Below are 49,347 nucleotides of genomic sequence, written 5' to 3' on the forward strand. Positions count from 1 at the left end.
TCCTGCGCAAGGCCGCAGAGCGCACCGTCGAGGCAACATGGAAACGCATCGGCCAACTCCTCGACGCCTTCCCGCCCCACGAATGCGCCAACTATCTCAGAAACAGCGGATATGCCTCAATCTAAACAGGACAGACTCTAGTTTCCCCGCCAGATCCGGAGCGGCGCATGTGCGGGCAGGCCGCGCTGGTGCGCCGGGCAGGCGCGCGGGCGGAAGCGCGTGTCGAGGCACACCCACAGCTCGTCGAGCCAGCGGTCGCGGCCGGCACGCACGCGGAGCATCGCCGGGGTCATGCCGGGATTGGCGCGCGCGACCGCTGCGGCAAGCTGGCCCGCGGTAAGCCCGGGCCGGCGCGACAGCGCGTCCATGTCCGGATAACGGATCGCGGCATAAGCCTCGCGCGCACGGTCGAAATAGGCGGCGGGCGGCAGGCCGGAGCAGCTGCCATGCTTGGCATATTGGTGCCGCTGCAGTGTGGGCGAGGGCATCGCGCACAGGTTGCGCCGCACCACCGCCTCCGGAACACGCAGCGGGGCGGAGCAATATTGCGGCCATGTCGCGCCCTGCCCGTCCGGCCATAGCCCGTGCAATACGAAGCCGAAGCGGTTGGCGGGATCGCACTGGAAGCGGCGGCGATTGGCCGACTGGCGGCAGAAGCCGGGATTCCAGGTGAGCGCCAGCGTGTAGCCGCCCACCGGCACGATCCGCCGCGGACCCGGCCGGCCGGCCTGCTCCGAAGCCTCGGGAAGCCGTCCGGGAACCACGCAGCGATCGGCCTGCGCCGCCGCGGCACCCGGCGCGGCCAGCGCGAAAACGAACAGCGTGGCCCGGCCGATCATTCGAACGGCGCAGCGTCCGCCTGCGTGTCGTCCCCGGCGAACCAAGTCTGCGCATCCGGCCGGAACAGCAGCCACACCGCCCAGCCGGTCAGCGCGAAGGTGCCGAGGCTCAGCAGCGTGCTGAGCGCGCCGACCACCTGATAGCTCAGCAGCGTGAACGGCAGGCCGATCGCGGACAGGCCGAACAGCGTGACCACCACCCATTTCGCGACCACGCTGGCGCGGCGCGCGGTGAAGTACCAGAGCAGCAGCCACAGCACGAGCATGACGACCGTGGTGCCGATCATCATGGTCTCGGCCAGTTCCGCCATCTGCGGGTTGCCGGCGAAGGCGGGATTGCTGTTGAGGCTGTCGAGGCGGGTCTTCCACCCGGTTCCCAGATTCACCAGCCAGAGCAACGTCGCCCCCAGATAGGCCTGCTCGAAACGGACGATCGACTGCGGACGCATGGAAAACTCCCTCCCTGTTCCGCCCAGCTAAGGCTCAAGCCTGCGCGAAGTCCAGCCCGATATCCGCGGCAGGCGCCGATTGGGTAAGCCGCCCGACGCTGACGAAGTTCACGCCCGTCTCGGCGATCGCGCGGATCGTGTCGAGCCGCACGCCGCCCGACGCCTCGGTCGGCACGCGCCCGCGCACCAGCGTCACCGCACCGCGCAGCGTCGGCGGGTCCATGTTGTCGAGCAGCAGGTGCGTGGCGCCCGCCGCGAGCGCCGGCTCGATCTGGTCGACCCGATCGACCTCGACGATGATCCGCTCGATCCCGGCCTCGACCGCGCGGCGCACCGCTTCGCGCACGGTTCCGGCGACCGCGATGTGGTTGTCCTTGATCATCGCCGCGTCCCACAGCCCCATGCGGTGATTCTGCGCGCCGCCCATCCGCGTCGCGTATTTTTCCAGCCGGCGCAGGCCCGGAATGGTCTTGCGCGTGTCGAGCAGCGTCGCCCCGGTCCCGGCGATGCGGTCGACATAGCCGCGCGTCATCGTCGCGATCCCCGACAGATGCTGCACCGTATTGAGCGCCGCCCGCTCGGCGGTAAGCAGCGCGCGCGCATTGCCGCGCAGCCGCATCAGGTCGCTTCCGGCAGCCACGCGCTCGCCTTCGTCCGCGAGCAGCTCGATCTCGACCGCCGGATCGAGCGCGCGGAAGAAGGCCGCGGCGATCGGCAGCCCTGCCACGACGATCGCGTCGCGGCTGTCCATCACTCCGGTGAACAGCGCATCCCCCGGGATCACCGCAGCCGCGGTGACATCGCCCGCTCCCACATCCTCGGCGAGCGTGGCGGCGACGAACGCCGCGAGATCGAAGCCGTCGAGCTGGAACGAAGTCATGCGCGCATCCTTGGCCTGAACCCGCGTGGCTATAGCCGATGCCATCCGCCCGCAAAGCCCCTGCGTACGACGAATTGGCGCCCACCCGTTGTCATGCCGCCGCGCCGAACCTATCTCCGGCCCGAAACAATCAAGGGGTTTTTAGGGATGACGACCTTCGACGATCGCGAACGTGCGTTCGAGGCCAAGTTTGCGATGGACGAGGAGATGGCGTTCCGCGTCACCGCGCGGCGCAACCGCCTGCTCGGCCAGTGGGCGGCAGCGAAGCTCAACCTGACCCCCGAAGAGACCGATGCCTATGCCAAGGCGGTGGTGCAGGCCGATTTCGAGGAAGCGGGCGACGAGGACGTAATCCGCAAGTTGCTGGGCGACCTGACCGCTGCCGGCGTCGAAATAGACGAGGCGACCGTCCGCCAGGCGGTGGAGGACCAGACGGTCGAGGCGCGCCGCCAGCTGATCGAGGCCAAGTAACCATGCCGATGGCGGCAGACGAGATCGAGGCGCTGATCCGGCAGGGCATCCCCGATGCCCGGGTCGAGATCACCGACCTTGCCGGCGACGGCGATCATTATGCCGCCCGCGTGGTGAGCGAGACCTTCCGGGGGATTCCCCGGATCCGGCAGCATCAGGCTGTCTATGCAGCGCTCGGCGGGCGCATGGGGGGCGTGCTGCACGCCCTTCAGCTCACCACCGCCGTCCCTGCCAATAACGAATGACCCGGAGCGAGTGACATGACCGACGAAACCCAGGCCCATATCCAGAGCCTCGTCGATGGGAACGAGGTACTGCTGTTCATGAAGGGAACCCCGCTGTTCCCGCAATGCGGCTTCTCGAACCGGGCGGTCTCGATCCTCAATCACCTGGGCGTGACGTTCGAGAGCGTCGACGTGCTCCAGGACCAGGCCGTGCGCCAGGGAATCAAGGAATTCTCCGACTGGCCGACCATTCCCCAGCTCTATGTGAAGGGCGAGTTCATCGGAGGTTCGGACATCATGATGGAGATGTACGAGTCAGGTGAGCTGGCGCAACTTCTCGACGAGAAAGGCGTTTCAGCTGCGTAACAACTGCGCGTCTAGCGCAGTTCTTTAAAAGGTAGCGTACCATGTTCGTGCAACCTCTGGCTGTCGCGCTCGGCGCGGCGGCAAGGGACAGTGCGTCCCTGACGATTTGCGATCTGACGCAGAGCTATTCGCCTGCGGGTGGCGGCGGGATCAGCACCTATCTGCGCGAGAAGCGCGATTATGTGCTCAACCACACGCCGCACCAGTTGCTCCAGATCGTTCCGGGTCCTGAGGATCGCGTGACGATCAACGGCCGGCATATCTTCGCAGAGGTCGGCGCCGAGCCGGTGCGCGGAAGCCCCAACTACCGCTTCATCCTGCGCACGGACGCAGTGCGCGACCTGCTCGAGCATTACCGCCCCGACATCATCGAATCGCTCTGCCCCTGGGTGCTGCCCTGGACCGCGATCAGGCACCGGCGCGACTTCCCGGAGACCACGCTGGTCGCGGGCTATCGCACCGACTTCCCCAACGCGCACGTCCATCGCGTCGTGCAGGACAAGGCCGGCGACCTCGCCGCGCGCTTCATGCGCATGCTCGCCTATGGTTATGCCGAGATCACCTATCGCGAGTTCGACCGCGTCTACACGCTGAGCGAGGATGCGCAGCGCACGCTGGCGCGCAAGACGATCACGCACACCGATGTGATGCCGCTGGGCGTCGATACGACGATGTTCGCACCGTCCAAGCGCGACCTCGGCTATCGCGCCTCGCTCGGCCTTCCGGGCGACGGGCCGCTGCTGATCTATGCCGGGCGCATCGACAATGAGAAGCGCGCCGACCGGCTGGTCGAGATGTTCCGCAAGCTCCCCGCCGATCTGGGCGCGGCGATGGTGCTGATGGGCGACGGCAAGCTGCGCGAGCGGCTGATCGCACAATCGCGGGGGTTGCCGATCGCCTTCCCCGGCTTCGAGAAGGACCGGATCGAGCTGGCGCGCGCCCTCGCCTCCTCCGACATCTATGTGTCGGCGATGGCGGACGAGACCTTCGGTATCTCGGTGCTCGAGGCGCAGGCATGCGGCCTGCCCGTGGTGGGCGTCGCCAGCGGCGCGATGCCCGATCGCGTCCCGGAAGGTCTCGGCCTGCTCGGCCCGGTCGACGACACCACGGCGATGGCGGCGAACGTCGTGAAGCTGTGGAACGACGGCGCCCAACTGACCGGCGCCCGCGCCCGCGCGATGGTCGTCGAGAAATATGGCTGGCATCGCACCTTCGAGCGGCTGTTCACCGAAATCTATCCCAAGGCGCGCGCGCGCGCCGCCGCACGACTCGAGGAAGATGGCGCCCGAATCTTCCGCCGGCGCAAGCGCCGCGACGGATCGCCGGTGATCTACGCCCCCTGAAACGGGCGAGGCGGGCAGCCCGGTATGGTGCTGCCCGCCTCTGAAGCGTTACACGCGCGTTGTGAACAGCGGTGTGACTGACATGTTGCAGCCTGCGTGCCACAATGGGCAACCCCAGGAAATCCGCCGCTTTCATGGTTAATCAAATCATCGCCCTCCGCGAACTGTAAGAAGTTCCGACACCTGCGCGCTGAATATCGTTCAGATAGCGTTCAGCCTCTTGACTACAGATGTGGTCGAAACGATTACAGGCGTAATCGAAGGGGAGTGGAATGAGCGAACGGATCAGCGATGCCGAGCACGCCGTAATGGAAGTGCTGTGGGACGAATCGCCCCTCACCGCCAATGATGTCGCCGAGCGCGTCGCACCTTCGCGCGGCTGGAGCGCCAACACCGTCAAGACGCTACTCGGTCGCCTGCTCGCCAAGAACACCATCGCCGCCGAAGAGGATGGCCGCCGCTATCTCTACCGCCCGTTGGTCGAGCGCGGCGACTATGTCGAAGGCGAATCCCGCCGCCTGATCGACCGGCTGTTCGGCGGCAAGCTGACGCCGCTGGTCGCGCACCTCGCCGAGCGCGACGCGCTCACCGACGAGGACATCGCCGAAATCGAAGCGCTGTTGAAGGAGATCAAGCAATGATCGCCCCCTCAATAACCGGCTGGGTAATCGAGACCTTCGTCGCTACGACGCTGCTGATGCTGCTGGTGCTTGCGATCCGCAAGCCGGTGAACCGTCATTTCGGCCCGAACATCGCCTATGCGCTATGGGCCCTGCCCGTGCTGCGGCTCGCGCTGCCGCCGCTGCCCGAAAGCTGGCGCGCGAGTGCCGAGAGTCCGGTCAGCGCGGCGGGTGAGGCCATCACCTATTATATCGCGGATTCGACCCTGGTGCCGGATGCTTCGGTGGCGTCGGCTGCGCCGATCGTGCAGACGGCGGTGATCGACTGGCTGCCGATCGTCCTCGCGATCTGGGCGGCAGGCGCGCTCGCCTTTCTCGGCTATCACCTGATCGCCCATGGCCGTTTCTGCGCGCGGCTGCTTCACCGCGCGAAGATCGAGCGCACCGTCGCCGAGGGGCGCGTGCATGTGATCGAGACCGATGCGGCCACCGGCCCGCTCGCCTTCGGCATCTGGCGCAAATACGTCGCGTTCCCGCGCGACTTCAACGAGCGCTACGATCCGCTCGAGCGCAACCTCGCGCTCGCCCACGAACTCGGGCACCATCTGCGTGGTGACCTGATCGCCAACTGGATCGCGCTGGTCGTGCTCGCGCTCCATTGGTTCAACCCGGTCGCATGGCGGGCGTTTCGCGCCTTCCGTGCCGATCAGGAGATGGCCTGCGATGCCCTGGTGCTCGTCGGCCGCGCCCCGGCGCTGCGCCATGCCTATGGCCGCGCCATCGTCAAGTCCGCGCATGGGGGTGCGGTCTCGGCAGCTTGTCATCTGCATACCATCAATGAACTCAAAGGGAGGTTGAGAATGCTCTCCAAGCATGACCGGAAGTCGCGCACGCGGATCACCGCCGGCGTGACGGGCGCGGCGGCGCTGACGCTGGCGGGCCTGGCGCTCACCGCATCGGGCACCCAGGCCGCGGCGAACCTGCGCGCCGACGTCGGCGACGCGATCGGCGTCGATCTGCAGGATGCGCCCGCCGCGCCCACTGCGCCCGAGACGCCAGCGCCGATCGATGCGCCGGATGCACCTGATGCGCCCGCCGCTGCGGAAGCTCCCGACGCACCGGAAGCGCCTGCCGCCAAGAAGGTCGAGCGCCGCGTGATGATCATCGAGAAGGGCAAGGACGGCAAGAAGCGCGAAGTGCGCGTGATCGGCGTGCCTGCCGACGGAAAGCCTTTCGTCTGGTCCGACACCAAGTCGTTCGTGTGGAACGGCGACATGGCGAAGATCGCGACCATCCCGGCAATCTCCTCGGCCAAGTGCGGCGATCCGAAGGACGGCGACGTCAAGATGGAGACCAAGGGCAAGGACGGCGTCCGCAAGATCGTGATCTGCACCGACCGGATCGATGCCCGCGTCGCGGCCGCAAGCCATCGCGCTGAAGTCGCCGCCGCGCGCGCCGAGCACGGCCGGGCGATCGCGATCGCCAGCGCCGAAATGGGCAAGCGCCAAGCGATGATGGGCCTGAGGATGGCGCGCAAGTCGATCGAGGCGCAGGACGATCTGACCGCCGAGCAGAAGGCGGCGGCACTCAAGGGCATCGACGACGCGATCCGCGAGGTCGAGGCCGCGCAAAAGGACTGACGCCTGCGTCAAAGAATGGGAGGAGGAAAGTCCGCGGTCTTGCTGCCCATCGCCGCGGAGGGTGCTCCAACCGGGCCGGTCGCTACCCCTATGGCGGCCGGCCCATTTTCGTAGCGGCCTTGCCTCGCGCCGCCCGAGCCGCCATCTCGGCCGCATGACCGATCCCGCAACCGGCGAAGCGATCCGGCTCGAGCCGCTGGTGACCCGCATCCTCGCGGCGAACCCGTCCCCCTTCACCTATACCGGCACCGAAACCTATCTGGTCGGGACTGCCGATCTTGCGGTGATCGATCCCGGCCCAGACCTGCCCAGCCATGTCGATGCATTGCTGCGCGCGATCGACGGCCGCCCGGTCGTCGCGATCCTGTGCACGCATACGCATCGCGACCACAGCCCGGCGAGCCGTGCGGTCAAGGCCGCGACCGGCGCGCCGATTATCGGCTGCGCCCCGCTCGCGCTCGACGACGATGGCCCGCGCGCCGACGCCGCATTCGACCGCGACTATCGGCCCGACCGCGTCCTCACCGATGGCGAGCAGGTGTCGGGCGAGGGCTGGACCCTCACCGCAGTGGCGACGCCTGGCCATACCTCCAACCATCTCTGCTTCGCGCTGGAGGAAAGCGGCGCGCTGTTCACCGGCGATCAGGTGATGGGCTGGTCGACCAGCGTGATCGCCCCGCCCGACGGCGACATGGGCGACTATATGGCCAGCCTCGACAAGCTGCTGGCGCGCGGGGACCGCGTCTATTACCCCGCGCATGGCGACGCGGTGGAGAAGCCCCAGCGGCTGGTGCGCGGGATGATGGGGCATCGCAAGCAGCGCGAAGGCCAGATCCTGCGCCTGCTCGGCGAGCAGATCGGCGACATCCCGGCGATGGTCGAGAAGATGTATGTCGGACTCGATCAGCGTCTCACCGGTGCGGCGGGCCGTTCGGTGCTCGCGCACCTCATCGACCTGCGCCAGCGCGGCATCGTCACCGGCGCGGAGGGCGGCGAATGGCGGATGGCGTGAAGCACGACCCGCTCCTCCGCAACCTGCTGATCGCCGCCGCGCTGGCGCTGATCGTGGCGGTCGTCTGGATTCTGTGGGATCGCTACGCCGAGACCCGCATGGCGACGCTGCCGGAGGAAGGCGGCGCGCCGGTGACCCAGATCGTCACCGCGAAGCTCACCGGAACCGGCACGCTCAAGGTCGCCGAGCTCTCCGGCATCGTCCAGGCGACCGCCTCCGACGTGCGCGGCCTTGGCTGGCTACGCAGCGATCAGGTGGTCAAGATGCCCTACTCGGTCGACTATTTCGTGGACCTTTCAAAGCTGCGCGGCCGCGATCTGCAATGGGATGCGCAAAGCCGCACGCTGATCGTCGACGCGCCCGATGTCGCCCCTGCCCCGCCCAACACCGATGAGGGACGGCGGACGCTGGTCGAGACCAAGGGCCTGTTCGTCACCCGCGCAGCCGCCGAGGCGTTGAGCCAGCGCACCTCGATCCGCGCCGCCGCCGTCGCGCAGAAGGAGGCCAGCAGCCCCGAACGCATGGCCCAGGCGCGGGAGATGGGACGGCGCGCGGTCGCCCGCCTGCTCGCCCAGCCGCTGACGGCTGCGGGATTGGGCGATGTGCGCGTGGTCGTCACTTTCCCGCCCGAGCGCGGCGCGCAGGCGCGCGAGCAATGGGATGTCTCGCGCTCGCCCGGGCAGGTGATGAAGGACATCGAGGCGCGCGAGAGGAAATAGTTCGGCCCGAGCGACAGATGTGATAGCCTCCGCCCATGTAGATTGTCGTGGGGGCGCACGATGGCGACGGCAGCAGAGATCACCGATACTTCGCACCGCGGCGACGGATTTTTCCTGTGGGGCGGCCTTGCCATGGCGGCGGTCATCGTCGCCGGCTTCACCTTCTTCGTCGTCATGGGCATTTCCAGCTTCAACGCGCCGCTGGTGGTTCACGCGCATGCGCTGGTCTTCTTCGGCTGGGTCGCGATCTATGTCGCGCAGACCTGGCTTGCGACGCGCGGCAGCATCGCGCTTCATCGCCGGCTGGGCTGGATCGGCGCGGGCTGGCTCGCGATGATGGCGGTGGTCGGGCCGCTCGTCGCGATCGAGGCGATCCGGCTGGGCCGCGCGGCACCGGTCTACGAGCCAGCCTTCTTCGTGGTGATGGCGCCGCTCGCCGTGTGGACCTTTGTCGGCCTCTCGACCGCCGCGATCCTGATGCGGCGCAAGACCGAATGGCACCGCCGCCTGCATTTCTCGGGCATGGCGATCCTCACCGGCCCCGGTCTCGGCCGCCTGATCCCCGCGCCGCTGGTCATGCCCCACGCCTCGATCGTCGAGGTGACGCTGATACTGATGTTTCCGCTCGCGGGCGTGCTGTGGGACCTGCGCACGCGCGGACGCGTGCATCCGGCATGGTGGTGGGGGATCGGCACGATCCTGCTGGTGCGCGGGCTGACCAACCTCATCGCCTACGGCCCGATCGGCCTCGCGATCTTCGAGGCGGTGACCACCGGCCAGCCCGGCGGCGCGCTGGCGCCCTACGAATATCCGCCAATGCCTTCGATGGGTTGAACCGGGGGCCGGACAAGGCCATGTGGGGCCAAAGAACGAGGGTCCCAGAATGAACGCACCCAGCCACCTGTCCGGCGTCGATATCCGTGCCGAGATCGAGCGTCTGCGCAAGGAGCGCAACGCGGTGATCCTGGCGCACTACTACCAGAAGCCGGAGATCCAGGACCTCGCCGATTTCGTCGGCGATTCGCTCGAGCTCAGCCGCAAGGCGGCGGAGACCGATGCCGAGGTGATTGCGTTCTGCGGCGTGCGCTTCATGGCGGAGACCGCGAAGATCCTGTCGCCCGACAAGATCGTCGTGCTGCCCGACATGGATGCCGGGTGCAGCCTCGAGGACAGTTGCCCGCCCGAGCAGTTCGCCGCGTTCCGCGCGCAGCATCCCGACCATATCGCGCTCACCTACATCAACTGCTCGGTCGAGGTGAAGGCCCTGTCCGACATCATCGTCACCAGCTCGTCCGCCGAGAAGATCCTGAGCCAGATCCCCAAGGACCAGAAGATCATCTTCGGCCCCGACAAGCATCTGGGCGGCTACATCAACCGCAAGATGGGCCGCGACATGCTGCTGTGGCCGGGCGTGTGCATCGTGCACGAGGCGTTCAGCGAGACCGAGCTTCTGAAGCTCAAGGCACAGCACCCGGGCGCGCCTGTCGCCGCGCACCCCGAATGCCCGCCGCATGTGCTCGACCATGCCGATTATGTCGGCTCGACCAGCGGCATCCTCGCCTATGCCAAGGATTTCGACGGCGACACGATGATCGTCGCGACCGAGCCGCACATCATCCACCAGATGGAAAAGGCGGTGCCGGAGAAGACCTTCATCGGTGCGCCCGGTGCCGACGGCAACTGCAACTGCAACATCTGCCCCTATATGGCGATGAACACGCTGGAGAAGCTCTACATCGCGCTCCGCGACCTCCAGCCCCGGATCGAGATCGAGGAGGAAATCCGCTTGAAGGCCAAGAAGAGCCTCGACCGCATGCTGGCGATGGCGAGCGGCACGGTCGGCCTCGGCGATCTCGGTCCGCTCAAGGTGACAGGCGATTGAGACTGCGGGTTGCGGAAAAATCTGGCGCATTGTTCCACCTTCCGTTCGGCTCAAATGCTGTCGGTGGACATTTTATCCAAATAGGTTCGTGTAGGAAAGTTTTTCCGGTTTGCGGCGGATTTGCGCGGGTTTCACGGCATGCGGAAGCGGCGCGCCGGCCTGAGGAACGTCCGAAGAACGATCGATTCGGCGGGATGAGGAAAAGCCGAAAGTGGAACATGTCGCGGTCGATGTTTGCTTTTGCGGCTCGTGCGACGTCCCTTCCGCCGGGTACGATGTCCGGAACATACAAGGTCCTGAGCTGATTCCCTGTCCCCTTCGCCTGGTGCGGAGGATTGAGCGCAACCCGAGCTGTGATAGGATAGCGCGATGACCGCGCAGGAGGCCCTCAACACCCCGCATCTCGCGAAGCTTCGCGTGGCGGATTTCCTGTTGCTCGCGGAAGCGGGCGCTTTCTCCGATTATGCGCGGACGGAACTGATCGAGGGGGAAATCTGGGTCGTGAACTCCGTGCATCGCCGCCACGCGCGCGTCCACGCGCAATTAACGGCCGAAATCGGCGCAGCGCTCAGGGCCGCAGGATCGCCGCTTACCTTCTACACCGCGCCGTCGACCGAGCTTTCCGACGATTCGCTTCCGGAACCCGACATCGCGATTGGCGAGCCGAGCGACGCGAAGATCTTTCCGGGCCCCGCGATGCGCGTGGCGATCGAAGTCTCGGATTCGACGCTCGATCTCGATCTCGGCCGCAAGGCGCGCCTCTATGCGCGGTATGGCGTGCCTGAATATTGGGTGGCCGATGTCGAAGGGCGCGTGATCCGCCAGATGTGGGCGCCCGATGGCGAGGCCTATAAGCAGCGCCGCGACGTTCCTTTCGGTGACAGCCTGACCGCCGCGACTGTCCCCGGTCTGACGATCGCTACCGACAGCCTTTGAGCCTGCAACGGCGAAACGATCGGTTTCACCGCCCGGGATTGATCTTCGCTCGCCGGAGTGAAAGGTTTCACTCGCGCAACGGCGTTGAGCCATCTGCCGCGCGAGGAGAAACACCATGCCGATCCCTGCAAGCTGGTCCGACAAGCTGCTGAGCGTCCTGCGCATCGTCGCGGGGCTCTCGTTCCTGCATCACGGCACGTCGAAGTTCTTCGGGCTGCCGCCCTTCCCGATGCCGCTCAACCCGATGCTCTATGTGGCGGGAACGATCGAGCTGGTCGGCGGCGCGCTGCTGGTGATCGGGCTGTTCACCCGCCCCGTCGCCTTCATCGCGTCCGGCATGTGCGCGGTCGGCTACTGGCTCGCGCATGGGTCTAAGGGCTTCTTCCCCTCCGTCAATGGCGGCGAGGCGATTCTCCTGTTCACCTTCATCTTCCTCTATCTTGCCGCGGCCGGCGGCGGTGCCTGGAGCGTCGATTCCGCGCGCGGCAAGCGGAGCTAGAGCCGGCCGGTGCCCGGGCGAGCATGGCAATCGCCCGGGCGAGCTGCTAGATTGACCCGATGACCGAGGCCATTCCCCTCACGACCGAATGGAAGCCGGTGAAGCTGCGCGTCGAGGATTACCTCATGCTCGACGAGGCGGGGGCGTTCGACGATTACGGCCGGACCGAGCTGATCGAGGGGGAGGTCGTCTATATGAACGCGCAGCATCGCCCCCATGCGCGGATCAAGTCACGACTTCATGTCCTGCTCGCAAACGAGCTGACGAAGCGCGACGATGGCCTCGAAGCCCTGGTCGAAGGCTCGGTATCGATGCCGCCCTATAATGTTCCCGAGCCGGATATAGCGGTCACCGCGGAACCAGAGGGCAAGGGGCTGATCCCGCTCGCCTCACTCGCGCTGATCGTCGAGGTGGCCGACTCCACGCTCCGCAACGATCTGGGACGCAAGGCGAAGATCTACGCGCGCGAAGGTGTGCCTGAATATTGGGTGGTGGATGTCGGTGGCGCCCGTATTCACCAACTCTGGGCGCCACAAGGCGAAGCCTATGCCGAACGGCGAGAGGTGCCGTTCGGCGATCCGGTGAGCGCTGCCACGATTGGCAGGTTGACGGTCGAGACAGGCGGCCTCGGCTGAGGCCAGGCCGCTCGTCTCGATAAGTCAGCGCGTCAGCTTCTTGTAGGCCAGCCGCGTCGGGCGGTCCGCCGCGTCGCCCAGGCGGCGGCGCTTGTCCTCCTCATAGGCCTCGAAATTGCCCTCGAACCACTCGACATGGCTGTTGCCCTCGAAGGCGAGGATGTGCGTCGCTAGGCGGTCGAGGAAGAAGCGGTCGTGGCTGATCACCACGGCGCAGCCCGCGAAATTCTCGATCGCCTCCTCCAGCGCGCCGAGCGTCTCGACGTCGAGGTCGTTGGTCGGCTCGTCGAGCAGCAGCACGTTGCCGCCGCGCTTCAGCATCTTGGCGATGTTGACGCGGTTGCGCTCACCGCCGGAGAGCTTGCCGACATTCTTCTGCTGGTCCTGGCCCTTGAAGTTGAATGCGCCGACATAGGCGCGTGTCGACTGGTCGTGGCCGTTGACCTTCATGTAATCAAGCCCGTCCGAGATCTCCTCCCAGACGTTCTTCGTCGGGTCGAGATGGTCGCGGCTCTGGTCGACATAGCCGAGGCGGACGGTGGTCCCGATCTCGATCGTGCCCGAATCCGGCTGCTCCTGCCCGGTGATCAGCTTGAACAGCGTGGACTTGCCCGCGCCGTTCGGCCCGATCACGCCGACGATGCCGCCCGCGGGCAGCGTGAAGGACAGATTCTCGAACAGCAGCTTGTCGCCATAGGCCTTGCTGATGTTCTCGACCTCGATGACCTTGCCGCCCAGGCGCTCGGGCACCTGGATGACGATCTGCGCCTTGCCCGGGGTGCGGTTCTCCTGCGCGGCGACGAGCTGCTCGAACTTGGCGATACGCGCCTTGGACTTGGTCTGGCGGCCCTTGGTGCCGGCGCGGATCCATTCGAGCTCGTCCTTGATCGCCTTCTGGCGCCCGGTGGCCTCGCGGTCCTCCTGCTCGAGCCGCTTGGCCTTCTTCTCGAGATAGGTCGAGTAGTTGCCCTCGTAGGGGAAGTATTTCCCGCGATCGAGCTCGAGGATCCAGTCGACCACATTGTCGAGGAAATAGCGGTCGTGGGTGATCATCAGCACCGCGCCGGCATATTCCTTGAGGTGGTTCTCGAGCCACTCGACGCTTTCGGCGTCGAGATGGTTGGTCGGCTCGTCGAGCAGCAGGATCGACGGCTTCTGGATCAGCAGGCGGGTGAGCGCGACGCGGCGCTTCTCGCCGCCCGACAGATTCTCGACGCTCCAGTCCGACGGCGGGCAGCGGAGGGCCTCCATCGCGACTTCGAGCTGGTTGTCGAGCGTCCAGCCATCGACCGCGTCGATCTTGCCCTGGAGCTCGCCCATCTCCTCCATCAGCGCGTCGAAATCGGTATCGTCCTTGGGATCGCCCATCTCGGCCGAGATCGCGTTGAAACGGTCGAGCATGTCGGCAACGTCGCGCGCGCCGTCCTTGACGTTCTCCAGCACCGTCTTGCTGGGGTCAAGCTGCGGCTCCTGCTCCAGATAGCCGACGGTGATGTTCTCGCCCGGCCATGCCTCGCCCGAGAAATCCTTGTCGATCCCTGCCATGATCTTGATCAGGGTCGACTTGCCGGCGCCGTTGGGGCCGACGATGCCGATTTTCGCGCCTTGATAGAATTGCAGGTTGATGTTGCTCAGCACCGGCTTGGCGGCGCCGGGGAAGGTCTTGGTCATGTCCTTCATCACGAAGGCGTATTGGGCGGCCACGTGCGGGTCTCCGTTCGTCTATTCGGGTGTTCGGGAATTTGGCGCCGATGTAGCGACGCGCCCGCCGATTGGCAAACCTGTCGCTCGTCGAAAAGACGCGCAAGCGGGTTGCGGCGCGCCCGGCCATTCCGTTACGTCCCCCCGCAACAATCTTTCAGCGGAGGACGTGAATGCGCGTGAAGACCCTGGCCCTGGCGGCTGCACTGAGCCTTCCCCTCCCTGCCCTCGCCCAGATCGATCCCGCCGCGTTGCGCGACGCGGCACTGAAGGACGAGATCGCCTGGGACATCACCGAGGGCCTCACCACCGAGATCGGCCCGCGCCTCGCCGGGACCGAAGCCGAGGCCCGCGCGCGCGTCTGGGCGGTGAAGAGGCTGACGACACTCGGCTTCAGCAACGTGCGCAGCGAGCCGTTCCAGATGAAGACCTGGGTTCGCGGCGAGGAGACGCTCGAGGTGCTCGCCCCCTTCCCCCAGCCGCTGCGTCTCACCGCGCTCGGCAACTCGGGCGCGACGCCCGCTGCCGGATTGCGGGGCGAGATCGTCTACTTCCCCGATCTCGCAGCGCTCCAGGCCGCACCCGACGGCAGCCTCAAGGGCAAGATCGCCTTCGTCAGCCACGCGATGACACGGACGCAGGACGGGTCGCAATATGGGGCCTATGGCGCCGTCCGCCGCAGCGGCCCCGCGGCCGCCGCGCGCAAGGGGGCGGCCGCGATCTTGATCCGATCGGTCGGCACCGACTATCACCGCAACCCGCATGCCGGCGGCACCGGCTTCCCCGAAGGCGTCGCGCCGATCCCCGCCGCGGCGCTCTCGATCCCCGATGCCGAGCAGCTCGAGCGGATCCTCAAGCGCGGACAGCCGGTAAGCGTGAAGCTCACGCTCACGCCCAAGCAGATTGGCATGACCGAATCGGGCAACGTCATCGCCGAGGTGCCGGGCAGCGATCCCGCCGCGGGCCTCGTGGTGGTCGCCTGCCACCTCGACAGCTGGGATCTGGGCACCGGGGCGTTCGACGACGGGGCGGGCTGCGGGATCGTCGCCGCGGCGGCCAAGCGCATCCTCGATGCCGGCAAGCCGCGCCGCACCATCCGCATCCTGTGGGCGGGCGCGGAGGAAGTCGGCGTGTTCGGCGGCAAGGCCTATTTCGATGCGCACAAGGGCGAACGCCATGCGCTCGCCAGCGAATCCGATTTCGGCGCCGACCGCATCTGGCGCGTCGATTTCAAGCTGCCCGACAGCGCGAAGGCGGTGGGCGTTCGGGTCGCGGCGGCGCTCGCTCCGCTCGGGATCAGCCGGGGGAGCGATGCCGCGAGCGGCGGTGCGGACGTCAGCGCGCTGGTCGCCTCGGGGGTCGCGGGCATCGACCTGCAGCAGGACGGAACGCGCTATTTCGACCTGCACCACACGCCCGACGACACGCTCGACAAGATCGATCCGGACCAGCTTCGCCAGAATGTTGCGGCCTGGACGGCGATGCTCGCCGTGGTCGCCGATGCCCCGGAAGAAATCGGCGCCACGCGATGATGCAGCGCATCATTTCGGCTCGCCGCAAAGCTTGCTGAGAGATGAATTCCCATTGACGGCGGCGTAACGGGCGTTATTCCGACTAACTCGCACGGCAATCGGGCCGACGCGAACCGAATAATTTTGCTTGGGAGCAAAACGAATGAAGAAGGTCCTCATCGTCGCTGCCGCGACCGGCCTGATGTCGCTCGCCGCCTGCAACACCACGCCGGCTGCGAACAACACTGTCGAGAATACCGTCGAGGCGCTCGAGAACGGCGCTGACCTGCTCGAGAACGAAGCCGCTGGCGCGACCAACGAAGCCGGCGCGATCCTCGAGAACGCTGCCGACACGCTCGAGAACGCGGCCGACAACGTTACCCAGTAATCGGACCTGTTCTTCCTGGGCTTGCAAGAGCCCGGTCGAATCGAAAGGGCGCCCCTCACGGGGCGCCCTTTTTCGTTGCCCGATACGGCGGACCCAGCTGCGTTCGTCGCCGACGATCGGCCGTTCGTCGTTTCAAACGGTTCCGGTGGACGCGGCTCCCCCTCTTATCGAGCATCGATAGTGCACCGGGCGCCGGGAGCGTAGCCGGGATGAGCGTCCGGACAGGGCGCGCCCCGCAACCCCGGAGTGACCCATGTTGTTCAACCTCGCCCGCGCGGCCGCGATCGCCGCCGCGCTCATCGCCGCAGTCCCGGCCTTCGCCGGTGGCGCGAAGTCGGCAAATGTCTCCTACGCCGATCTCAACCTCGCCAGCGCGCTCGGCAAGGCAACGTTCGAGCGCCGCGTCTCGCGTGCCGCCGATCGCGTCTGCGGCGTCGAGCTGGGACGCGATATCGTGGCGCAGGCAGCCGCAAAGCGCTGCGCCGCCGCCGCCCGCGAATCGGCCCGTCCGGCCGTCGAACTCGCCTACCGCAACGCCGCCAACCGGCAGCTTGCGGCGCGGGACATGAGTGTCACTGTAGCACCCTGACATTCATTCCACTGCCCCGCCCGCCGGAGGGACTGGCGGGCGGGGCTATTTTGCCATGATCGCCTTGGCCGCAGCCTGATAGGTCCGCCCGATCCGGACGAGATCGCCATCGGTCAGCTCGGCATGCCACACCCCCAGGCCATCGTGCCGCAGCTTGGCGATCCGGTCCTTGCGCACGATCGTCGACCGATGGAGCCTGATGAAGCGCTCGGGATCGAGCCGCCGCTCGAGCTCGGTGATCGTCTGGTGGATCAGGTAGCTGCGCCCCCCGACGCTCAACCGCATATAGTCGCGCTCGGCGTCCACGCGCTCGATATCGCCCGCGCTGACCCGCACCATCTCCGATCGGTGCGGCACCCAGAATTCCTCGATCCAGCGCGAGCTCGCCGCCTGCGGCTCGCTGCGCCCGCGCCCCGCCGCCTCGATCGCACGGCCGATCGCCCGCGCGAGCCGCTCGGCGCTCACCGGTTTCAGCACATAATCGACCGCCGCCACGTCGAACGCGGCGACGGCATGCTGCTCGAACGCGGTGCAGAAGATCACCGCCGGCCGGTGCGCGATTTCCGCCAGCGCCGCCGCAACGCCGATCCCGTCGCGGTGCGGCATCGCGATGTCGAGCAGGACGAGGTCGGGCGTGAGCGCGTCGATCAGCCGCAACGCAGCGTCCCCGTCGCTCGCCGTGCCGATCAGGTCGATCTCGGGAATGCCCGCGCACAGGATCTGCATCCGCTCGACCGCGAGCGGCTCGTCATCGACGATCAGGGTGCGTAGCCGTTCAGCAGCCATTGTGAACCAACGGCATGGTCAGCGTCGCCGTGAAGCCGCCCTCGGCCCGCTTGCCGGCGGTCAGCCATGCCGCGTCGCCGAAGCGGGCGGCCAGCCTGTCGCGCACGTTGCGCAGGCCAACCCCGGTTCCGTTCGGCGATTTCGCGCCATCACCATCGTCGCTCACCGTAACCTCCAGCATCCCGCCGAACACGCGTGCGCGCACGCACACATGCACCGGACGGCGTGCCGGCGCGACTCCATATTTGACCGCATTCTCGATCAGCGGCTGCAGGATCAGGCCCGGGACACACGCTCCGGCGGCGGCCGGTTCGATCTCGAACGTTGTGCGCAATCGCTCGGGGAAGCGGACCGCCTCGATCTCGAGATAGAGCTTCTGCACCGAGATCTCGTCGGCCAGCGGCACGTCGTCGGTAGGCTCGCTGGCCAGGCTGGTGCGGAAGAAGTTGGAAAGGTTGAGGATCATCGCCTCGGCATCCTCGCGCTTGCCCGACATGACGAGCGACGAGATCGAGTTGAGCGTGTTGAACAGGAAATGCGGATTGACCTGATAGCGCAGCGCCCTCAGCTCCGCGGTCTGGGCCGCGGCGCGCAGCCGCGCCGTCTCGCGCTCCGACGCGCGCACAGCGCCCGCATAGGACAGCGCCAGGTAGAAGACGGACCAGGAAACGAAGAAGAAATACCAGCCAAGCGCATTCTCCGCGATCAGATCGGCCGGTTTCTCCACCTTGTTCTTGGGCTGCTCATCCGCTCGATGCTGCAGCTCGGGGGGTTTTGGATCATAGACGTAGAAGGACAGATAGTTGACGGTCGAATAGGCCGTGGCGGCGATCGCGGAAAACAGAAATGCTGCGGCCACGCGAACGCGCAACGTGTGATGGCAGAACAGCCGCAGCACCCGATAGAGCAGATAGGTGAAGCCGATCCCGAACAGCGACACCCACGCCCGATTGTCGAGCATCAGCCAGTAGCCGGGATAGTCCATGATCCACGACCGCAGCGTGATGCTGACATAGTAGAAGACCCAGAATGCGATGATCGACAGCACCGCGACCCGGTGCGGCACGGTGAAGGGGGTGGGGTCCGGATGGTGATCGGCGGCCATTTGCGACCCTAACGCGATGGTTGCTGAAGAAACCACTCACCATGATGCCATTGATCGAACGGCATCGCACGCTTGTCGAAATCGCGGTCCCGGGTCGCGAAATGGTCGGGGAGACAGGATTCGAACCTGCGACATCCTGCTCCCAAAGCAGGCGCGCTACCAGACTGCGCCACTCCCCGACGCGGGTGCGGTTAGGCGGTAATGCGCCGCCGCACAAGGCCCGCCGCAGCAAAGCCGCGTCGTCAGTCGGCGCTCGGGGCGCCGCTGGTGGGCCCGGCAGGACTTGAACCCGCAACCTAGCCGTTATGAGCGGCCAGCTCTAACCAATTGAGCTACAGGCCCCGCCAGCGGTTCCGCGCTTAAGGGCGAACGCGGCGCCCGGCAAGCGTCGCACGATCCAGCGCCGTCAGGATCTCGTCATGCGAAGCCGGCGCGATGCCCAGCCGTGCGAGCAACCCGAACGCCGCCTCCCACCATGCATGGAAGGCGCGCAGCTCCGCGGCGTCGCGGACATAGGGAGTGTAGCCCGGTGCCGCCGAGGGCGAATGGTAGGAGAAGAGCAGCATCCGCACCCCCTCCCCGGCCGCGACGCGGATCGCCTCCAGCGCCAGCTCCAGCGGCATCTCCTCGGGCGTCAGGGCGACGCGGGAGAGCAGCCCCAGCCGCGCCGCCAGCCCGCGCCCTCGCGGCACATGGCCCAGCGCCCCGTACAGCCCCGCCCCCCCTGCGCGCGCCGCGCCGGTATAGATGGTGGTGAGCGGCAGCTCGGCCAGCCCGCCCTCGTCCGCCCAGAAGGCGTGATTGCCGATTGCGGTGAAATCGGGTCCGCCCTCCGCGCCGTAATCATAGCCCGAGCGCATCGAGGTATCGACGCGATACCCCTCCGCTGCCAGCAGCGAGAGCGAGTGGGGCCCGATCCCGTAGCGCCCTGCACGGAACATCACCGGCCGCCGCCCGAACGCCGATGCGATCTCGCCTGTCAGCACGGCCAGCTTCGCCGCCTCCAGCTCGCGCGGCAGATTGCCGACGAAGCTGTTGCGCGGCACCACCAGCTCGTCGAACGGCGGATTGACCCAGGGGTGGAGCTGCGTGCCGATCGCCGAGCGTCCGTCGCGGAGCAGTTCGCGCAGGATGTCGACCGACATCGGGCAGGTCACCACCGGATGATCGATCATATAGGTCGCGGGCACGCCATGCGCGGCGAACAGCCGGTGCATCCCGGGCAATGCGCGCATCGCATCCGTTGAGCGATTCTCCCGCCGCAGCGGCTGCGACCAATCGAACTCCTCCTCGGTATCGACGAACACGGTGAAGCGCGTGCCGAAATCGTCGGGCCACGCCACGGCGGCGTCCCGCGCCGGTGCAGGCACCCGATATCCCTTCGGCGGCATAAGCTGTTGTTCCATCCCCATCCGGATGGCGTCTAGCGCACCTGCTCCAAAGACTTGGTTACCGCGGGCAGGCGAATCGTCAGGCTGTCCGCCTCGATCACCAGCGATCCCGAAAGCTCGCGCGCCAGGTTGCGGATCAGCCGCAGCGCAAAGCCGGTGCCGAGCAGCGCCGCTTCCTCGCGCTCGTCGTCGATCGCGAAGATCGCGTCCCCCGTATAGGCTGCGAGTGCGCGCGGCCGATCGAAGCCGATCGCGACGGTCTCGCTGTCGGCGGACAGCCGCACGCCGATCCGCTCGCCCTCGCCTGCGGCGGACAGGACCGTCGCCAGCGTGCGCGAGAGCAGCCGCTCGATCGCGTGGGCATCGCCCGCCACCGTCAGCTCGTCATCGGGCAGGTCGACATCGGCGCCGCGCATCCGCGCGAGCGGCGCCAGCTCGTCCGAAACCCGGTCGAACAGCGGCTGCAGCGCCACCTCGCCCGGATAGAGCCGCAGGGCCGCGGCATCGATCCGCGCCGCGATGTCGAGATCGTCGATTGCCGCCAGCAACGCGCGGGCACGATCGCGGATCAGCGCCGCGCGCTCGCGATACACGGGCGCGGCCTCGCCCAGGATCTCGCGCTCGATCAGTTCCGAGAAGCCGGCGATCGCGTTGGTGGGCGTGCGCAGCTCGTGCATCAGCTGGCGCAGCGAATCGGCGCCCGCCCCGCCCTTGCGCTGCGCGCCGCCGGCCGGCACCGCGCTCTCTTCGCTGCGCGGGCGCCGCCCCGTCCCGCGATAGCCCACGAAACGCCCGGTGGCCGGATCGAATGCAGCATTCGCGGAGATCCGCCAGTCGCCGCCGGCATCGCTGTCGCCCGCCACGAACAGCCGCGCCCCGGCGAATCGCGCGCGCTGCCGCAGCGCGCCGGCGGCGACGCCATCGACGCGCGATCCGTCAGGCGTCGCGGTCATGTCGAGCGAGAGGCCGATCAGCGGCGCGCGCGATACGCCCTCGACCCAGCGGATCACCCCCTGGGCGTCGGTCTCGAAGCGGAAACCGTCTGCGCGGACGCGAGCGCGCGGCTCGGCGGGCATGCCCTGCTGACGGGTGTAGAAGGCGTCGATGCGGGCGACCACGTCGGCGATCTCGAACGGGGCGCCGGGGACGTCTGCCGTACCTTGGCTTTCCCCGTCCGGGCGCTGCGTCTTGACCAGGTCGCCATGAAGCGCCGCCGCCTTCTGCGGGGCGCCGGCATCCGCGACCTGCTGGAGGGCCGCAGCGACCACCGGGATGCCGAGCGCCGCGACCCCCACCGGCACGAAGGGGGTTGCCGGTATCGTCGCAGGCGCATCGGTGGGCGGTTCGGCAGCGGGGGCCTCGGCCGGAGCGGTCTCGCTCGCCGCAACCTCGGTCCCGAGGACGAAATCCGCCGCGCGAAATGCTTCGAGCGCGCTTTTCACGCCCACCGGCAAGTCGCGCCGTCCGCGCAGCACGCCGCGCGCGGGGGCTGAAAGCTGCGGCAACAGCTCGATCCACTCACCCGCGCTGAGCCGCGCCGTGCGCAGGATGGGCGCGGCTACCGCGATCGCATCGACCACGCACAGCTTGACCAGCGCCGCCGGCGGCTCCGCCATCTCGAGAGCGCGCGCGCTGGTGATGCGGACCGCGACCGGCACGTCGCCGCGAATCGATTCGAGCAGAGCAAGCGCGCGCGCATCGTCGGGGATCCGGCGGCGGCCGATCAGGTCGACAAGCTGGCGCCAGGCAGAAGCCTTGCCGAACGCCGTCGAGACGTCCGCCGCCAGCACCGTTTCAAGGGTATCGTCGAAGCGCACCGGTCTGTCGTTCCCACCCGCCGAAAAGCCTGCCGTAATCAAACCTTAACGCGGCAAACCCGCCCCGGGAACTGCCGATTTCGCGCCGTCGCATAGTGGGACAATTGCGCTTGCGCGTAATTATCTTATGTGTACGGGACACATGGCGACTGTTGCTGTCGCGCCACAGGGGAGCGTTCATGGCTTTTGACGAGATCGACCGGCAGATCATGGCACATCTGCAGGCCGACGGCCGGATGACCAATGTCGACCTGGCCGACCGCGTCGGCCTCACCGCGCCGCCGTGCCTCCGCCGCGTCCGCACGCTGGAGGAAAAGGGCGCGATTCGCGGCTATCATGCCGATCTCGATCCCGTCTGGCTGGGCTACACCATCACCGTCTTCGCGATGGTCAGCCTGAAGAGCCAGGCCGAAACCGATCTGGAGGCGTTCGAGGCGCATGTCGCCGGCATCCCCGAGATTCGCGAATGCTACATGCTCAACGGCGATATCGACTTCATCCTGAAGATCGTCGCCCGGGATCTGAGCAGCTTCCAGCAGTTCCTCACGACCAAGCTGACCACCGCCCCCAACGTGGCGCATGTCCGCACCTCGCTCACCATCCGCTCGTCCAAGTCGCTCCCGGGCGTTCCGGTCGAGCCCTGACGCTCCAGGCTGAGGCGAAGACGAAAAGGGGGCGGCCCGGCGGCCGCCCCTTCTTCTGCGATGCCGCAGCCTTCAGGCCAGCGGCAGATCGAGCCAGGTCGTCCAGAACTTGGCGATCTCGCCGCGCGGCGTGCCCGTGACGGCGCCGAACGCGGTCTTGGCTTCCGCCTTCTGGCCCGACAGCGCCAGCGCAATGCCAAGGCGCGTATTCACGACATTGGTGTCGACGCCGCCCTTCTGCAGCGCAAGGCGATACAGCTCCACCGCCTTGGCATAGTTGCGAGTGCCGAGATAGGCGTCGCCCGTCTGCATCGCCACATCGCCCTTGGCCGCACCGGCCGCGCGCTTCTCCTCGTTGGCCAGCGGCACTTCGGCTTTTTCCTGCGCGCTCGCCGTCGTGTAGAGCTGGTTGATCGCAGCATTGGTCTTGGTCACCTTGCCGCTCGCGCGGCCCTCGTCGATCACCGCCTTGACCTCACCGGGCAGGCCGCGGCGCTGCGCGACATCGGCATAGCTCAGATAGTCGCTCTCGCCGCCCATCGCCTTCGACGCACGCATCAGGCGAAGCACGTCGAGCCGCTGATCGGCGTCGAGGGTGACGCCCTTGTCCTCGAGCTGACCCAGATAGATCAGCAGCGACGAACGCCACGCATCAGCAGTCGGATAGACGGCAAGCTGGCGGTTGAGCCAGGTCGCCGCCCCGGCCTTGTCGCCCGAGGTGTAGAGCTTCGAGACGACGACCTTGTACCAGGATTCGGGCGCCTTGCGGCCCGCCGCTTCCTCGGCCTTGATCGCCGCGTCGATCGACGCGACGCCCGCCGGGATCTGGCCGCCGTCGAGCTGCGCCTGGGCGATGCGCAGGTTCAGGTTGGAGTCCGCCGGCGCATAGCCCAGCTGACGCGCCTTGGTCAGATGGGTGATCGCTTCGGCATATTTCTTCTGCTGATAGGCATAGTTGCCGCGGAAGTAGCTGTAGCGGCCGATATCCGCGGGCGGGGTGTTGGGGTTCACCAGCAGCGCATCGATCGCGCTCATCGTGCCGGGCATGTCGTTCAGGCCCGACGTGACCTGCAGCCGGAACACCGCCGCGTAATATTTCTCGCCATCGCTCTGCGCGAGCGAATCAAGGCCGGCGAGCTTGGGCTGGGCGCCGGCCCAGTCCTTGGCCTTCACCAGCGTCTCGACTTCCGCGGCCGCCTTGCGGAACGGCTCGCTGAGCTTGATCTGCTGGCCGGCTTCTTCCTTCTTTTTCTGGGCCAGCGCGGGCGATGCGGCGAGCAGCGCGGGGGCGCCCAACATGAACGCCGCGGCCAGTGCCGCCTTGGAAACAGACTTCATCCAGGACTCTCCTTACGCGGTTGGCGTAACAACAAAGGGGCGATTTCGCTCTAGTCTCCCCTCTGCGGGGGTCAAGGCGGCGCGGTTCATTCCGGCCCTCGCACCGGCACGCTGAACGCATTTTGAACGATTCGGCTCCACGCCCTTCCGCCGGGCGCCCTACGCGCGTGCGCGCACGCGCGCGGGCTTGGCAGGTGGCCCCCGCCCCGCTAGAGCGGTCACAATCCTGAAACAAGCTCCGAAAGCACCAGAACTTGACCGACGAGACCGTCCTCGCGGACCCTTCCGATATCACGCCCATCTCGATCGTCGACGAGATGAAGACGAGCTACCTCGATTACGCGATGAGCGTGATCGTGGCGCGCGCCCTGCCCGACGTCCGCGACGGTTTGAAGCCGGTCCATCGCCGCATCCTCCATGCCGCGCAGGAAGGCGGCTATCTCGCCAACCGGCCGTACCGCAAGTCGGCCCGCCTCGTCGGTGACGTGATGGGTAAATATCATCCGCACGGCGACAGCTCGATCTACATGGCGATGGCGCGCATGGCGCAGGACTGGTCGATGCGCGTGCCGCTGATCGACGGCCAGGGCAATTTCGGATCGATGGACCCCGATATGCCGGCGGCGATGCGCTACACCGAGGCGCGGCTTGCCAAGGTCGCGACCTCGCTGATCGAGGATATCGACAAGGACACGGTCGATTTCCAGGACAATTACGACGGCTCCGAAAGCGAGCCGACGGTCCTGCCCGCGCGCTTCCCCAACCTGCTGGTCAACGGCGCCGGGGGCATCGCAGTCGGCATGGCAACCAATATCCCGCCGCATAATCTGGGCGAAGTGATCGACGCCTGCCTTGCGTACATGGACAATGGCGCGATCACCGTCGACGAGCTGATGGAGATCGTCCCCGGCCCCGACTTCCCGACCGGCGCGCTGGTCCTGGGCCGTTCGGGGTGCCGCAGCACCTATCAGACCGGCCGCGGCTCGATCCTCGTGCGCTGCCGCCACACCTTCGAGCAGCGCGGCGAGCGCCGTTCGATCGTGCTCACCGAAATCCCTTACCAGCAGGGGAAGAACGCGCTGGTCGAGAAGATCGCCGAGGCCGCGAAGGAAAAGCGCGTCGAGGGCGTCAGCGACATCCGCGACGAATCGAGCCGCGAGGGCGTCCGCATCGTCATCGATTTGAAGCGCGACGCGACGCCCGAAGTCGTGCTCAACCAGATCTGGCGCAACACCCCGGCGCAGCAGAGCTTCCCGGCCAACATGCTCGCGATCCGCGGCGGCCGGCCGGAACTGCTCAACCTGCGCGACATCGTCGAGGCGTTCGTCAAGTTCCGCGAGCAGGTCATCACCCGCCGCTCGAAGTTCGAGCTGGCCAAGGCACGCGACCGTGCGCACATCTTGCTCGGCCTGGTGATCGCCGTCACCAACCTCGACGAGGTGGTCCGCATCATCCGCAGCTCGTCCAGCCCGGTCGCGGCGCGCGAGGCGTTGCTGATGCGCGAATGGCCGATCGCCGAGATCGCGCCGTATATCCGCCTCGTGGAAGCGGTCGAGGCCGAGGTTTCGGGCGACGTCTATCGCCTGTCGGACGTCCAGGTCCGCGCGATCCTCGACCTGCGCCTGCACCGCCTCACCGCGCTCGGCCGCGACGAGATCGGCGACGAGCTGCGCGAGCTCGCCGATTCGATCGCCGAGCTGCTCGAGATCCTCGCCAACCGCGCCAAGCTCTACGAGGTGCTGCGCGAGGAACTGGTCGCGGTCCGCGATCAATATGCGACGCCCCGCCGCACCGAGATCGCCCCGGCCGCCGACGGCATCGAGGACGAGGATCTGATCGAGCGCGAGGACATGGTCGTGACCGTCACGGTCCAGGGCTATATCAAGCGCACCAGCCTCGACACCTTCCGCGCGCAGAACCGCGGCGGCAAGGGCCGCGCCGGCATGGCGACCAAGGACGAGGACGCGATCACCGAGCTGTTCGTGACCTCCACGCACACGCCCGTCCTGTTCTTCTCGACCTTGGGCAAGGTCTATCGCATGAAGGTGTGGAAGCTGCCCGAGGGCGGCCCCGCCACCCGCGGCCGGCCGATGATCAACCTGCTCCCGCTTGCGGCGGGCGAGACGATCTCGACCGTGCTTCCGCTGCCCGAGGACGAGAGCGAGTGGGGCAAGCTCCACGTCATGTTCGCGACCGCCAAGGGCTCGGTCCGCCGCAACTCGATGGACGCGTTCACCAACGTCCCCTCGAACGGCAAGATCGCGATGAAGTTCGAGGGCGAGGACGAGGACGACCGGCTGATCGGCGTCGCCCTGCTCGACGAGGCCGACGACGTCCTGCTCGCCACGCGCCAGGGCAAGGCGATCCGCTTCCCCGGCGACGATGTCCGCGAATTCCAGAGCCGCAACTCCACCGGCGTGCGCGGCATGCGCCTCGCCGAGGGCGACGAGGTGATCTCGCTCTCGATCCTCCACCGCGCCGGCATCAGGGACCAGGACGAGCGCGAGGATTATCTCCGCCACGCCCCGTGGAAGGGCGAGGACACCGAGGGCACGCGCCAGCCGCGCCGCATGGACGATGCGCGTTTCGCCGAGCTCAAGGACTGCGAGCAGTTCATCCTCACCGTCTGCCGCAACGGCTATGGCAAGCTCAGCTCGGCCTACGAGTATCGCCGCACCGGCCGCGGCGGCCAGGGCATCACCAATATCGACAACATCGCCCGCAACGGCCTCGTCGTCGCGAGCTTCCCGGCGACCAAGGGGCACCAGCTGATGCTGGTCACCGATCAGGCCAAGATGATCCGCATGTCGCTCGGCGACCTGCGCGTGATCGGCCGCGGCTCGGCGGGCGTGCGGCTGTTCAACGTCGCCGATGACGAGCATGTCGTCTCCGCCGCCCGCATCGAGGAGACCGAGGACGAGGCCGAAGTGAACCTTGGCGACGGTCCCGACGTTGGAGAGCCGACGCCGGACGCGACGCCGGGCGAGGATCTGGCCGAGGGGCCGGAGGGCGGCGAGTAGTTGATCCGTTCGTGCTGAGCCTGTCGAAGCACAGCCCTTCTGCGCCGAGACACAGAACTGCCCTTCGACAAGCTCAGGGCGAACGGAGATAGAGCCATGCACCCGACCACCGCCTACAAGGTGCTGACCGCCGCGCAGATGCATGCGCTGGAGCATGACGGCAGCTTCGCCGGCGCGCCGGTCGATCTCGCCGACGGCTATATCCACATGTCGACGCGCGACCAGCTCACCGAGACGGTGGACAAGCACTTCGCCGAACAGGAGGACCTGTGGGTCGCGGCAGTGGACCTGGAGGCGCTCGGCGATGCGGTGAAGTGGGAAGTCTCGCGCGGCGGCGCGGAATTCCCGCACCTCTACGGCCCGCTCACGCTCGAAACGGTGATCGCCTATTCCCCGCTCGAGCGCGACGCCGACGGCGCGGTGCAGCTGCCGGTAACCGGCTGACTGGCATCACGCACGCCGGATCGGATTGCGGGCATGCATGGGCAACGCGTCCGGGAATGCCAGCCACGGATGCGCCTCCTCGGCCCACACCGCCTGTTGCGGCATGGGAAAATCGCGATCGGCAAAGCATCCCACCGCGATGCCGATGACATCCGGAAGGCGCTCGGGCTCCCACCAGAGGTTCGATCCACAATCCGGACAGAAATGGAAGCTGACATCGAAGCCGCTGGCCGACGCGCGGCGGAAGCTGTTCGCCTGACCGCTGATCAACTCCACGCTGGCACGCGGGAAGAATGCCGCAATGCTGAACAGCGATCCCGTCCGCCGCTGGCAATCGAAGCAATGACACAGCGACACCTTGGCGGGCTCGCCCACACAGCGGAGCGCCAGCTTCCCGCAATGGCAGGCCGCCTCCCGTGTCATGGTATCCACGGCTTCAGCTTCATGGCTGCGCTATAGAATAACTGCGCCTATCCCGTCACGCTCGGATAGAGCGATCCGACCAGGAGCAGCGCCGCAGCCATGTTGAACATCCGCAGCCGCCGCGCATCGCCCAGCCAGCCGCGCAGCTTCACGCCCATCGCCGCCCATAGCGCCACGCTGGGCAGGTTCACCGCGCCGAACAATCCCGCCACCAGCGCCAGGCCGATCCACGGGTCCACCGGAGGCATGTAGACCGTCACCCCGGTCAGCGCCATCGTCCACGCCTTGGGATTGACCCATTGGAACAGCGCCGCCTGGAGAAAGGTCAGCGGCCGTCCCTCGGCCGTCTGCCTATCGCCCACAGGCCGCGCGGTCGCGATCTTCCACGCCAGGTAGAGCAGATAGATAACGCTCACCCATTTCAGCACCGCATGCGCGAGCGGATAGCGCGCGAACAGCTCCGCCAGCCCCAGCCCGACCAGCACGATCATCAACACGAACCCCAGCGCGACGCCCAACAGATGCGGCACCGTGCGCCGGAACCCGAAATTGGTGCCCGATGTCATCAGCATGAGGTTGTTCGGCCCCGGCGTGATCGAGGAGACGAACGCGAAGGCGGTCAGCGCCGGCAGGGTCTGGGTCCATAGCATTGCGCAAGAATATGCGATCCCGCCGCGAATGTACTTGCGAATATCGTTCTCGATTTGGCATCATTCACAATCTATGAGCGATATTGACCGTATCGACCGAAATATATTGCACGAGCTGTCCGCCAACGCGCGGATCACCAATCTCGCGCTCGCCGAGCGCGTCGGCCTCTCGCCCTCGGCCTGCCTGCGCCGGGTGCAGGATCTCGAGCGGATCGGCGTGATCCGGGGCTATCGCGCCATCCTCGATCGCGCCGCGCTGGGCATCACCTTCACGGCCTATGTCGCGGTCGGGCTGTCGCGCCATACCAAATCCGAGCAGGAGGATTTCGAGCGCGCGATCCGCACCGCGCCCGAGGTGCGCGAATGCCACAACGTGACCGGCTCGATCGAATATCTCCTGCGCGTCGAGGCGAAGGACCTCGAGGCCTATAAGCGCTTCCACACCGATGTGCTCGGCGCGTTGCCCCAGGTCTCGACGATCACCTCCTACATCGTGATGGATTCGCCCAAAGACGAGCGCGCCTAGGCGGTCACGCCATCAGGTCCACCACCTCGGCGCCCGCGCCCTCCGCGGCCAGCAGCAGCGTGCGGTGGCACATCCCCGGATCGCGCTCGAAGCACAGCAGCGCGCTCGGCGTCTCGGCGATCAGGTCGCGCATCCGCGCGGCAGCTGCCTGAGCCTCAGGCAGTTCGAGCTGCCCCGCATAGACCGCCTCCAGCGTCGCCCGGTCGCCTTTCTTCGCCGCGTCGCGCCCGGGCTTGGGGGTGCCCAGCGCCTTCAAATGGACATAGCCGATCCCGCGCGCCTTGAGCGCGGCCGCGAGCGGCGCCTTGGAGAAGCCCGGCCGGCGCGACAGCGGCAGCTGGCGCACGTCGATCACCTGGCGCACGCCCGCCCCCTCCAGCGCGGCGAGGAACGTCTCCATCGTCGCGCCCTCATAGCCGATGGTGAAGACCTTCATTCCACCGGCGCCGCCGCACCGCCCGAAAGCGAATTCGGGCCATGCGGGTCCGCGGGAACCGGCTGCGGAAAGTCCGGCTCGCGGCGCCCCTTCTTCTGCGCGCGAAGCCATTCCCGTTCGAAGACATGGCGTGCCCGTCCCAGCCGATCGCGCATATCCTGACTCCTTCCCGGACAATCTGATGCCGTGCGGGTCAATCCGCAACGGGCTTGTGGCACACCGCCTCGACGTTGATCCCGTCCGGATCATAGACGAAGGCGCCATAATAGTCGGGGTGGTAGTGCGCACGCAGGCCCGGCGCGCCATTGTCCCGCCCGCCGGCAGCCATCGCAGCGGTGTAGAAGGCATCCACCTCCGCCCGATTCTCCGCGACGAAGGCGATATGGATCCCGCTCCCCTTCGGCCCGCCGTTGCTCAGCCAGAAATCGGGCTTGCCGTGCTTGCCATAGCCAAGGCCATGATAGGCGCCGCCGGTCATCGCGGGCGTCACCTCCATCACCACCGTCGCGCCGATCGCACCCAGCGCCGCATCGTAGAAGCGGCGCGAAGCTGCGAAATCGCTCGCCGAAACACCCATATGATCGATCATCGCATCCTCCCAAAAACGCCAGCTTACCCGCTCGCCTCCCCAGAATTGTCAGCAGCATGACACACCGCCTCCACGTTCATTCCGTCGGGATCGATCACGAACGCGGCATAATAGTCCGGATGATAGGCTTCGCGTATCCCCGGCGCGCCATTGTCCCTGCCCCCCGCCGCCAGGGCGGCGGCGTGGAAGCCGTCCACCGCCGCCCGGCTCCGGGCACGAAAGGCATGGTGCACCCCGGCGCTCACCGGCTCGCCATCGGCGATGACGAAGTCCACTTCGTCCACGCCGAACAGAACGATGTTGTTGCCGAGCCCGTTGGCCTCCTCGCCCATCACCCGGTAGCCGAGCGGCGCCAGCGCGGCCGCGTAGAAGCGCCGCGACGCCGCGATATCGCTGACGGGAATGCCGAGATGGTCGATCATCCTTGACTCCTTCAATTTCTGAAATTACAGAAATTACATCATGACCCGGTTCGCCGAACATCCCGACGCCAAGGCGTTCATCCTCCACTGGGGCGAGATGGGAACGCAATGGGGCGTCAATCGCTCCGTCGCGCAGGTCCATGCGCTGCTCTACCTCGCCGACCGGCCGCTTCATGCCGAGGAGATCGTCGAAGCGCTGGGCCTCGCCCGCTCCAACGTCTCGACCGCGCTCAAGGAGCTTCAGGGCTACGGCATCGTCCGCCGCGTGCATGTCGAAGGCGACCGCCGCGACCATTTCGTCGCCGAGACCGATCTGTGGGAGATGCTCATGCGCATTGTCGCCGAGCGCAAGCGGCGCGAGGTCGATCCGACGATCCAACTGCTCGGCGAGCTTGCCGCGCGCCTCGCCGCCGACGACACCGCCCCGGCCCAGGTGCGCGAGCGCGTCGGCCGGATGCACGAATTCATCGGCACGCTCGGCGGCTGGTACGACCAGGTCCGCGTGCTGCCCAAGCCCACGCTCGTCACGCTGATGAAGCTCGGCGGCAAGGTCGCCCGCTTCATCCCGGGCGCGCGGAAGGAATAGCAGAGATGAGCCCGCAACCCCTTCTTATCCTCCCCCGCCAGGGGGAGGTGGCGCGCGCAGCGCGACGGAGGGGGCGGAAGCGGGCCGGTTTGAGGCTCGAGACCATCCGCTACCTCCCCCTCCGCCAGCCTTCGGCTGTCACCTCCCCCTGGCGGGGGAGGATCGGGACTCCACGCACCGCCACGTCAGAATAGGGAATTGCCCCAAATCCTCATGTCCAGGCCAATAAATTTCTGAAATTTCAGAAATACCAGCAAGGGAGAAACAAGATGGCTCGACATCATCCCGCCGCCGCCGATCCCGCTCTTCGCCACCTCGCATGGCGCGACCTTGTGACGATGCGCATCCGAGACGGCCTGATCGAATGCCTCCATCCCCTGCCCTGGCTCGCCCTGTCGCTTACCTTCGCGCAATTCGGCCTGTGGCTGCTCGCCATCCCCGCCAGCTTCATGTTCTTCCTGACGGCGCTGCGGCTCAACCACGAGGCGATCCACCATAATCTGGGCTTCAGCCCGCGTGGCCATCGCCGCGTGCTCCATGGTCTGAGCGCGTTGATGCTCGGCTCCAACAGCTCGGTCGCGTTCAACCATCTCCACCACCACGCGAAGATCGGCACGCCCGACGATATCGAGGGTAAGTGCGGCGAGATGAGGCTGTGGCAGGTGCTGCTCTACGGTCCGCGCTTTCCGGCCGAGACGCATCTCTATGGCTGGCGCAATGGCGGACCGCAGCTGCGGCGGCGGATGGCGATCGACCTCGGGCTCAACGCGCTCGTGATGGGGGCCGCGCTCGCGACCCATTGGGCGCCGTTGCTCTACCACCTCGCCGCGATGGTGGCCGCGCAGTGCTTCACCGCCTTCTTCGCGGTGTGGATAACCCATCATGGCTGCGAGGACGGCCTCGTCGCCCGCACCCAGCGCGGGTGGCTGTTCAACCGCGTCAGCTACAACATGTTCTTCCACCTCGAGCACCACCTCTTCCCCGCGGTGCCCGTCAGCCGCTTGCCGGCGCTCGCCGCCCGCATCGACGCAGCAGCGCCGAAGCTCGCCGCGCGGATGCGGATGGTGGTGCCTGTGCCTCGTGTTTGAACGTCCGAAGGATAACCATATGACACGCTTTCACTATGGCCATGGCACTGCGCTCGCACTGGTTGCTGCCGGCCCTTCCTTCATGCTGCTGCTACTCGTCGGCCAGCTGCTCTACGATCCGAACGGCACTGACCTCACCGAGTTGTTGGCGCTTCTGCCTGTCCTCCTGATTGCAACGGTCGTGGGTATGGTGATCTCGCTTCTGCCCGTTCTGCTCGGCGGGTTGGCGATGGGGTATCTTGGAGTTCTCTCGGTCGGCGCGCGTCATCCCGTCCTATGGGCTGCAGCCGGTGCCGGGCTGGGCGCGCTGATGGGTTTCGCGTTCGATAGTGCTCGTACAAGCTGGCTGGTGCTACCCTTTCCCCTCAATGGCGCCATCTGCGCGCTGATCGTCCGCTACGGCACCCGCTGGTCGGACGACAGCGTCTGAACCACGCCCCATGCAATCAGCGCCTGCGCCGCGAAATAGCTCGGCCAGATCAATAGGCTCGGGACAAACGAGTCCTTGAGCACCCCGAAGCGCGAAAAGATCAGCAGGTCGCTGGCCACGAACAGCATCGCGCCGATCCCCACGCGATAGCGCGGAAAGCGGCTCGTCCAGGCCGTCGCCGCCATGACGCCGAGAAACACCGCATAGGCGCCCACCGGCAGCGCCTGCCCCGCGGGCGCCGCTAGCAAGGCGCTGATCAGGATCGTCGCCGGCGTAAGCAGATAGCCCAGCAGCTTCTGGCTCGCCGTCGGGTCCGCCCGCCGGTTGCGCAGATACAGCATGATCGCCACCGCATGCCCCGCCGCGAACGCCGCGCCGCCGATCGTGAACCCATGCGTCTCCAGCAGCAGATCGCCCAGCGCCCCAAGCGCCAGTGCGCCCGTGATCAGCCAGCCGTCGGTGCTCCGCGCCTGCGTCGCCGCCCAGAGCGCGAGGAGCGCCACGCCGCTGGTCTTCCACGCCGCCTGCCATACACCGCCATCGATCAGCCCCCACGCGGTCAGCGAATAGCTCGCCCCCGCCAGCACCGCGATCCAGAACACCCCCCGCATCACTTTCCCTTTTCCTACAGCCCCACCCTTGGCGTAAGGGCTTTGACAGCGGCGTCCGGCACCGCCGGTCGCGTGTCAAGCAGGCGCGAAAAATCCCTGCATATGTGTCAACTTTTCGAGAGAGACGTGTCAACTTCGCTCCCCCATCAAGTCCATATCATCGGCGGCGGCCTCGCCGGCTCTGAAGCCGCCTGGCAGCTCGCCAATGCCGGCGTTCGCGTGAAGCTTTCCGAGATGCGCGGGGGCGGCGACATGACGCCCGCGCATCAGACCGACGGGCTTGCCGAGCTGGTCTGCTCGAACAGCTTCCGCTCCGACGATGCCGAGCGCAACGCCGTGGGCTTGCTGCACCAGGAGATGCGCGATCTCGGCTCGATCATCATGGCGCAGGGCGACGCGCACAAGGTACCGGCGGGCTCGGCACTCGCGGTCGATCGCGACCATTTCTCGAACGGTGTCACCGCGGCGCTCGAAGCGCACCCCAACATCAGCATCGTGCGCGAGCGCGTCGATCAACTCCCGGCCGAGGGTCTGACGATCGTCGCCACCGGCCCGCTCACCGCGCCCGGCCTGGCCGACAGCATCGGCCGCGCGACGGGCAAGGACAGCCTCGCCTTCTTCGATGCGATCGCTCCGATCGTGCACCGCGACAGCATCGACATGGACGTGGCGTGGATGCAGTCGCGCTGGAACAAGGTCGGCCCCGGCGGCACGGGCAAGGATTACATCAACTGCCCGATGACCAAGGACCAGTATCTCGCCTTCCATCAGGGACTGCTCGACGGCGAGAAGGCCGAGTTCAAGGATTGGGAGAACGTGCCCTATTTCGAGGGCTGCATGCCGATCGAGGTGATGGCCGAGCGCGGCGTCGACACGTTGCGCTACGGCCCGATGAAGGGCGTGGGGCTCGATCAGCCCAGCACCGGGCGCTGGCCCTATGCCTGCGTCCAGCTGCGCCAGGACAACGCCACCGGCACGCTGTGGAACATGGTCGGCTTCCAGACCAAGCTGAAGCATGGCGCTCAGGTCGAGCTGTTCCGGACGATCCCGGGGCTTGAGAACGCCGAATTCGCGCGGCTTGGCGGTCTCCACCGCAACACCTTCATTCGCTCCCCCGAGCTGCTCGATCCGACGCTGCGCCTCAAGTCCCGCCCGCACATCCGCTTCGCCGGGCAGGTTACGGGCTGCGAGGGCTATGTCGAAAGCTCGGCCATCGGCCTGCTCGCCGGCCGCTTCGCCGCCGCCGAGATCCTCGGGCGCCCGCTCGCGCCGCCGCCGGTCGAGACCGCGCTCGGCGCACTGCTCGGCCACATCACCGGCGGCGCGGAGATCGAGACCTATCAGCCGATGAACGTCAATTTCGGCCTGATGCCGCCGATCGAGGGGCGGACGAAGAAGGCCGACCGCAAGCTCATGTACACCGCCCGCGCCCGCGAAGCGTTTGCGGCGTGGCTCAAGGCGGCCTGACTACTCCTCGGCAGCCTCGGCCAGCGCCTTTGCCACCTCGGCGCGGCAATCGCATTGCGGCCGCGCCGGACTGCGGCGCTTGGGAGCAGTGGTGGCGAATTCGGCGCGGCTCAGCCCGCCCGACTTGTCCTTGTCCGCCTCGGCGAACTTGGTCGAGGTCCGCACCGTCCATTCCTCGAACGAGAGCTTGCCGTCGCCGTTCGTGTCGAGCTTGACGAACGCCTTGCGCCGCGGCTGCTGAAGCTCGGCGAGCGTGACGACGCCGTTCCTGTCCTTGTCGCTGCGGTCGAAGCGCTTCTCCTCGCGGCTGCGGTCCGCGCGCGGCACTGCCGCCACAGCCTCTGCGTCGCTCTGCCCGGTCGCCTCGCTCTGCACCGGCTTCGGCACCGGCGGCACCGGCTCGGGCGTCGCGCTGCTCTGGAACAGGAAGACCCCCGCCCCCGCCATCAGCAACGCCGCGATGCCACCCACGAAATAGCGCCACATGCCGACTCTCCCCCCAGTCAGGGGGTCAGCCTACCGCCTCCACACGCGGCAGCAAGACGTCACTTTCCCGTCAGCCGATGCCATAGGGCCCGCAGCGTCCGCCGCGGCGACCCGAGCGGCACCCCGGCAAGGTCGAGCTGGGCGAGATGCGCCATCGCGCCAAGCGCCCGCGCGTTGCGGCTCCACCGCGCCGCGGTGGCGCTCGCCAGTGCCTGCCCGGCGTTCATCCGCGCCGCCGCCGCTTCGCCCGGATCGGTGAGACCCGCGGCAAGGTCGGCCAGCGCCCACCCCTCTCCGGCCAGTGCCAGCGGATCGCCGGGCGATGCGCCCGCCAGCGCGCCCGCCAGCTCGAACAGGCACGCGCCGCGCAACGCAAATCCCTTCATCCCATCCGCATCCAGCTCGGGCTGCAACACCGCCTGCCAGGCCTGCGCGATCTCCGCGACGCGTTCCCCGGCCACCCCATCCCGCAGCACGTCGCGCGCCACCGCTTCCAGCACCGGCTCGGCCGGCGGCGGCGCGCTGTCGAGCTTCGCCAGTGCGTCGTGCCACCATTGCAGGCGGATCTGGCCCAGCATCGGCTCGGTCGTGGTGCGCACCGTCTCCGCCAGCTTGTCGTCGAGCACCAGCAGCGCCGCCAGCCCGCGGCCGGCCGCCGCCGTCGGGGCATAGGACAGGATCATCCGCCGTTCCGGTTCCGTAATCACCGGCCCGCTCCATTCCGGAGCGAGCGTAGACGTTCCGTTAACCATCCGTTTTCAGCCGCCGTTAGCCGCGCCTGCTCCATAGCGCGCGATCGAACGGGGGACGGTGGACCGATGAGCATGCAGGCTGGAGCCGCAAAGAGCGCACGCACATGGCTGGCATCGCTCGCCCGGGACACGCGCGGCAACACGATCGCGATCATCGCGGCGTCGATCATCCCGCTGGCGGGCATGGTGGGCGGCGGCGTGGACATCAGCCGCATGTACATCGTCAAGACGCGCCTGCAACATGCCTGTGACGCGGGCGCGCTCGCCGGGCGCAAGATGATGGGCGGCGGCGGCTGGTCGGCGAACAGCTATGCCGCGCGGACAGAGGCCGAGCGCTTCTTCGACGCGAACTTCAACCCGGATGCGTACGGTACGACGCGCGAGGCGGCTGCCACCCGCCGCAGCTTCACCGAAAGCGCCGGCAAGGTGACCGGCAATGCGCGCGCGGTGGTCCCGATGACGCTGATGCGCGTCTTCGGCAAGCCCACCGAAACGCTCACCGTGACCTGCGATGCTGAGATGCGGCTGCCCAACACGGACGTGATGTTCGTGCTCGATACGACCGGGTCGATGGACTATTGCCCGAATGGCGACCCGAGCTGCAACGGCAACGCGAACTCGCGCATCGCTGCACTGCGCATCGCGGTCAAATGCTTCTATCAGATCGTCGCCCGGCTCGATGTGGCCGATACCGATTGCGATGGTGACGAGCCGAGCGGCGGCACCGGCAGCCAGGTGCAAATCCGCTTCGGCTTCGTGCCCTATTCGACCAATGTGAACGTCGGCCGGTTGCTGCCCAACGACTATCTGGTCGACAGCTGGTGGTATCAGTCACGCAAGCCCAACTTCGCCGTTCCGCCCCAGAAGACCGAGGTGCGCTGGGAAAATTATGGCGGCGGCTCGCTTACCCAAAGCGAATGCCTCAGCTTCATGAACAACCAGGCCTTTGGCAGCTTTACGCCGACTCCGGCCAGTTCGGGCGGCCCTGCCCCCGCGCCGACGATCGAGACGAGCTTTCCCAACGACGGCAGCGCGACCAATGGCGGCGAGCACGCCGAATGGGGCTGGTCGCGGGGATCGAACTCGGAGGAGAGATGGGGCGACGCCCCCGACCGATCGACCAGCTGGACCGACAACAAGAAGAGCTGCCGCCGCAGGAAGACGACCACCACGACCTATTATGAGGAGAAGTTTGCGAACTGGGATTATGGCCAGCTCGAGATCGACGTCAGCGGCCTCAAGGCCGGCGGGAGCAGCTGGAACGCCAGCTTCACCATGCCGAGCTCGACGACCGATCTCAACACGACTTCCGTGGCGGATCCGGTGACCGGCTCCAACGGAAAGGATATCCCGCAGGCGACGATCCGCTGGTCGGGATGCATCGAGGAGCGCCAGACGGCGGCGACCACCGATTACGATCCGATCCCGTCGGATGCGCTCGATCTCGACATCGACATGGTGCCCAATAGCGACGACTCGCGCTGGAAGCCGGCGTTGCCCCAGCTCATCTTCACGCGCCGGACTACCAGCGGCGCCAACTGGGATAGCACCAGCTGGGGCAGCGGGAGCAGCAGCAACTGGAACACCGCGGCGATCACCACGACCGACGACTATGGCAACCGTTCGACCTTCTTCTGCCCCACCGAGGCGCGCAAGCTCCAGGCCTGGTCCGATCCGGCGACGTTCCAAAGCTACGTCAACTCGCTCAACCCCGATGGCAACACCTATCACGATATCGGCCTGATCTGGGGCGCGCGCCTGATGTCGCCGACCGGGATCTTCCGCAGCGAGAATCAGGCGACGCCGAACGGCGGCGAGATTGAGCGGCACATGATCTTCATGACCGACGGCGACACCAATGCGAACAACTACGACTATTCCGCCTATGGCGTGCCCTTCTTCGATTACCGCCAGACGCCGGAGAACCCCAGCAAGGCCCAACTCCAGGAGCAGGTGAACCTGCGCTTCCTCGCGATCTGCCAATGGGTGCGGAACAGGAACATCACGCTGTGGGTGATCAACTTCGGCGAAGGGCAGAGCGAGGAGACGCAGGACCGGCTCGAGCAATGCGCCTCGGACGGCCGCTACTTCTCGGCGGCGGACTCCGCGGCCCTTCAGGCCACTTTCAAGTCGATCGCCGACCAGATCTCGCAGCTGAGGCTCACCAAATGAGCCGGCAGCTTCGCCTTCCCCGCGACGAGCGAGGCACCACGATCGTCGAATTCGCGATCGTGGCGCCGGTGCTGGGGTTGCTGCTGCTCGGCGCCTTCGACGTGGCGCATACCCTCTATATGCGCGCGGCATTGCAGGGCGTCGTCCAGAAGGCCGCGCGCGACCTCACGCTCGAATCGGGCTTGAACGCCACCAAGCAGAACGAGCTCGACGACAAGGTCAGGGACCAGGTGCGCACCCTCGCCAACAACGCCACGGTGACGTTCACGCGGCAATGGTATCGCTCGTACGAGCATGCCGCGGCGTCCAAGTTCGAGCCGTGGACCGACACCAACAACAACGGCACCTGCGACGGCCCGCAGGGCGCCACGCCCGGCGAGCCCTATGAGGACACGAACGGCAACGGCCGTTGGGACGCGACGGGAGGCAATCTCAGCCAGGGCGGCGCGAAGGATGCGGTGCTCTATACGGCATCGGTCAGCTATCCCCGCTTCTTCCCCATCTACAACATGATCGGCGGATCGCGCACCACCACGGTGAAGGCATCCACTGTCCTGCGCAACCAGCCCTATGGCGACCAGGGCGTGCCCACGGTCAGGAATTGCCCGTGAAGCCTCTCTCTCTGATCAGCGCCACCGGGCGCGGGCTCGGTCGCGATATCGGCGGGGTGGCGATGCTTGAATTCGCCTTCGGGCTGCCGATTCTGCTGACGATGAGCCTGACGGGCGCCGAGCTGACCAACTACATCATCACCAAGATGCGCATCAGCCAAATCGCGCTTCAGCTGGCCGACAACTCGGCGCGGATCGGATCGGGCAGCCAGCTCGAATCCAAGAAGATCTACGAAAGTGACATCAACGACCTGCTCACCGGCGCGAATTTTCAGGCGGGCGAGCTCGATCTGTTCAGGAACGGGCATGTGATCATTTCGAGCGTCGAGCCGCATGCGACAACGGCCAACCGCTACCGGATCCGTTGGCAGCGCTGCAAGGGCAACAAGACGGCCTGGGGCTCAAGCTATGGCAACCCCCGGGACACGACCAGCGTCGAGGGCGTCGGCCCACCGGGCCGCCAGGTGATCGCGCCGCCCAACGGCGTCGCGATGTTCGTGGAGGTTCGCTACGCCTATCAGCCGCTGATCCGGACTGCGCTGTCGCCGACGAGCGAGATCAACGAAGTCGCATCGATGATGGTGCGCGACGCCCGCAACACTACCGGCGGCACCGACGGCGTCTTTCAGGAGGCGGGGGTTCCCGTCTCGAGCTGCCCGGCCCCCTAAGGCCCCTCCCCTGGGGGAGAGGGGCCGGGAACCGGATTTAGCGGTACGTCACCTTCTTCACCGCCGCGACGACCTTGTCCGCAGTGATCAGCGCCAGCTTCTCGAGATTCGCCGCATAGGGCAGCGGCACGTCCTCGTTCGCGACGCGCACGACCGGCGCGTCGAGATCGTCGAAGCCCTCTTCCATCGCGATCGTCACGATTTCCGACGCGATCGAGCAGACCGGCCAGCCTTCCTCGACCACGACCATGCGGTTGGTCTTCTTGAGGCTCGCCAGCACCGTCGCCTTGTCGAGCGGGCGCAGCGTGCGCAGGTCGATCACCTCGGCATCGATCCCCTCGCCCGCCAGCGTCTCGGCAGCCTCAAGCGCGACGCCGACGCCGATCGAGTAGGAGACGATCGTCACGTCCTTGCCCTCGCGGACGATGCGCGCCTTGCCGATCGGCAGCACCCAGTCGTCGAGCTTGGGCACGTCGAAGCTGCGGCCGTACATCAGCTCGTTCTCGAGGAACACGACCGGATCCTCGCTGCGGATCGCCGCCTTGAGCAGGCCCTTGGCGTCGGCCGCGTCATAGGGCGCGATTACGATCAGGCCCGGCACGCTGGCGTACCACGGGCCATAGTTCTGGCTGTGCTGCGCGCCGACGCGGCTCGCCGCGCCGTTCGGGCCGCGGAACACGATCGGGCAGCGCATCTGGCCGCCGGACATATAGTTGGTCTTCGCCGCCGAGTTGATGATGTGATCGATCGCCTGCATGGCGAAATTGAACGTCATGAACTCGATGACGGGCCGCAGGCCGCCCATCGCGGCGCCGGTGCCGACGCCGGCAAAGCCATATTCGGTGATCGGCGTATCGATCACGCGCTTGGCGCCGAACTCGTCGAGCAGGCCCTGGGTCACCTTGTAGGCGCCCTGATACTCGGCGACTTCCTCGCCCATCACGAACACGCGGGCGTCGGCGCGCATTTCCTCCGCCATCGCGTCGCGCAGCGCTTCGCGGACGGTGGTCTTCACCATCTCGGTCCCCGCGGGCACTTCCGGATCGGCCACGCTCGCCGCCTTGTCGCTGGCCAGCTGCTTGGTGCCGCTATCGGCCTTTTTGGGGCCGCCATCCTCGCCGGCTTCTGACTCCGCTGCCTTCTGTTCCTGCGCAGGCGCCTCAGCCTTCGCAGCAGTTGCGGGAGCCGGCGCCGGGGTCGAGGCGTCCTCGCCCTCACCCGCGATCGTCGCGATCACCGTGCCGACCTTCACCCCGTCCGTGCCCTCGGCGACCAGGATCGACGCGATCGTGCCCTCATCGACGGCTTCAAATTCCATCGTCGCCTTATCGGTCTCGATCTCGGCGAGGATGTCGCCGGACTTCACGGTATCGCCTTCCTTCACCAGCCACTTGGCGAGGGTGCCCTCTTCCATCGTGGGCGAGAGCGCCGGCATCTTGAGCTCAATCGCCATCTCAGTAAGTCCCCACCAGAACATCGGTATAAAGTTCGGCCGGATCGGGCTCCGGCGTCTGCTCGGCAAAGTCGGCGGATTCGTTCACCGCCTTGCGGATCTCGGCTTCGATCGCCTTGAGCTCGTCTTCCTTGACGCCCGCGGCTTCGAGCTCCCGCTTCACGCCCTCGATCGGGTCGCTGTTGTCGCGCACCGACTGCACCTCGTCGCGCGAGCGGTACTTCGCCGGGTCCGACATCGAGTGGCCGCGATAGCGATAGGTCTTCATCTCCAGGATGATCGGCCCCTTGCCCGCGCGCACCCAGGCCAGCGCCTCCTCGGCAGCACCGCGGCACGCCAGCACGTCCATGCCGTCGACCTGGATGCCGGGGATGCGGAAGCTCTCGCCGCGCTTGTAGAGCTGGTCCTCGGCCGAGGAGCGGTTGACGCTGGTGCCCATGGCGTACTGGTTGTTCTCGATCACATAGATGATCGGAAGCTTCCACAGCTCGGCCATGTTGAACGATTCGTAGACCTGGCCCTGGTTGGCCGCGCCGTCGCCGAAATAGGCCATCGCGACGCCGCCATCCTCATTGTACTTGTGCGCGAAGGCGAGGCCGGTGCCGAGCGAGACCTGCGCGCCGACGATGCCGTGGCCGCCGTAGAACTTCTTCTCGGTCGAGAACATGTGCATCGACCCGCCCTTGCCGCGGCTGATGCCCGCCGCGCGGCCGGTCAGCTCGGCCATGATCTCCTTGGGATCGATGCCATAGGCGAGCATGTGGCCATGGTCGCGATAGCCGGTGATCACCGAGTCCTTGTCGCCGTCGAGCGCCGACTGCAGGCCGACCGCGACCGCTTCCTGGCCGATATAGAGGTGGCAGAAGCCGCCGATGAAGCCGAGGCCGTAGAGCTGGCCCGCCTTCTCCTCGAAACGGCGGATGAGCAGCATCTGGCGATAGAATTCCAGCAGCTCCTCTTTCGAGGCCTTGTACCGATCCGGTTCGTTTGGACGTTCGCGGTTAGTTACAACTGGTTCTACTTTACGGCTCTTGGCCGGCGCTTTTGCCACGATGACCCTCATCCTGGGGAGAGATGGAAGCGGCCCTATAGGCCGGTTATCGGCCGGTGCGCAATGATGACGCGCGCGTAAGGCTGCGATGGAAACGCAACCTTACACAAACCGGCGTTCAATTGAGCGGAACGATCACTTCGTCGGGATGGACGACGTTGAGCTTCTTGCGCGTCAGCTCGTCCACCATGTCGGGGTCGGCGCCCTTCTGGTTGAGCAGCGCGACGCGGTTGCGCAATTCCGCCCGCTCCTTCTCGAGCTTGGCGAGCTCGCCCTGCTTGACTGCAAGCTGGCGCTTGTAATCGCCATAGGTGAGCACCCCGTTCGGCCCCAGCACCGCCGAATAGGCGAAGAAGCCCATGAAGATGATTGCGACGGCCGGAAGGCCGGCTCGCGTCAGGATCGCCTTGAACGGGGTCGAACGTGCCATTTCCGCCTTTTCGCGCAAAGCGAATCGCCGATCAACCATGAAGTCATGCGTCGCCGCTTCCCGGCTCGGCCTGTTTGCGATGCATTTCTGCGAGGACCGATTGCGGCACTACGCCCGCCGCCGCAACCTGAGCCTTGTTGGCCAGGCCAGAGACGATGTGGCCCTTGCCCGCCTTCATCGCTTCCCAGCCATCTGCCGCAACCTTCGCGGGATCCGCCTTGTTCTTGTCCTGCCCAAGCTGGGTATCGAGCATGTCCGCGCGCGCGAAGAACTCGGTATCGGTCGCACCGGGCATCAGGGTGGTGAGCGTGACCCCCTTTGTTTCCTTGATTTCGTTGCGCAACGCCTCGGCGAAATTGTCCATGAATGCCTTGGATGCATTGTAGACGGCATTGAAGCTGCCCGGAATGTAGCCCGCGATCGATCCGGTCACGAGTAGCCTGCCCTGCCCTCGCCTGACCATGTCCCCCAGCACCTTCTGGATCAGATAGACGGTGCCGGTGATGTTGGTGTCGATCGTATGCCGCCAGGACGCAACTTCCTGATCGAGGAACGGCCCGCCGGTCCCGATTCCAGCATTGGCGACGAGGATGTCGATCTGCCGGCCGCTCGCCGCCGCCAGCAGCCGGTCGACGCCATCGATCGCCGACAGATCGGCTTCGACCGCTTCGACCTCCCCGCCGAACTGGCGGAAATCATCTGCCGCCGCGTTGATCAGCGGCTCATCGGCGACGACGATCAGGTCGTATCCATCCTTGGCCGCCAGCGTCGCCAGCTCGAACCCGATCCCGGTCGAGGCGCCGGTGACCATCGCCAGTCCGTTCGCCATGCCCGCTACTCCGCAGCCAGCGCGAGGCCGGGCTTGAGCACCACTTTGGTCACTTCATTCTGATCGTCATGAAACATCTTGTAGCCCTCCGGCGCCGCCTCGAGCGGCAGCGTGTGGCTGATCAGGAAGGTGGCATCGATCTTGCCCTCCATGATCGCGTTGAGCAGGCCCGGCATATAGTGCTGGACGTGCGTCTGCCCGGTCTTGAGCGTCAGCCCCTTCTGCATGAAGGCGCCGAGGGGGAACTTGTCCACGAACCCGCCATAGACCGCGGGCATCGACACCCGCCCGCCCTTGCGGCAGGCGAGGATCGCCTGGCGGATGGCGTGGATGCGGTCGGTGCCGAGGAAGGTGGAGGCCTTGATCTGGTCGATCACATTGTCGGCGAAAAAGCCGTGGGCTTCGAGGCCGACGGAATCGATGACCGCATCCGGGCCGATCCCGCCGGTCATCTCCATCAGCGCTTCATAGGTGGCGCTCTCCTCGAAGTTGATCGTCTCGGCGCCGAACCGCTTCGCCAGATGCAGCCGGCGCGGGAAATGATCGATCGCGATCACGCGCTCGGCCCCCATCAGAAACGCCGACTGCACCGCGAACAGCCCGACCGGGCCACACCCCCAGACCGCCACGGTGTCGCCGGGCTCGATGTCGGCATTCTCCGCGGCCATCCAGCCCGTGGGCAGGATGTCGGAGAGGAACAACACCTTCTCGTCCTCGACTCCGTCGGGAACGACGATCGGTCCGACGTCGCTGAACGGCACGCGGACATATTCGGCCTGCCCGCCGGAATAGCCGCCGGTCATGTGGCTGTAGCCGAACAGGCCGGCCATGGGGTGGCCATAGGCGGTCTGGGCGATATCCTGGTTGTCCGCGGGCAAGCCGTTCTCGCAGGCGGAATATTGATGCTTGCCGCAATGGAAGCAGCTGCCGCACGATATCGTGAACGGCACCACCACGCGCTGCCCCTTCTTCAGGGTCGATTTGGGGCCGACCTCGATCACCTCACCCATGAACTCATGGCCGAGGATGTCGCCGGCCATCATCGTGGGAATATAGCCATCATAAAGATGCAGATCGGAGCCGCAGATCGCAGTCGAGGTCACCTTGATGATCGCATCGCGCGGATTGAGGATCTCGTGGTCGTCGACCGTGTCGACGCGCACGTCGTGCTTTCCGTGCCAGGCCAGCGCGCGCATCAGTTCTTCCCTTCCTCGACAAGGCGACGGTTGCGCGCACCCGTGGCGATCTCGCCGGTTTCCATCAGTTGCTTGAAACGCCGCAGGTCGCGCCGCGCCTGGATCGCCGGCTCGCGCTGGAACATCTTGGCGATCACCCGCCCGATGATGCCCGCCGGCGGATCATAGAGGATCGTCGCGGTGACCACCGTCCCGCGCCCGCCCGGTGCGTCGCGGAAATCGATGCGACCGCTGTTGGGGACGTCAGCGCCTTCGACCGAGGCCCAGGCGATGAACTCGCCTTCCTTTTCCTCGGTGATGGCGGAGATCCATTCGACCGAGGCCTCGCCCGGCGCCTTCACCACCCAACGCGATCGCGTCTTGTCGAGCACCTCGACCCGTTCGACATTGTCCATGAAGGTCGGGAGATTGGCGAAGTCGCGCCAATAGGCGAACAGTTCGGCGCGGGGCCGGTTGATCGTCACGGTCCGGCCGACCAGCGTGTCGGCATCGCCCTGGCCGGGCTTGTCGATCAGGGTTGTGGTAGCGGCATCGACCGCGCTTGATCGATTCTTTGAGGTCGAAAGGGGCGCGTCGTCCTGACGCGGCTCGTCCAGCGTCTCGCTCATTGGACCCTCCATTTGCTCTGTCAGAACAAAGGGACGGCGGCGGCGTTCCGCTGGACGAGGAAAGATTGTTGTTTCGATACCGGAACTTACGCCCCGGCATGTGGCTAATTACCCCAGGATCGACCGGCCCGCATACACCGCCGCGTCGCCCAGCTCCTCCTCGATGCGAATGAGCTGGTTGTACTTGGCGAGCCGGTCCGAGCGCGCGAGGCTGCCGGTCTTGATCTGGCCGCAGTTGGTGGCGACCGCGAGGTCGGCGATGGTCGCGTCCTCGGTCTCGCCCGAACGGTGCGACATCACCGCGGTGTAGGACGAGCGCTGCGCCAGGCTCACCGCCTCGAGCGTCTCGGTCAGCGTGCCGATCTGGTTGACCTTGACCAGCAGCGAATTAGCGTAGCCGCCGTCGATGCCCCGCTTCAGGCGCTTGGGGTTGGTCACGAACAAGTCGTCGCCGACCAGCTGGACCTTGCCGCCCAGCTTCTCCGTCAGCAGCTTCCAGCCGTCCCAGTCGTCCTCGGCCATGCCGTCCTCGATCGAGAAGATCGGGTATTTCGCGCACAGGCCCGCGAGGAAATCGGCATTCTCGGCCGCGGAGAAGGTCTTGCCCTCGCCCACCATCTTGTACGCGCCGTCGCGATAATATTCGGTCGCGGCGCAATCGAGCGCCAGCATCACATTGTCGCCGGGCTTGTAGCCCGCCGTCTCGATGCTCGACATGATGAAGTCGAGCGCATCGGTGGTCGACGCGATGTTCGGCGCGAAGCCGCCCTCGTCGCCCACGCCGGTCGCCAGACCCTTGTCATGCAGCTTCTTCTTGAGCGTGTGGAAGATCTCCGAGCCGCAGCGCACCGCTTCGGCGATGCTCTCCGCGCCCACGGGCACGATCATGAATTCCTGGAAGTCGATCGGGTTGTCGGCATGCTCGCCGCCATTGATGATGTTCATCATCGGCACCGGCAGCACATGCGCCGAGACGCCGCCGACATAGCGATAGAGCGGAAGCCCGCGCGCATCCGCCGCCGCCTTGGCGGTGGCAAGGCTGACGCCCAGGATCGCATTGGCGCCCAGCCGCCCCTTGTTCTCGGTGCCGTCGAGCTCGATCATCGCGCGGTCGATATCCGCCTGATCCTCGGCGTCGAGGCCGACGATCTCCTCGGCGATCGCGCCGTTCACGCCCTCGATCGCCTCGAGCACACCCTTGCCGAGGTAAACGCTCTTGTCGCCGTCGCGCTTCTCGACCGCCTCGTGCGCGCCGGTCGATGCGCCCGAGGGAACCGCCGCACGGCCGAAGCTGCCATCCTCCAGCAGCACATCGACCTCCACCGTCGGGTTGCCGCGGCTGTCGAGAATCTGACGGGCGTGGATGTCGATGATTGCGGTCACGAAATGGTCTCCCTACCTTGGGGCCGATACGAACGGCGTCGGTGTCGCGCGGGCCTCTATCCCGTTCGGTGCCGCCGGGCAAATCATGTTGCAGATGGAACCGTCCGTCCGTGCCGTGGTTGATCCGGGAACGCAGCAGAAGGGATTTTGAGCGATGGCGGACGAGACGAATTCGATCGACGAAGGCGGCACGCTAGTCACGGCCGAGTCCACCGGATCCAGGCGCGGCGCGGCCGAGAAGGTGCGTGAGGAAGCCGGCAAGCTCGCAGGCCAGGCGGGCGACAAGGCACGCGCCTTTGCCGATACCGGCAAGGAAAAGGCGACCGGCGCGCTCGACGGCTTTTCGGATCTGATGCGCGACGCCGCCGGATCGGTGGATGAGAAGCTCGGCGAGCAATATGGCCAATATGCCCGCTCCGCGGCCGACCAGATCTCGGGCTTCGCCGAATCGCTCCGTGGCAAGCAGGTCGACGACCTGATCGATGACGCGCGCGAATTCGTGAAGAAGAGCCCCGCCGTCGCGGTCGGCATCGCCGCGGGCGTCGGCTTCGTGCTCGCGCGCCTGCTCAAATCGGGCCTCGACGCCGCGGGCGACCTCGCCGACAAGGGTGCCGACAGCGGCAAGCCCAAGGCATAAGCGCTGGCTCGGGGGGTCAGGTGGACGAACGTCACGAGCCGGATGACGAGGAAGGCATCGGCACGCTGATCGCGCGCGCGGTCGGCGACGGCCGCGCCTATGCCGAAGCCGAGATCGCCTATTGGCGCGCGCTGGCGCTCGACCGGATCGCCGACGCACGGGCGGCCGCGGCGCTGGGGATCGTCGTGCTCCTCCTCGCGCAGGCCGCGGCGATCGCGCTGATCGTCGGGCTGGTGATGATCCTTGCCCCCTATGTCGGGCCGGGCTTCGCCACGCTGATCGTGGTGCTGGTCGCGGCGGGCGCCGCGGCGCTGTTCGCCCACGCCGCGCTCCGCCGCTTCCGCCGCGCCACTCGCCCCAAGGACATGCCATGAGCGACGGCCAGCTTCCCGTCTCGCTGCTCGAAGCCCGCGCGCGGTCGCAGAGCGCACGACAGCGCCTGTTCGGCACGCTCGACGAGATGCAGGGCCGGCTCAACCCGGTGACGCTGGCGCAGGACGCGGTCGAGAATGTCGCGGGCAGGCTGGTGCGCGACGGGGTGCAGGCAGTCCGCGCCCGCCCCAAGGCCATCGCCGCTGCGGCCGGCCTTGCGGTGCTGTTCATGGCGCGCAAGCCGCTGGCACGCTTGCTGTGGACCGGAACCAAGCGTGCAACCGCAGCGGGCGCGAAGAGTTTGAAACGTTCGAAGAAAGGATCCAGCAAATGACCGAGACGAACGGAGTTTCCAGCCGCCGTCAGCGCGCCAGCGACGGAATCGAGAAGAACCCGCTGGCGCTGGTCGCGGGCGGCGTCGCGCTGGGCGTCGTCATCGGCGCGCTGCTGCCGCGCCCCGCCAGGGAAAAGGAGCTGCTCGCCCCGGTCGGCAAGCGCATCGCGGAGGGCGCCAGCGCCGCCGCGGCGGCTGCACGCGATGCGGGCAAGGCCGAGATCGACGCCCTGCTGCCCCAGCGTGACGCGGCCAAGGATCAGCTGGGCAAGATCATCGGCACTGCCTTCACCGCGGCGAAGGATGCGGCGCGGAGCAAGACCGACGCCTGAGTCTATCGTCACCCCAGCGCAGGCTGGGGTCTCCTTCCGCAAGGGAATTGCTTGCCGCACGAGGCCCCAGCTTGCGCTGGGGCGACGGATGAGGCCCTTGAGCGTGGTGCAGCGTGCGCGCTAAGGCGACCGGGATACCAATCCCCAGGAGTTTCCATGAGCAAGCTGCACCTCGTCTTCGGCGGCCGCGTGAAGGACCCGATGACGCTCGATTTCCAGGATCCGACCAAGCTCGATGTGGTCGGCATCTTTCCCGACTATGCCAGCGCCGAAAAGGCGTGGCGCGGCGCCGCGCAGCGCACCGTCGACGATGCCGAGATGAAATATGTCGTCGTCCACCTCCACCGGCTGCTGGAACCTGGCAGCCAGCAATAAGCCAGTGACGAAGCCCCTCGACGACGGCCCCTTCTATCATGGGACGAGGGCGGATCTGCAGGTCGGCGACCTGCTGACAGCCGGCTATCAATCGAACTACCGGCCCGAGATCAGGATGAACCACATCTACTTCACGGCGTCGGGACCGGACGGTGCCGGGCTGGCCGCGGCGCTGGCGCGCGGCGACGGCGAGCCGCGCGTCTATATCGTCGAGCCGACGGGCAGCTTCGAGGATGATCCGAACGTCACCGACAAGAAATTCCCCGGCAACCCGACCCGCTCATACCGAAGCATGGAGCCGCTGAGGGTCGTGGGCGAGGTGAAAGAGTGGAAACGGCTTACGCCCGAGGAAATTCAGGAGTGGCGCGACCGTATCGCCAAGCTCGACGGCGAAATTTTGAATTAGGCTTAGGCCTTCCGATACTTCCACAGCAGCAACGGCCGCTGGAGCAGCAATCCGGCGATAAAGCCGCCGATATGGGCCGGCGTCGCCAGCATCACGCCCTGTCCGCCGGCCAGCAGCCCGGTCATCCACTGCAGCACGACCCAGGTGGCAAGCAGCCAGGCGACGTGAATCCAGCGGTTGAGCCGCATGTTCCGCGTCACCTGCTTGGGCCGGCCGAAATAGACGGCGTAAAGTCCGAACAGCGCGCTGATCGCGCCGCTGGCGCCGACCATCGGCACCGGGCTGGCGGGATCGACCAGGAACTGGGCCAGCGCCGCGACGATCGCGCCGATGATATAGGCAAAGGCGAGGCCCGCCCCGCCGACGATCCGCTCGACCATCGTGCCGGCAAAAACCAGCATCACCATGTTGATGGCCAGATGAAGCCAGCCGCCATGCACCAGCGCGCTGCTGAGCGGCGTGATCCAGGCCGGAAGCGCGCCCGGCAGATCGGCTATCCCCGACAGGCGCGCCGGGATGAATCCGGCAAACAGCGTCGAATAGTCGAGCCCCGCCAGGATCGCGATCGCCGACACCGCCACCGTCACGATGGCGATGATCCCGGTCGCGCTCCGAAGCTGGAACACCGGCTTAGATGAATTCGATCTTGGCGATTTCGTAGTAGCGGTCGCCGGCCGGCGTGGTCACTTCGACCTCCTCGCCGACGTCCTTGCCGATCAGGGCGCGACCGAGCGGCGAATGGTAGCTGATCCGCCCGACCTTGGCGTCCGCTTCC

At 66.7% G+C, this 49,347-nt stretch carries 60 protein-coding genes, 2 tRNA genes and 1 pseudogene; 34 read left to right on the forward strand and 29 right to left on the reverse strand.

Annotation, left to right across the window (positions count from 1 at the left end; all coding sequences use genetic code 11):
* Positions 1 to 125, forward strand: a pseudogene (locus VGD28_RS01985) (IS630 family transposase); the annotation flags it as partial.
* A gap of 12 nt (positions 126 to 137) precedes the next feature.
* Here the strand turns inward: VGD28_RS01985 and VGD28_RS01990 are convergent.
* Genes VGD28_RS01990 through nadC form a run of 3 tightly spaced genes read right to left on the reverse strand, consistent with a single transcriptional unit; the run spans position 138 to position 2,168 of the window.
* Positions 138 to 839, reverse strand: coding sequence for a ribonuclease T2 (locus VGD28_RS01990; RefSeq protein WP_331026657.1), 702 nt, complete (start codon positions 837 to 839; stop codon positions 138 to 140).
* Positions 836 to 1,288 (reverse strand): hypothetical protein, encoded by a 453-nt coding sequence (locus VGD28_RS01995; protein ID WP_331026658.1) that lies wholly within the window; start codon positions 1,286 to 1,288, stop codon positions 836 to 838. Before VGD28_RS01995 ends, VGD28_RS01990 begins: the two co-directional genes overlap by 4 nt.
* A 34-nt stretch (positions 1,289 to 1,322) precedes the next feature.
* Positions 1,323 to 2,168, reverse strand: coding sequence for a carboxylating nicotinate-nucleotide diphosphorylase (gene nadC / locus VGD28_RS02000; RefSeq protein WP_331026659.1), 846 nt, complete (start codon positions 2,166 to 2,168; stop codon positions 1,323 to 1,325).
* A gap of 147 nt (positions 2,169 to 2,315) precedes the next feature.
* Between nadC and VGD28_RS02005 the strand changes: the two genes are divergently transcribed.
* From VGD28_RS02005 to VGD28_RS02065, 13 genes are all read left to right on the forward strand, one after another.
* Complete coding sequence (locus tag VGD28_RS02005; RefSeq protein ID WP_331026660.1) at positions 2,316 to 2,639, forward strand: DUF1476 domain-containing protein; 324 nt, start codon at positions 2,316 to 2,318, stop codon at positions 2,637 to 2,639.
* Between the two features lie 2 nt (positions 2,640 to 2,641).
* A complete protein-coding gene (locus VGD28_RS02010; protein ID WP_331026661.1) occupies positions 2,642 to 2,884 on the forward strand; it encodes a BolA family transcriptional regulator in 243 nt (80 codons plus the stop codon).
* Between the two features lie 15 nt (positions 2,885 to 2,899).
* Positions 2,900 to 3,229 carry a Grx4 family monothiol glutaredoxin gene (gene grxD / locus VGD28_RS02015; RefSeq protein ID WP_331026662.1) on the forward strand — a complete coding sequence of 110 codons (330 nt, stop codon included), beginning with the start codon at positions 2,900 to 2,902 and terminating at the stop codon, positions 3,227 to 3,229.
* A 41-nt stretch (positions 3,230 to 3,270) separates the two neighbouring features.
* A complete protein-coding gene (locus VGD28_RS02020) occupies positions 3,271 to 4,572 on the forward strand; it encodes a glycosyltransferase (protein WP_331026663.1) in 1,302 nt (433 codons plus the stop codon).
* A gap of 272 nt (positions 4,573 to 4,844) precedes the next feature.
* Positions 4,845 to 5,213, forward strand: coding sequence for a BlaI/MecI/CopY family transcriptional regulator (locus tag VGD28_RS02025; RefSeq protein WP_331026664.1), 369 nt, complete (start codon positions 4,845 to 4,847; stop codon positions 5,211 to 5,213).
* Entirely contained in the window at positions 5,210 to 6,832 is a 1,623-nt protein-coding gene (locus tag VGD28_RS02030; protein WP_331026665.1) for a M56 family metallopeptidase, read from the forward strand. Before VGD28_RS02025 ends, VGD28_RS02030 begins: the two co-directional genes overlap by 4 nt.
* Before the next feature lie 154 nt (positions 6,833 to 6,986).
* Positions 6,987 to 7,844, forward strand: a complete 858-nt coding sequence (locus VGD28_RS02035; protein WP_331026666.1) for an MBL fold metallo-hydrolase — start codon at positions 6,987 to 6,989, stop codon at positions 7,842 to 7,844.
* Positions 7,841 to 8,563, forward strand: a complete 723-nt coding sequence (locus VGD28_RS02040; RefSeq protein WP_331026667.1) for a DUF4230 domain-containing protein — start codon at positions 7,841 to 7,843, stop codon at positions 8,561 to 8,563. Before VGD28_RS02035 ends, VGD28_RS02040 begins: the two co-directional genes overlap by 4 nt.
* A 60-nt stretch (positions 8,564 to 8,623) precedes the next feature.
* Positions 8,624 to 9,397, forward strand: a complete 774-nt coding sequence (locus tag VGD28_RS02045) for a hypothetical protein (protein ID WP_331026668.1) — start codon at positions 8,624 to 8,626, stop codon at positions 9,395 to 9,397.
* 49 nt (positions 9,398 to 9,446) lie between these two features.
* The gene (gene nadA / locus VGD28_RS02050) at positions 9,447 to 10,445 is read left to right on the forward strand and encodes a quinolinate synthase NadA (protein WP_331026669.1); all 999 of its coding nucleotides are present in this window, start codon (positions 9,447 to 9,449) and stop codon (positions 10,443 to 10,445) included.
* Positions 10,446 to 10,814: 369 nt separating this feature from the next.
* Positions 10,815 to 11,381: a Uma2 family endonuclease gene (locus tag VGD28_RS02055; protein ID WP_331026670.1), complete on the forward strand. Its 567-nt coding sequence runs from the start codon at positions 10,815 to 10,817 to the stop codon at positions 11,379 to 11,381.
* 115 nt (positions 11,382 to 11,496) lie between these two features.
* Positions 11,497 to 11,880, forward strand: coding sequence for a DoxX family protein (locus tag VGD28_RS02060; RefSeq protein WP_331026671.1), 384 nt, complete (start codon positions 11,497 to 11,499; stop codon positions 11,878 to 11,880).
* A 59-nt stretch (positions 11,881 to 11,939) separates the two neighbouring features.
* The gene (locus VGD28_RS02065; protein WP_331026672.1) at positions 11,940 to 12,515 is read left to right on the forward strand and encodes a Uma2 family endonuclease; all 576 of its coding nucleotides are present in this window, start codon (positions 11,940 to 11,942) and stop codon (positions 12,513 to 12,515) included.
* Positions 12,516 to 12,539: 24 nt separating this feature from the next.
* Here VGD28_RS02065 and ettA read toward each other — a convergent pair whose 3' ends face one another.
* Positions 12,540 to 14,219 (reverse strand): energy-dependent translational throttle protein EttA, encoded by a 1,680-nt coding sequence (gene ettA / locus VGD28_RS02070; RefSeq protein WP_331026673.1) that lies wholly within the window; start codon positions 14,217 to 14,219, stop codon positions 12,540 to 12,542.
* A 170-nt stretch (positions 14,220 to 14,389) separates the two neighbouring features.
* Here ettA and VGD28_RS02075 point away from each other — a divergent pair, with 170 nt between their 5' ends.
* From VGD28_RS02075 to VGD28_RS02085, 3 genes are all read left to right on the forward strand, one after another.
* Positions 14,390 to 15,748, forward strand: a complete 1,359-nt coding sequence (locus VGD28_RS02075) for a M28 family peptidase (protein ID WP_331026674.1) — start codon at positions 14,390 to 14,392, stop codon at positions 15,746 to 15,748.
* Positions 15,749 to 15,890: 142 nt separating this feature from the next.
* Positions 15,891 to 16,115, forward strand: a complete 225-nt coding sequence (locus tag VGD28_RS02080; RefSeq protein WP_331026675.1) for a hypothetical protein — start codon at positions 15,891 to 15,893, stop codon at positions 16,113 to 16,115.
* 253 nt (positions 16,116 to 16,368) lie between these two features.
* Complete coding sequence (locus tag VGD28_RS02085) at positions 16,369 to 16,704, forward strand: UrcA family protein (protein ID WP_331026676.1); 336 nt, start codon at positions 16,369 to 16,371, stop codon at positions 16,702 to 16,704.
* Positions 16,705 to 16,749: 45 nt separating this feature from the next.
* On the opposite strand, the gene VGD28_RS02090 is transcribed toward VGD28_RS02085, so the two are convergent.
* The 6 genes from VGD28_RS02090 to VGD28_RS02115 all read right to left on the reverse strand — a co-directional run bounded on the left by VGD28_RS02090 (position 16,750) and on the right by VGD28_RS02115 (position 21,803).
* Complete coding sequence (locus VGD28_RS02090; protein ID WP_331026677.1) at positions 16,750 to 17,490, reverse strand: LytTR family DNA-binding domain-containing protein; 741 nt, start codon at positions 17,488 to 17,490, stop codon at positions 16,750 to 16,752.
* Positions 17,480 to 18,595 (reverse strand): sensor histidine kinase, encoded by a 1,116-nt coding sequence (locus tag VGD28_RS02095; RefSeq protein ID WP_331026678.1) that lies wholly within the window; start codon positions 18,593 to 18,595, stop codon positions 17,480 to 17,482. Before VGD28_RS02095 ends, VGD28_RS02090 begins: the two co-directional genes overlap by 11 nt.
* A 102-nt stretch (positions 18,596 to 18,697) precedes the next feature.
* Positions 18,698 to 18,774, reverse strand: a tRNA-Pro gene (locus VGD28_RS02100).
* Positions 18,775 to 18,860: 86 nt separating this feature from the next.
* A tRNA-Ile gene (locus VGD28_RS02105) sits at positions 18,861 to 18,937 on the reverse strand.
* Positions 18,938 to 18,954: 17 nt separating this feature from the next.
* Entirely contained in the window at positions 18,955 to 19,986 is a 1,032-nt protein-coding gene (locus VGD28_RS02110; protein WP_331026679.1) for a WalW protein, read from the reverse strand.
* 32 nt (positions 19,987 to 20,018) lie between these two features.
* A complete protein-coding gene (locus tag VGD28_RS02115) occupies positions 20,019 to 21,803 on the reverse strand; it encodes a sensor histidine kinase (RefSeq protein ID WP_331026680.1) in 1,785 nt (594 codons plus the stop codon).
* A 179-nt stretch (positions 21,804 to 21,982) separates the two neighbouring features.
* Here VGD28_RS02115 and VGD28_RS02120 point away from each other — a divergent pair, with 179 nt between their 5' ends.
* Positions 21,983 to 22,447 (forward strand): Lrp/AsnC family transcriptional regulator, encoded by a 465-nt coding sequence (locus VGD28_RS02120; protein ID WP_331026681.1) that lies wholly within the window; start codon positions 21,983 to 21,985, stop codon positions 22,445 to 22,447.
* A 72-nt stretch (positions 22,448 to 22,519) separates the two neighbouring features.
* On the opposite strand, the gene VGD28_RS02125 is transcribed toward VGD28_RS02120, so the two are convergent.
* Positions 22,520 to 23,785, reverse strand: coding sequence for a hypothetical protein (locus VGD28_RS02125; RefSeq protein ID WP_331026682.1), 1,266 nt, complete (start codon positions 23,783 to 23,785; stop codon positions 22,520 to 22,522).
* Between the two features lie 254 nt (positions 23,786 to 24,039).
* Between VGD28_RS02125 and gyrA the strand changes: the two genes are divergently transcribed.
* Together gyrA and VGD28_RS02135 are read left to right on the forward strand one after the other, a co-directional pair.
* Positions 24,040 to 26,805: a DNA gyrase subunit A gene (gene gyrA / locus VGD28_RS02130; protein WP_331026683.1), complete on the forward strand. Its 2,766-nt coding sequence runs from the start codon at positions 24,040 to 24,042 to the stop codon at positions 26,803 to 26,805.
* Between the two features lie 96 nt (positions 26,806 to 26,901).
* On the forward strand, positions 26,902 to 27,249 hold the full coding sequence (locus tag VGD28_RS02135) for a DUF952 domain-containing protein (RefSeq protein WP_331026684.1): 348 nt from the start codon (positions 26,902 to 26,904) through the stop codon (positions 27,247 to 27,249).
* A gap of 6 nt (positions 27,250 to 27,255) precedes the next feature.
* Here VGD28_RS02135 and VGD28_RS02140 read toward each other — a convergent pair whose 3' ends face one another.
* Entirely contained in the window at positions 27,256 to 27,624 is a 369-nt protein-coding gene (locus VGD28_RS02140; RefSeq protein WP_331026685.1) for a GFA family protein, read from the reverse strand.
* Between the two features lie 95 nt (positions 27,625 to 27,719).
* On the reverse strand, positions 27,720 to 28,322 hold the full coding sequence (locus VGD28_RS02145) for a LysE family translocator (protein WP_331026686.1): 603 nt from the start codon (positions 28,320 to 28,322) through the stop codon (positions 27,720 to 27,722).
* Positions 28,323 to 28,395: 73 nt separating this feature from the next.
* On the opposite strand from VGD28_RS02145, the gene VGD28_RS02150 reads away from it, so the two are divergent.
* Positions 28,396 to 28,848: an Lrp/AsnC family transcriptional regulator gene (locus VGD28_RS02150; RefSeq protein ID WP_331026687.1), complete on the forward strand. Its 453-nt coding sequence runs from the start codon at positions 28,396 to 28,398 to the stop codon at positions 28,846 to 28,848.
* 4 nt (positions 28,849 to 28,852) lie between these two features.
* On the opposite strand, the gene VGD28_RS02155 is transcribed toward VGD28_RS02150, so the two are convergent.
* Genes VGD28_RS02155 through VGD28_RS02170 form a run of 4 tightly spaced genes read right to left on the reverse strand, consistent with a single transcriptional unit; the run spans position 28,853 to position 30,295 of the window.
* Entirely contained in the window at positions 28,853 to 29,284 is a 432-nt protein-coding gene (locus VGD28_RS02155) for a DUF488 domain-containing protein (protein ID WP_331026688.1), read from the reverse strand.
* The gene (locus tag VGD28_RS02160) at positions 29,281 to 29,439 is read right to left on the reverse strand and encodes a hypothetical protein (RefSeq protein ID WP_331026689.1); all 159 of its coding nucleotides are present in this window, start codon (positions 29,437 to 29,439) and stop codon (positions 29,281 to 29,283) included. Before VGD28_RS02160 ends, VGD28_RS02155 begins: the two co-directional genes overlap by 4 nt.
* Before the next feature lie 38 nt (positions 29,440 to 29,477).
* Entirely contained in the window at positions 29,478 to 29,873 is a 396-nt protein-coding gene (locus VGD28_RS02165) for a VOC family protein (RefSeq protein ID WP_331026690.1), read from the reverse strand.
* 23 nt (positions 29,874 to 29,896) lie between these two features.
* On the reverse strand, positions 29,897 to 30,295 hold the full coding sequence (locus tag VGD28_RS02170; RefSeq protein WP_331026691.1) for a VOC family protein: 399 nt from the start codon (positions 30,293 to 30,295) through the stop codon (positions 29,897 to 29,899).
* Between the two features lie 40 nt (positions 30,296 to 30,335).
* Between VGD28_RS02170 and VGD28_RS02175 the strand changes: the two genes are divergently transcribed.
* The 3 genes from VGD28_RS02175 to VGD28_RS02185 all read left to right on the forward strand — a co-directional run bounded on the left by VGD28_RS02175 (position 30,336) and on the right by VGD28_RS02185 (position 32,399).
* Positions 30,336 to 30,881: a GbsR/MarR family transcriptional regulator gene (locus VGD28_RS02175; protein WP_331026692.1), complete on the forward strand. Its 546-nt coding sequence runs from the start codon at positions 30,336 to 30,338 to the stop codon at positions 30,879 to 30,881.
* Between the two features lie 269 nt (positions 30,882 to 31,150).
* Positions 31,151 to 31,969 carry a fatty acid desaturase gene (locus VGD28_RS02180; protein ID WP_331026693.1) on the forward strand — a complete coding sequence of 273 codons (819 nt, stop codon included), beginning with the start codon at positions 31,151 to 31,153 and terminating at the stop codon, positions 31,967 to 31,969.
* A 19-nt stretch (positions 31,970 to 31,988) separates the two neighbouring features.
* Positions 31,989 to 32,399, forward strand: a complete 411-nt coding sequence (locus tag VGD28_RS02185) for a hypothetical protein (protein WP_331026694.1) — start codon at positions 31,989 to 31,991, stop codon at positions 32,397 to 32,399.
* Here the strand turns inward: VGD28_RS02185 and VGD28_RS02190 are convergent.
* A complete protein-coding gene (locus tag VGD28_RS02190; protein WP_331026695.1) occupies positions 32,366 to 33,010 on the reverse strand; it encodes a lysoplasmalogenase family protein in 645 nt (214 codons plus the stop codon). The two genes, VGD28_RS02185 and VGD28_RS02190, sit on opposite strands and share 34 nt — an antisense overlap.
* Before the next feature lie 126 nt (positions 33,011 to 33,136).
* Here VGD28_RS02190 and trmFO point away from each other — a divergent pair, with 126 nt between their 5' ends.
* Entirely contained in the window at positions 33,137 to 34,477 is a 1,341-nt protein-coding gene (gene trmFO / locus VGD28_RS02195; protein WP_331026696.1) for a methylenetetrahydrofolate--tRNA-(uracil(54)-C(5))-methyltransferase (FADH(2)-oxidizing) TrmFO, read from the forward strand.
* Here trmFO and VGD28_RS02200 read toward each other — a convergent pair whose 3' ends face one another.
* Together VGD28_RS02200 and VGD28_RS02205 are read right to left on the reverse strand one after the other, a co-directional pair.
* Entirely contained in the window at positions 34,478 to 34,963 is a 486-nt protein-coding gene (locus VGD28_RS02200) for an EF-hand domain-containing protein (RefSeq protein ID WP_331026697.1), read from the reverse strand. It lies immediately after the preceding gene.
* Positions 34,964 to 35,022: 59 nt separating this feature from the next.
* A complete protein-coding gene (locus VGD28_RS02205; RefSeq protein ID WP_331026698.1) occupies positions 35,023 to 35,670 on the reverse strand; it encodes a hypothetical protein in 648 nt (215 codons plus the stop codon).
* Positions 35,671 to 35,781: 111 nt separating this feature from the next.
* Between VGD28_RS02205 and VGD28_RS02210 the strand changes: the two genes are divergently transcribed.
* From VGD28_RS02210 to VGD28_RS02220, 3 genes are read left to right on the forward strand one after another with little or no spacing between them, the layout of a single operon-like run.
* Complete coding sequence (locus VGD28_RS02210; RefSeq protein ID WP_331026699.1) at positions 35,782 to 37,887, forward strand: pilus assembly protein TadG-related protein; 2,106 nt, start codon at positions 35,782 to 35,784, stop codon at positions 37,885 to 37,887.
* Positions 37,884 to 38,498 (forward strand): TadE/TadG family type IV pilus assembly protein, encoded by a 615-nt coding sequence (locus tag VGD28_RS02215; protein ID WP_331026700.1) that lies wholly within the window; start codon positions 37,884 to 37,886, stop codon positions 38,496 to 38,498. The genes VGD28_RS02210 and VGD28_RS02215 overlap by 4 nt, the downstream gene beginning before the upstream one ends.
* Positions 38,495 to 39,166 (forward strand): pilus assembly protein, encoded by a 672-nt coding sequence (locus VGD28_RS02220; protein ID WP_331026701.1) that lies wholly within the window; start codon positions 38,495 to 38,497, stop codon positions 39,164 to 39,166. The genes VGD28_RS02215 and VGD28_RS02220 overlap by 4 nt, the downstream gene beginning before the upstream one ends.
* A gap of 37 nt (positions 39,167 to 39,203) precedes the next feature.
* On the opposite strand, the gene VGD28_RS02225 is transcribed toward VGD28_RS02220, so the two are convergent.
* The 7 genes from VGD28_RS02225 to eno all read right to left on the reverse strand — a co-directional run bounded on the left by VGD28_RS02225 (position 39,204) and on the right by eno (position 46,116).
* Positions 39,204 to 40,619 (reverse strand): pyruvate dehydrogenase complex E1 component subunit beta, encoded by a 1,416-nt coding sequence (locus tag VGD28_RS02225; protein ID WP_331026702.1) that lies wholly within the window; start codon positions 40,617 to 40,619, stop codon positions 39,204 to 39,206.
* A gap of 1 nt (position 40,620) precedes the next feature.
* Complete coding sequence (gene pdhA / locus VGD28_RS02230) at positions 40,621 to 41,682, reverse strand: pyruvate dehydrogenase (acetyl-transferring) E1 component subunit alpha (RefSeq protein WP_331026703.1); 1,062 nt, start codon at positions 41,680 to 41,682, stop codon at positions 40,621 to 40,623.
* A 106-nt stretch (positions 41,683 to 41,788) separates the two neighbouring features.
* On the reverse strand, positions 41,789 to 42,100 hold the full coding sequence (locus tag VGD28_RS02235) for a septum formation initiator family protein (RefSeq protein ID WP_331026704.1): 312 nt from the start codon (positions 42,098 to 42,100) through the stop codon (positions 41,789 to 41,791).
* 43 nt (positions 42,101 to 42,143) lie between these two features.
* Entirely contained in the window at positions 42,144 to 42,929 is a 786-nt protein-coding gene (locus tag VGD28_RS02240; protein ID WP_331026705.1) for an SDR family NAD(P)-dependent oxidoreductase, read from the reverse strand.
* A 5-nt stretch (positions 42,930 to 42,934) separates the two neighbouring features.
* The gene (locus VGD28_RS02245) at positions 42,935 to 44,125 is read right to left on the reverse strand and encodes a zinc-dependent alcohol dehydrogenase (RefSeq protein ID WP_331026706.1); all 1,191 of its coding nucleotides are present in this window, start codon (positions 44,123 to 44,125) and stop codon (positions 42,935 to 42,937) included.
* On the reverse strand, positions 44,125 to 44,733 hold the full coding sequence (locus tag VGD28_RS02250; protein WP_331026707.1) for an SRPBCC family protein: 609 nt from the start codon (positions 44,731 to 44,733) through the stop codon (positions 44,125 to 44,127). Before VGD28_RS02250 ends, VGD28_RS02245 begins: the two co-directional genes overlap by 1 nt.
* 108 nt (positions 44,734 to 44,841) lie before the next feature.
* On the reverse strand, positions 44,842 to 46,116 hold the full coding sequence (gene eno / locus VGD28_RS02255; RefSeq protein ID WP_331026708.1) for a phosphopyruvate hydratase: 1,275 nt from the start codon (positions 46,114 to 46,116) through the stop codon (positions 44,842 to 44,844).
* Positions 46,117 to 46,270: 154 nt separating this feature from the next.
* Between eno and VGD28_RS02260 the strand changes: the two genes are divergently transcribed.
* The 6 genes from VGD28_RS02260 (at position 46,271) to arr (ending at position 48,572) form a co-directional block, all read left to right on the forward strand.
* Entirely contained in the window at positions 46,271 to 46,753 is a 483-nt protein-coding gene (locus VGD28_RS02260) for a hypothetical protein (protein ID WP_331026709.1), read from the forward strand.
* A 20-nt stretch (positions 46,754 to 46,773) separates the two neighbouring features.
* Positions 46,774 to 47,127: a hypothetical protein gene (locus VGD28_RS02265; RefSeq protein ID WP_331026710.1), complete on the forward strand. Its 354-nt coding sequence runs from the start codon at positions 46,774 to 46,776 to the stop codon at positions 47,125 to 47,127.
* The gene (locus VGD28_RS02270; protein WP_331026711.1) at positions 47,124 to 47,459 is read left to right on the forward strand and encodes a hypothetical protein; all 336 of its coding nucleotides are present in this window, start codon (positions 47,124 to 47,126) and stop codon (positions 47,457 to 47,459) included. Before VGD28_RS02265 ends, VGD28_RS02270 begins: the two co-directional genes overlap by 4 nt.
* A complete protein-coding gene (locus tag VGD28_RS02275) occupies positions 47,456 to 47,791 on the forward strand; it encodes a hypothetical protein (protein ID WP_331026712.1) in 336 nt (111 codons plus the stop codon). Before VGD28_RS02270 ends, VGD28_RS02275 begins: the two co-directional genes overlap by 4 nt.
* Before the next feature lie 156 nt (positions 47,792 to 47,947).
* A complete protein-coding gene (locus VGD28_RS02280) occupies positions 47,948 to 48,166 on the forward strand; it encodes a DUF4170 domain-containing protein (RefSeq protein ID WP_331026713.1) in 219 nt (72 codons plus the stop codon).
* A 4-nt stretch (positions 48,167 to 48,170) separates the two neighbouring features.
* Positions 48,171 to 48,572 carry an NAD(+)--rifampin ADP-ribosyltransferase gene (gene arr, locus VGD28_RS02285; RefSeq protein ID WP_331026714.1) on the forward strand — a complete coding sequence of 134 codons (402 nt, stop codon included), beginning with the start codon at positions 48,171 to 48,173 and terminating at the stop codon, positions 48,570 to 48,572.
* A gap of 2 nt (positions 48,573 to 48,574) precedes the next feature.
* Here the strand turns inward: arr and VGD28_RS02290 are convergent, their stop codons facing one another.
* Both VGD28_RS02290 and VGD28_RS02295 read right to left on the reverse strand, forming a co-directional pair.
* Positions 48,575 to 49,198: a rhomboid family intramembrane serine protease gene (locus VGD28_RS02290; protein ID WP_331026715.1), complete on the reverse strand. Its 624-nt coding sequence runs from the start codon at positions 49,196 to 49,198 to the stop codon at positions 48,575 to 48,577.
* Between the two features lie 4 nt (positions 49,199 to 49,202).
* Positions 49,203 to 49,347: GreA/GreB family elongation factor (locus VGD28_RS02295; protein WP_331026716.1), on the reverse strand; the 145-nt coding region annotated here is incomplete at its 5' end.

Origin of the sequence: Sphingomonas sp., from assembly GCF_036402235.1 — a bacterium.
Lineage (GTDB): Bacteria > Pseudomonadota > Alphaproteobacteria > Sphingomonadales > Sphingomonadaceae > Sphingomonas.

Bases quoted from the DNA above. Each gene is read 5' to 3' on its own strand.
- VGD28_RS01990 (WP_331026657.1), bottom strand. From the start codon at position 839: ATGATCGGCCGGGCCACGCTGTTCGTTTTCGCGCTGGCCGCGCCGGGT.
- VGD28_RS01995 (WP_331026658.1), bottom strand. From the start codon at position 1,288: ATGCGTCCGCAGTCGATCGTCCGTTTCGAGCAGGCCTATCTGGGGGCG.
- nadC (WP_331026659.1), bottom strand. From the start codon at position 2,168: ATGACTTCGTTCCAGCTCGACGGCTTCGATCTCGCGGCGTTCGTCGCC.
- VGD28_RS02005 (WP_331026660.1), top strand. From the start codon at position 2,316: ATGACGACCTTCGACGATCGCGAACGTGCGTTCGAGGCCAAGTTTGCG.
- VGD28_RS02010 (WP_331026661.1), top strand. From the start codon at position 2,642: ATGCCGATGGCGGCAGACGAGATCGAGGCGCTGATCCGGCAGGGCATC.
- grxD (WP_331026662.1), top strand. From the start codon at position 2,900: ATGACCGACGAAACCCAGGCCCATATCCAGAGCCTCGTCGATGGGAAC.
- VGD28_RS02020 (WP_331026663.1), top strand. From the start codon at position 3,271: ATGTTCGTGCAACCTCTGGCTGTCGCGCTCGGCGCGGCGGCAAGGGAC.
- VGD28_RS02025 (WP_331026664.1), top strand. From the start codon at position 4,845: ATGAGCGAACGGATCAGCGATGCCGAGCACGCCGTAATGGAAGTGCTG.
- VGD28_RS02030 (WP_331026665.1), top strand. From the start codon at position 5,210: ATGATCGCCCCCTCAATAACCGGCTGGGTAATCGAGACCTTCGTCGCT.
- VGD28_RS02035 (WP_331026666.1), top strand. From the start codon at position 6,987: ATGACCGATCCCGCAACCGGCGAAGCGATCCGGCTCGAGCCGCTGGTG.
- VGD28_RS02045 (WP_331026668.1), top strand. From the start codon at position 8,624: ATGGCGACGGCAGCAGAGATCACCGATACTTCGCACCGCGGCGACGGA.
- nadA (WP_331026669.1), top strand. From the start codon at position 9,447: ATGAACGCACCCAGCCACCTGTCCGGCGTCGATATCCGTGCCGAGATC.
- VGD28_RS02055 (WP_331026670.1), top strand. From the start codon at position 10,815: ATGACCGCGCAGGAGGCCCTCAACACCCCGCATCTCGCGAAGCTTCGC.
- VGD28_RS02060 (WP_331026671.1), top strand. From the start codon at position 11,497: ATGCCGATCCCTGCAAGCTGGTCCGACAAGCTGCTGAGCGTCCTGCGC.
- VGD28_RS02065 (WP_331026672.1), top strand. From the start codon at position 11,940: ATGACCGAGGCCATTCCCCTCACGACCGAATGGAAGCCGGTGAAGCTG.
- VGD28_RS02075 (WP_331026674.1), top strand. From the start codon at position 14,390: ATGCGCGTGAAGACCCTGGCCCTGGCGGCTGCACTGAGCCTTCCCCTC.
- VGD28_RS02080 (WP_331026675.1), top strand. From the start codon at position 15,891: ATGAAGAAGGTCCTCATCGTCGCTGCCGCGACCGGCCTGATGTCGCTC.
- VGD28_RS02085 (WP_331026676.1), top strand. From the start codon at position 16,369: ATGTTGTTCAACCTCGCCCGCGCGGCCGCGATCGCCGCCGCGCTCATC.
- VGD28_RS02090 (WP_331026677.1), bottom strand. From the start codon at position 17,490: ATGGCTGCTGAACGGCTACGCACCCTGATCGTCGATGACGAGCCGCTC.
- VGD28_RS02095 (WP_331026678.1), bottom strand. From the start codon at position 18,595: ATGGCCGCCGATCACCATCCGGACCCCACCCCCTTCACCGTGCCGCAC.
- VGD28_RS02110 (WP_331026679.1), bottom strand. From the start codon at position 19,986: ATGCCGCCGAAGGGATATCGGGTGCCTGCACCGGCGCGGGACGCCGCC.
- VGD28_RS02120 (WP_331026681.1), top strand. From the start codon at position 21,983: ATGGCTTTTGACGAGATCGACCGGCAGATCATGGCACATCTGCAGGCC.
- VGD28_RS02125 (WP_331026682.1), bottom strand. From the start codon at position 23,785: ATGAAGTCTGTTTCCAAGGCGGCACTGGCCGCGGCGTTCATGTTGGGC.
- VGD28_RS02135 (WP_331026684.1), top strand. From the start codon at position 26,902: ATGCACCCGACCACCGCCTACAAGGTGCTGACCGCCGCGCAGATGCAT.
- VGD28_RS02145 (WP_331026686.1), bottom strand. From the start codon at position 28,322: ATGCTATGGACCCAGACCCTGCCGGCGCTGACCGCCTTCGCGTTCGTC.
- VGD28_RS02150 (WP_331026687.1), top strand. From the start codon at position 28,396: ATGAGCGATATTGACCGTATCGACCGAAATATATTGCACGAGCTGTCC.
- VGD28_RS02155 (WP_331026688.1), bottom strand. From the start codon at position 29,284: ATGAAGGTCTTCACCATCGGCTATGAGGGCGCGACGATGGAGACGTTC.
- VGD28_RS02160 (WP_331026689.1), bottom strand. From the start codon at position 29,439: ATGCGCGATCGGCTGGGACGGGCACGCCATGTCTTCGAACGGGAATGG.
- VGD28_RS02165 (WP_331026690.1), bottom strand. From the start codon at position 29,873: ATGATCGATCATATGGGTGTTTCGGCGAGCGATTTCGCAGCTTCGCGC.
- VGD28_RS02170 (WP_331026691.1), bottom strand. From the start codon at position 30,295: ATGATCGACCATCTCGGCATTCCCGTCAGCGATATCGCGGCGTCGCGG.
- VGD28_RS02175 (WP_331026692.1), top strand. From the start codon at position 30,336: ATGACCCGGTTCGCCGAACATCCCGACGCCAAGGCGTTCATCCTCCAC.
- VGD28_RS02180 (WP_331026693.1), top strand. From the start codon at position 31,151: ATGGCTCGACATCATCCCGCCGCCGCCGATCCCGCTCTTCGCCACCTC.
- VGD28_RS02185 (WP_331026694.1), top strand. From the start codon at position 31,989: ATGACACGCTTTCACTATGGCCATGGCACTGCGCTCGCACTGGTTGCT.
- VGD28_RS02190 (WP_331026695.1), bottom strand. From the start codon at position 33,010: ATGCGGGGGGTGTTCTGGATCGCGGTGCTGGCGGGGGCGAGCTATTCG.
- VGD28_RS02200 (WP_331026697.1), bottom strand. From the start codon at position 34,963: ATGTGGCGCTATTTCGTGGGTGGCATCGCGGCGTTGCTGATGGCGGGG.
- VGD28_RS02210 (WP_331026699.1), top strand. From the start codon at position 35,782: ATGAGCATGCAGGCTGGAGCCGCAAAGAGCGCACGCACATGGCTGGCA.
- VGD28_RS02215 (WP_331026700.1), top strand. From the start codon at position 37,884: ATGAGCCGGCAGCTTCGCCTTCCCCGCGACGAGCGAGGCACCACGATC.
- VGD28_RS02225 (WP_331026702.1), bottom strand. From the start codon at position 40,619: ATGGCGATTGAGCTCAAGATGCCGGCGCTCTCGCCCACGATGGAAGAG.
- pdhA (WP_331026703.1), bottom strand. From the start codon at position 41,682: ATGAGGGTCATCGTGGCAAAAGCGCCGGCCAAGAGCCGTAAAGTAGAA.
- VGD28_RS02235 (WP_331026704.1), bottom strand. From the start codon at position 42,100: ATGGCACGTTCGACCCCGTTCAAGGCGATCCTGACGCGAGCCGGCCTT.
- VGD28_RS02240 (WP_331026705.1), bottom strand. From the start codon at position 42,929: ATGGCGAACGGACTGGCGATGGTCACCGGCGCCTCGACCGGGATCGGG.
- VGD28_RS02245 (WP_331026706.1), bottom strand. From the start codon at position 44,125: ATGCGCGCGCTGGCCTGGCACGGAAAGCACGACGTGCGCGTCGACACG.
- VGD28_RS02250 (WP_331026707.1), bottom strand. From the start codon at position 44,733: ATGAGCGAGACGCTGGACGAGCCGCGTCAGGACGACGCGCCCCTTTCG.
- VGD28_RS02260 (WP_331026709.1), top strand. From the start codon at position 46,271: ATGGCGGACGAGACGAATTCGATCGACGAAGGCGGCACGCTAGTCACG.
- VGD28_RS02270 (WP_331026711.1), top strand. From the start codon at position 47,124: ATGAGCGACGGCCAGCTTCCCGTCTCGCTGCTCGAAGCCCGCGCGCGG.
- VGD28_RS02275 (WP_331026712.1), top strand. From the start codon at position 47,456: ATGACCGAGACGAACGGAGTTTCCAGCCGCCGTCAGCGCGCCAGCGAC.
- VGD28_RS02280 (WP_331026713.1), top strand. From the start codon at position 47,948: ATGAGCAAGCTGCACCTCGTCTTCGGCGGCCGCGTGAAGGACCCGATG.